The 57,095-nt window shown below is 41.0% G+C and carries 58 protein-coding genes and 1 tRNA gene (2 of these 59 running past the window's edge); 25 read left to right on the forward strand and 34 right to left on the reverse strand.

Going from position 1 to position 57,095, the window contains the following annotated elements:
- Positions 1-768 carry the 5' portion of an Asp-tRNA(Asn)/Glu-tRNA(Gln) amidotransferase subunit GatA gene (gene gatA, locus NCWK1_RS23110; protein ID WP_103126321.1) on the reverse strand. It extends 690 nt beyond the left edge of the window, so the window shows 768 of its 1,458 coding nt (coding positions 1-768); it begins with the start codon at positions 766-768; the stop codon falls past the left edge of the window.
- A gap of 407 nt (positions 769-1,175) precedes the next feature.
- Here gatA and NCWK1_RS23115 point away from each other — a divergent pair, with 407 nt between their 5' ends.
- The 3 genes from NCWK1_RS23115 to NCWK1_RS23125 all read left to right on the forward strand — a co-directional run bounded on the left by NCWK1_RS23115 (position 1,176) and on the right by NCWK1_RS23125 (position 4,277).
- The gene (locus tag NCWK1_RS23115; RefSeq protein WP_103126322.1) at positions 1,176-2,522 is read left to right on the forward strand and encodes a helix-hairpin-helix domain-containing protein; all 1,347 of its coding nucleotides are present in this window, start codon (positions 1,176-1,178) and stop codon (positions 2,520-2,522) included.
- 223 nt (positions 2,523-2,745) lie between these two features.
- Positions 2,746-3,285, forward strand: a complete 540-nt coding sequence (locus NCWK1_RS23120) for a hypothetical protein (RefSeq protein WP_096582632.1) — start codon at positions 2,746-2,748, stop codon at positions 3,283-3,285.
- Positions 3,286-3,518: 233 nt separating this feature from the next.
- Entirely contained in the window at positions 3,519-4,277 is a 759-nt protein-coding gene (locus NCWK1_RS23125) for an ABC transporter ATP-binding protein (RefSeq protein ID WP_096582634.1), read from the forward strand.
- A gap of 76 nt (positions 4,278-4,353) precedes the next feature.
- Here the strand turns inward: NCWK1_RS23125 and NCWK1_RS23130 are convergent, their stop codons facing one another.
- Positions 4,354-4,884, reverse strand: a complete 531-nt coding sequence (locus NCWK1_RS23130; protein ID WP_096582636.1) for an orange carotenoid protein N-terminal domain-containing protein — start codon at positions 4,882-4,884, stop codon at positions 4,354-4,356.
- Positions 4,885-5,100: 216 nt separating this feature from the next.
- On the opposite strand from NCWK1_RS23130, the gene NCWK1_RS23135 reads away from it, so the two are divergent.
- Positions 5,101-5,475 carry a hypothetical protein gene (locus tag NCWK1_RS23135; RefSeq protein WP_103126323.1) on the forward strand — a complete coding sequence of 125 codons (375 nt, stop codon included), beginning with the start codon at positions 5,101-5,103 and terminating at the stop codon, positions 5,473-5,475.
- 110 nt (positions 5,476-5,585) lie between these two features.
- Here the strand turns inward: NCWK1_RS23135 and NCWK1_RS23140 are convergent, their stop codons facing one another.
- Positions 5,586-6,221, reverse strand: a complete 636-nt coding sequence (locus NCWK1_RS23140) for an HAD-IA family hydrolase (protein WP_103126324.1) — start codon at positions 6,219-6,221, stop codon at positions 5,586-5,588.
- On the reverse strand, positions 6,196-7,170 hold the full coding sequence (queG, locus tag NCWK1_RS23145; protein WP_103126325.1) for a tRNA epoxyqueuosine(34) reductase QueG: 975 nt from the start codon (positions 7,168-7,170) through the stop codon (positions 6,196-6,198). Before queG ends, NCWK1_RS23140 begins: the two co-directional genes overlap by 26 nt.
- A gap of 355 nt (positions 7,171-7,525) precedes the next feature.
- On the opposite strand from queG, the gene NCWK1_RS23150 reads away from it, so the two are divergent.
- Positions 7,526-7,939, forward strand: coding sequence for a ketosteroid isomerase family protein (locus NCWK1_RS23150; protein WP_103126326.1), 414 nt, complete (start codon positions 7,526-7,528; stop codon positions 7,937-7,939).
- A 62-nt stretch (positions 7,940-8,001) separates the two neighbouring features.
- Here NCWK1_RS23150 and NCWK1_RS23155 read toward each other — a convergent pair whose 3' ends face one another.
- The 9 genes from NCWK1_RS23155 to NCWK1_RS23195 all read right to left on the reverse strand — a co-directional run bounded on the left by NCWK1_RS23155 (position 8,002) and on the right by NCWK1_RS23195 (position 13,313).
- Positions 8,002-8,352 carry a DUF5615 family PIN-like protein gene (locus tag NCWK1_RS23155; RefSeq protein WP_103126327.1) on the reverse strand — a complete coding sequence of 117 codons (351 nt, stop codon included), beginning with the start codon at positions 8,350-8,352 and terminating at the stop codon, positions 8,002-8,004.
- Positions 8,349-8,678: a DUF433 domain-containing protein gene (locus NCWK1_RS23160; RefSeq protein WP_103126328.1), complete on the reverse strand. Its 330-nt coding sequence runs from the start codon at positions 8,676-8,678 to the stop codon at positions 8,349-8,351. Before NCWK1_RS23160 ends, NCWK1_RS23155 begins: the two co-directional genes overlap by 4 nt.
- A gap of 228 nt (positions 8,679-8,906) precedes the next feature.
- On the reverse strand, positions 8,907-9,290 hold the full coding sequence (locus NCWK1_RS30635; RefSeq protein WP_103126329.1) for a DUF6979 family protein: 384 nt from the start codon (positions 9,288-9,290) through the stop codon (positions 8,907-8,909).
- Between the two features lie 176 nt (positions 9,291-9,466).
- Complete coding sequence (locus NCWK1_RS29230) at positions 9,467-9,667, reverse strand: outer membrane protein transport protein (protein ID WP_146034028.1); 201 nt, start codon at positions 9,665-9,667, stop codon at positions 9,467-9,469.
- A 32-nt stretch (positions 9,668-9,699) separates the two neighbouring features.
- Positions 9,700-9,945 (reverse strand): AbrB/MazE/SpoVT family DNA-binding domain-containing protein, encoded by a 246-nt coding sequence (locus NCWK1_RS23175; protein ID WP_103126330.1) that lies wholly within the window; start codon positions 9,943-9,945, stop codon positions 9,700-9,702.
- An 80-nt stretch (positions 9,946-10,025) separates the two neighbouring features.
- Complete coding sequence (locus NCWK1_RS23180; protein ID WP_103126331.1) at positions 10,026-12,086, reverse strand: ribonuclease catalytic domain-containing protein; 2,061 nt, start codon at positions 12,084-12,086, stop codon at positions 10,026-10,028.
- 212 nt (positions 12,087-12,298) lie between these two features.
- Positions 12,299-12,514, reverse strand: coding sequence for a 30S ribosomal protein S18 (gene rpsR / locus NCWK1_RS23185; RefSeq protein WP_096582652.1), 216 nt, complete (start codon positions 12,512-12,514; stop codon positions 12,299-12,301).
- A gap of 2 nt (positions 12,515-12,516) precedes the next feature.
- Positions 12,517-12,711 (reverse strand): 50S ribosomal protein L33, encoded by a 195-nt coding sequence (gene rpmG / locus NCWK1_RS23190; RefSeq protein ID WP_083468823.1) that lies wholly within the window; start codon positions 12,709-12,711, stop codon positions 12,517-12,519.
- A gap of 44 nt (positions 12,712-12,755) precedes the next feature.
- Positions 12,756-13,313, reverse strand: coding sequence for an RDD family protein (locus NCWK1_RS23195; protein WP_103126332.1), 558 nt, complete (start codon positions 13,311-13,313; stop codon positions 12,756-12,758).
- 146 nt (positions 13,314-13,459) lie between these two features.
- Here NCWK1_RS23195 and NCWK1_RS23200 point away from each other — a divergent pair, with 146 nt between their 5' ends.
- The 4 genes from NCWK1_RS23200 to NCWK1_RS23215 all read left to right on the forward strand — a co-directional run bounded on the left by NCWK1_RS23200 (position 13,460) and on the right by NCWK1_RS23215 (position 16,150).
- Positions 13,460-13,720, forward strand: a complete 261-nt coding sequence (locus NCWK1_RS23200; protein WP_103126333.1) for a DUF4160 domain-containing protein — start codon at positions 13,460-13,462, stop codon at positions 13,718-13,720.
- A gap of 3 nt (positions 13,721-13,723) precedes the next feature.
- Positions 13,724-14,011, forward strand: a complete 288-nt coding sequence (locus NCWK1_RS23205) for a DUF2442 domain-containing protein (protein WP_103126334.1) — start codon at positions 13,724-13,726, stop codon at positions 14,009-14,011.
- Positions 14,012-14,080: 69 nt separating this feature from the next.
- Positions 14,081-15,322 carry a molybdopterin molybdotransferase MoeA gene (locus tag NCWK1_RS23210; protein WP_103126335.1) on the forward strand — a complete coding sequence of 414 codons (1,242 nt, stop codon included), beginning with the start codon at positions 14,081-14,083 and terminating at the stop codon, positions 15,320-15,322.
- 3 nt (positions 15,323-15,325) lie between these two features.
- Positions 15,326-16,150, forward strand: coding sequence for a DUF4351 domain-containing protein (locus tag NCWK1_RS23215; protein WP_103126336.1), 825 nt, complete (start codon positions 15,326-15,328; stop codon positions 16,148-16,150).
- A gap of 80 nt (positions 16,151-16,230) precedes the next feature.
- On the opposite strand, the gene ptsP is transcribed toward NCWK1_RS23215, so the two are convergent.
- Positions 16,231-18,726 (reverse strand): phosphoenolpyruvate--protein phosphotransferase, encoded by a 2,496-nt coding sequence (gene ptsP, locus NCWK1_RS23220; RefSeq protein WP_103126337.1) that lies wholly within the window; start codon positions 18,724-18,726, stop codon positions 16,231-16,233.
- 206 nt (positions 18,727-18,932) lie between these two features.
- Here ptsP and NCWK1_RS23225 point away from each other — a divergent pair, with 206 nt between their 5' ends.
- Positions 18,933-19,520 carry a DUF1877 family protein gene (locus NCWK1_RS23225; protein ID WP_103126338.1) on the forward strand — a complete coding sequence of 196 codons (588 nt, stop codon included), beginning with the start codon at positions 18,933-18,935 and terminating at the stop codon, positions 19,518-19,520.
- A 5-nt stretch (positions 19,521-19,525) separates the two neighbouring features.
- On the opposite strand, the gene NCWK1_RS23230 is transcribed toward NCWK1_RS23225, so the two are convergent.
- The 7 genes from NCWK1_RS23230 to pdhA form a co-directional block, all read right to left on the reverse strand.
- Positions 19,526-19,738: a helix-turn-helix domain-containing protein gene (locus tag NCWK1_RS23230; RefSeq protein WP_103126339.1), complete on the reverse strand. Its 213-nt coding sequence runs from the start codon at positions 19,736-19,738 to the stop codon at positions 19,526-19,528.
- A gap of 243 nt (positions 19,739-19,981) precedes the next feature.
- Entirely contained in the window at positions 19,982-21,454 is a 1,473-nt protein-coding gene (tnpC, locus tag NCWK1_RS23235) for an IS66 family transposase (protein ID WP_103125739.1), read from the reverse strand.
- A gap of 511 nt (positions 21,455-21,965) precedes the next feature.
- Positions 21,966-23,045 (reverse strand): class II fructose-bisphosphate aldolase, encoded by a 1,080-nt coding sequence (gene fba / locus NCWK1_RS23240; protein WP_015111178.1) that lies wholly within the window; start codon positions 23,043-23,045, stop codon positions 21,966-21,968.
- A gap of 299 nt (positions 23,046-23,344) precedes the next feature.
- Entirely contained in the window at positions 23,345-24,034 is a 690-nt protein-coding gene (locus tag NCWK1_RS23245; RefSeq protein WP_103126340.1) for a Uma2 family endonuclease, read from the reverse strand.
- A gap of 229 nt (positions 24,035-24,263) precedes the next feature.
- A tRNA-Lys gene (locus tag NCWK1_RS23250) sits at positions 24,264-24,335 on the reverse strand.
- Positions 24,336-24,397: 62 nt separating this feature from the next.
- On the reverse strand, positions 24,398-25,267 hold the full coding sequence (locus tag NCWK1_RS23255) for an aldose epimerase family protein (protein WP_103126341.1): 870 nt from the start codon (positions 25,265-25,267) through the stop codon (positions 24,398-24,400).
- 105 nt (positions 25,268-25,372) lie between these two features.
- Complete coding sequence (pdhA, locus tag NCWK1_RS23260) at positions 25,373-26,407, reverse strand: pyruvate dehydrogenase (acetyl-transferring) E1 component subunit alpha (protein WP_096582670.1); 1,035 nt, start codon at positions 26,405-26,407, stop codon at positions 25,373-25,375.
- Positions 26,408-27,290: 883 nt separating this feature from the next.
- Between pdhA and NCWK1_RS23265 the strand changes: the two genes are divergently transcribed.
- Both NCWK1_RS23265 and NCWK1_RS23270 read left to right on the forward strand, forming a co-directional pair.
- Complete coding sequence (locus tag NCWK1_RS23265; protein WP_103126342.1) at positions 27,291-29,627, forward strand: IMS domain-containing protein; 2,337 nt, start codon at positions 27,291-27,293, stop codon at positions 29,625-29,627.
- Between the two features lie 424 nt (positions 29,628-30,051).
- Positions 30,052-30,372, forward strand: a complete 321-nt coding sequence (locus tag NCWK1_RS23270; RefSeq protein ID WP_187308222.1) for a hypothetical protein — start codon at positions 30,052-30,054, stop codon at positions 30,370-30,372.
- A gap of 58 nt (positions 30,373-30,430) precedes the next feature.
- On the opposite strand, the gene NCWK1_RS23275 is transcribed toward NCWK1_RS23270, so the two are convergent.
- Both NCWK1_RS23275 and clpS read right to left on the reverse strand, forming a co-directional pair.
- The gene (locus NCWK1_RS23275) at positions 30,431-30,763 is read right to left on the reverse strand and encodes a DUF2103 domain-containing protein (protein WP_103126343.1); all 333 of its coding nucleotides are present in this window, start codon (positions 30,761-30,763) and stop codon (positions 30,431-30,433) included.
- Positions 30,764-30,768: 5 nt separating this feature from the next.
- Complete coding sequence (gene clpS, locus NCWK1_RS23280; protein WP_096582678.1) at positions 30,769-31,095, reverse strand: ATP-dependent Clp protease adapter ClpS; 327 nt, start codon at positions 31,093-31,095, stop codon at positions 30,769-30,771.
- Positions 31,096-31,501: 406 nt separating this feature from the next.
- Between clpS and NCWK1_RS23285 the strand changes: the two genes are divergently transcribed.
- Entirely contained in the window at positions 31,502-33,010 is a 1,509-nt protein-coding gene (locus tag NCWK1_RS23285) for a UbiD family decarboxylase (protein ID WP_103126344.1), read from the forward strand.
- Positions 33,011-33,071: 61 nt separating this feature from the next.
- Here the strand turns inward: NCWK1_RS23285 and NCWK1_RS23290 are convergent, their stop codons facing one another.
- Entirely contained in the window at positions 33,072-33,950 is an 879-nt protein-coding gene (locus NCWK1_RS23290) for a TauD/TfdA family dioxygenase (protein WP_103126345.1), read from the reverse strand.
- 377 nt (positions 33,951-34,327) lie between these two features.
- Between NCWK1_RS23290 and NCWK1_RS23295 the strand changes: the two genes are divergently transcribed.
- From NCWK1_RS23295 to NCWK1_RS23305, 3 genes are all read left to right on the forward strand, one after another.
- The gene (locus NCWK1_RS23295) at positions 34,328-34,720 is read left to right on the forward strand and encodes an SH3 domain-containing protein (protein WP_340641213.1); all 393 of its coding nucleotides are present in this window, start codon (positions 34,328-34,330) and stop codon (positions 34,718-34,720) included.
- 124 nt (positions 34,721-34,844) lie between these two features.
- The gene (locus tag NCWK1_RS23300; RefSeq protein ID WP_103126346.1) at positions 34,845-35,660 is read left to right on the forward strand and encodes a DUF4058 family protein; all 816 of its coding nucleotides are present in this window, start codon (positions 34,845-34,847) and stop codon (positions 35,658-35,660) included.
- A 34-nt stretch (positions 35,661-35,694) separates the two neighbouring features.
- Entirely contained in the window at positions 35,695-36,585 is an 891-nt protein-coding gene (locus tag NCWK1_RS23305; protein WP_103126347.1) for a LysM peptidoglycan-binding domain-containing M23 family metallopeptidase, read from the forward strand.
- Between the two features lie 56 nt (positions 36,586-36,641).
- Here NCWK1_RS23305 and NCWK1_RS23310 read toward each other — a convergent pair whose 3' ends face one another.
- From NCWK1_RS23310 to shc, 3 genes are all read right to left on the reverse strand, one after another.
- Positions 36,642-37,664: a cysteine hydrolase family protein gene (locus NCWK1_RS23310; protein ID WP_103126348.1), complete on the reverse strand. Its 1,023-nt coding sequence runs from the start codon at positions 37,662-37,664 to the stop codon at positions 36,642-36,644.
- Positions 37,665-37,782: 118 nt separating this feature from the next.
- A complete protein-coding gene (locus NCWK1_RS23315; protein WP_103126349.1) occupies positions 37,783-39,798 on the reverse strand; it encodes a PAS domain-containing sensor histidine kinase in 2,016 nt (671 codons plus the stop codon).
- 341 nt (positions 39,799-40,139) lie between these two features.
- The gene (gene shc / locus NCWK1_RS23320; RefSeq protein ID WP_103126350.1) at positions 40,140-42,047 is read right to left on the reverse strand and encodes a squalene--hopene cyclase; all 1,908 of its coding nucleotides are present in this window, start codon (positions 42,045-42,047) and stop codon (positions 40,140-40,142) included.
- A gap of 117 nt (positions 42,048-42,164) precedes the next feature.
- Here shc and NCWK1_RS23325 point away from each other — a divergent pair, with 117 nt between their 5' ends.
- A complete protein-coding gene (locus NCWK1_RS23325) occupies positions 42,165-43,325 on the forward strand; it encodes a glycosyltransferase (protein ID WP_103126351.1) in 1,161 nt (386 codons plus the stop codon).
- Positions 43,326-43,419: 94 nt separating this feature from the next.
- Here the strand turns inward: NCWK1_RS23325 and NCWK1_RS23330 are convergent, their stop codons facing one another.
- Both NCWK1_RS23330 and NCWK1_RS23340 read right to left on the reverse strand, forming a co-directional pair.
- Positions 43,420-44,151, reverse strand: coding sequence for a cation diffusion facilitator family transporter (locus tag NCWK1_RS23330; protein ID WP_103126352.1), 732 nt, complete (start codon positions 44,149-44,151; stop codon positions 43,420-43,422).
- A 591-nt stretch (positions 44,152-44,742) separates the two neighbouring features.
- Positions 44,743-45,222, reverse strand: coding sequence for a DUF3011 domain-containing protein (locus NCWK1_RS23340; RefSeq protein ID WP_103126354.1), 480 nt, complete (start codon positions 45,220-45,222; stop codon positions 44,743-44,745).
- A gap of 431 nt (positions 45,223-45,653) precedes the next feature.
- Between NCWK1_RS23340 and NCWK1_RS23345 the strand changes: the two genes are divergently transcribed.
- The 6 genes from NCWK1_RS23345 (at position 45,654) to NCWK1_RS23370 (ending at position 53,321) form a co-directional block, all read left to right on the forward strand.
- Positions 45,654-47,021 carry a cysteine desulfurase-like protein gene (locus tag NCWK1_RS23345; RefSeq protein WP_103126355.1) on the forward strand — a complete coding sequence of 456 codons (1,368 nt, stop codon included), beginning with the start codon at positions 45,654-45,656 and terminating at the stop codon, positions 47,019-47,021.
- Between the two features lie 45 nt (positions 47,022-47,066).
- Entirely contained in the window at positions 47,067-48,296 is a 1,230-nt protein-coding gene (locus NCWK1_RS23350; RefSeq protein ID WP_103126356.1) for an amidohydrolase/deacetylase family metallohydrolase, read from the forward strand.
- A gap of 475 nt (positions 48,297-48,771) precedes the next feature.
- On the forward strand, positions 48,772-51,093 hold the full coding sequence (locus NCWK1_RS23355; RefSeq protein ID WP_103126357.1) for a CHAT domain-containing protein: 2,322 nt from the start codon (positions 48,772-48,774) through the stop codon (positions 51,091-51,093).
- A 66-nt stretch (positions 51,094-51,159) separates the two neighbouring features.
- The gene (locus NCWK1_RS23360; RefSeq protein WP_103126358.1) at positions 51,160-51,699 is read left to right on the forward strand and encodes a Uma2 family endonuclease; all 540 of its coding nucleotides are present in this window, start codon (positions 51,160-51,162) and stop codon (positions 51,697-51,699) included.
- A 75-nt stretch (positions 51,700-51,774) separates the two neighbouring features.
- Entirely contained in the window at positions 51,775-52,611 is an 837-nt protein-coding gene (gene dapB / locus NCWK1_RS23365; protein ID WP_103126359.1) for a 4-hydroxy-tetrahydrodipicolinate reductase, read from the forward strand.
- Positions 52,612-52,637: 26 nt separating this feature from the next.
- Positions 52,638-53,321, forward strand: a complete 684-nt coding sequence (locus NCWK1_RS23370; RefSeq protein ID WP_096582709.1) for a phosphate ABC transporter permease — start codon at positions 52,638-52,640, stop codon at positions 53,319-53,321.
- A gap of 65 nt (positions 53,322-53,386) precedes the next feature.
- On the opposite strand, the gene NCWK1_RS23375 is transcribed toward NCWK1_RS23370, so the two are convergent.
- On the reverse strand, positions 53,387-54,016 hold the full coding sequence (locus NCWK1_RS23375) for a precorrin-8X methylmutase (RefSeq protein WP_096582711.1): 630 nt from the start codon (positions 54,014-54,016) through the stop codon (positions 53,387-53,389).
- Between the two features lie 98 nt (positions 54,017-54,114).
- Complete coding sequence (locus tag NCWK1_RS23380) at positions 54,115-54,924, reverse strand: TPM domain-containing protein (protein ID WP_096582713.1); 810 nt, start codon at positions 54,922-54,924, stop codon at positions 54,115-54,117.
- Positions 54,925-55,439: 515 nt separating this feature from the next.
- On the opposite strand from NCWK1_RS23380, the gene NCWK1_RS23385 reads away from it, so the two are divergent.
- Both NCWK1_RS23385 and NCWK1_RS30280 read left to right on the forward strand, forming a co-directional pair.
- Entirely contained in the window at positions 55,440-55,676 is a 237-nt protein-coding gene (locus NCWK1_RS23385; protein ID WP_103126360.1) for a hypothetical protein, read from the forward strand.
- A gap of 150 nt (positions 55,677-55,826) precedes the next feature.
- On the forward strand, positions 55,827-56,081 hold the full coding sequence (locus tag NCWK1_RS30280) for a hypothetical protein (protein ID WP_245894976.1): 255 nt from the start codon (positions 55,827-55,829) through the stop codon (positions 56,079-56,081).
- Positions 56,082-56,200: 119 nt separating this feature from the next.
- On the opposite strand, the gene NCWK1_RS23395 is transcribed toward NCWK1_RS30280, so the two are convergent.
- The 3 genes in view from NCWK1_RS23395 to NCWK1_RS23405 are tightly spaced (at most 27 nt apart) and all read right to left on the reverse strand, a layout consistent with a single transcriptional unit that may run on beyond the window.
- Positions 56,201-56,557 (reverse strand): DUF5615 family PIN-like protein, encoded by a 357-nt coding sequence (locus NCWK1_RS23395; RefSeq protein WP_103126361.1) that lies wholly within the window; start codon positions 56,555-56,557, stop codon positions 56,201-56,203.
- Positions 56,554-56,799, reverse strand: coding sequence for a DUF433 domain-containing protein (locus NCWK1_RS23400; RefSeq protein WP_103126362.1), 246 nt, complete (start codon positions 56,797-56,799; stop codon positions 56,554-56,556). The genes NCWK1_RS23395 and NCWK1_RS23400 overlap by 4 nt, the downstream gene beginning before the upstream one ends.
- A gap of 27 nt (positions 56,800-56,826) precedes the next feature.
- A protein-coding gene (locus NCWK1_RS23405) for a GmrSD restriction endonuclease domain-containing protein (RefSeq protein WP_103126363.1) crosses the window boundary here: on the reverse strand, positions 56,827-57,095 show its 3' portion. It continues 1,534 nt past the right edge of the window; the window shows 269 of its 1,803 coding nt (coding positions 1,535-1,803); its start codon lies off the right edge, out of view; the stop codon is at positions 56,827-56,829.

The following is a 57,095-nucleotide window of genomic DNA, read 5'->3' on the forward strand; positions in this document are numbered from 1 at the left end:
TCGTCTAGCTTTGAGGTCTGGTTTCAGGGTAGCAGCATAGTCAGGAATTTCTACTTTTAGGCTGGTGGAATCTTTGGCATCATAACCTGCGATCGCTCTGAGCAAAATTGCTGCATCTTCAACAGAGCGTGCAAAAGGGCCAATTTGATCCAACGATGAAGCGTAAGCCACCAAACCGTAACGAGAAACTAGCCCATAGGTGGGTTTCATCCCCACTACGCCACAAAAAGATGCAGGTTGGCGAATGGAACCACCAGTATCAGAACCAAGGGAAACAACACATTCTCCCCCGGCGACGGCTGCGGCTGAACCTCCAGAAGAACCACCAGGAACCCGTGTTAAATCCCACGGATTTGCTGTGACTTGGTAGGCAGAATTTTCTGTGGAACTACCCATCGCAAATTCATCTAAATTGGTTTTACCAACCATCACCGCCCCAGCATCTAGCAGTTTCTGTGTCACTGTTGATTCATAGGGTGGCACAAAATTTTCTAAAATCCGAGAAGCACAGGTGGTGGGAATTCCCTTGGTACACATATTATCTTTGATGCCAATAGGAATCCCTGCTAGGGGGCTAATTGCTTCACCAGCAGCGATTTTGGCATCTACAGCACGAGCTTGATCTAACGCCTGTTGTGCCGTTATATGCAGGAAACTGTGCAATTTCGGCTCTAATGCTTGAATTTTGTCCAAAGCTTCTTGGGTAATTTCAACGGCAGAACGTTCTTTTCTAATTAGCTGTTCGTGCAACTCGCGTATGGATGCCATGACTGCTCTCTTGGTAACTCAAGTCATTGATTTTAGTACATATTGCGGGCTATTAGGAAAGTCTAAACTCTGAAGAGTAAAGTCTTAACTGGAGAAATAGGCGATTATCTCCCAACCCGCCAGCGTGAATTTTGTTGGTATAGCCTCAGACTTCAGTTTTAAGAGCTATTTGCTTCATACTTCAGGCTTGATACTTCATACTTTCCCAAAACAGCAAATATATACTTGATAACCGCATGTTTGCAAATTATAAAATTTGAACTATTAACTTAGCTATAAATTTCAGTTATTGTCGTGTAAGAGGATAGTAGTGCAACTTAGGCAAGTAAACTTTTAAGTCTAGCTATTGATGGCTAATTCAAGCAATATTATGCAATTTTATTAATTTTGTTGCGAGGGAAAGGAAGATGGTCAAAATAATTACTCGTAAATATATTGGTCAAGCAAATGTCTATGATATTGGCGTAGAGCAAGACCATAATTTTGTCATTGAAAATCGTTTAATAGCATCTAATTGCTTTAATAAATCGCACTCGACGGCTTACGGATATGTGACGTATCAAACTGCATATTTAAAAGCAAATTATCCATTAGAGTATATGGCCGCCCTGTTAACTGCTAACAGTGGAGATACAGACAAGGTACAGAAATATATTTCTACTTGTTTGAGTATGAATATTCAAATAGAGCCGCCGGATATTAATCGCTCTGGTGTAGATTTTACACCCGTGGGGGGCAAGATTTTATTTGGATTTTCCGCGGTACGGAATGTGGGACAAAACGCCATCGCCTGTATTTTAGAAGCCCGTGAGCAGCAAGGCGAGTTTAAATCACTGTCTGATTTTTGCGATCGCGTCGATTTACGTGCAGTTAACCGTCGGACTTTAGAATCGCTGATTTATTGTGGAGCTTTTGACAAAATAGACCTCAATCGCCACCAATTAATTAAAGACCTAGAGCTTGTTTATGATTGGGCGCAATCTCGTGCTAAAGATAGAGCCAGTGGTCAAGGTAATTTATTTGATTTATTAGGCGGTTTTGCTCCTACTACTAAACCAGTTAATAATGTCTTTGATTCTGTCCCCAAAGCTCAACCTGTACCCGATTTTCCGCCGCAGAAAAAGTTGCAGATGGAAAAAGAAATCCTAGGATTTTATGTCTCAGATCATCCGCTGAAATCTATTAAACACTCATCTTCTATTTTAGCGCCAATTAACTTATCACAACTAAGTGACCAGAAAGAAGACACGCTACTTTGTGCAGTTGTGATGTTAAATAACGTCAAAAAAGTCATGACCAAAAAAGGTGATCCAATGGCAATTTTGCAGATAGAAGATTTAACTGCACAATTAGAAGCAGTCGTCTTTCCTAAAACTTATGAACGAGTCAGTAATTCCCTAGAAGTTGATGCCAGATTAATTATTTGGGGTAAAGTCGATAGAAGAGATGAACAAGTGCAATTAATTGTGGAAGATGCTGAACCAGTCGAAACAGTACAACTGGTGATGGTAGAGTTGACTCCTCAGCAAGCAATCACAATTGAAGAACGCCATAAATTAAGAAATATTCTGAAAGAACTGTCAGGGGATAAAGAAAATGCCAAAGTCCCTGTAATTGGAATTGTCCAAACTGGAAACTCTCGTCAACTTGTCCGGTTTGGACGACAATTTTGGGTGCAAGATTCACGCTCAACAGTTTTAGCACTACAAAATGCTAGATTCCTGGCTCATGTAAAACAATTGACTAGTAGTTGATCAGAGAGTACGAAATAAATGGTGTAATAAAAATTACCTGAATTTAAATCATATAAACTACCTAATATCTAAAATACTGCTTCGTCAACAGTATATTGTCGTAGTAATACTGTCGTTAACTCGTTTTTTTAGTGACTTATGCGGATGATGTTTTCTGGGAGATAATGGTATTTTTTTATGCCATAAGGAGTTAGATATTGCTAAGTGAAGGAGCTAAAGCTGGATGATTGCAAATGACTTACATAGATTTGTTTCTTATTGTAAAAAAATTCAACCACAAACCCAAGAAGACATCAAACAGTTTTTTGAAGGGGTAATAGTTTTTCCTTACGATAAGGAACTACTGTTACAAGCTTATCTATTTTTAAATATTAAGAATTTATTTCCTGAATGTGGTGAATTACTGTTGTTTGAAAAGTCGCCAATTGCCGATTACACCGATTTAGGAAAATGTGATTTTGTCTATCTGACATTACAAGGAAATCTGTTGCTTATCGAAACTAAATTTATTGATACAGAAGCAACTGGTGCCACAGAAAGAAAAAGACGCAATAAACATCGCAACAAAGTATTTGAACAAGTCATTACTTTGAAAAACCGATTTAGTGAATATTGGGATATTAAGCTGAATCAATTAGAATGTGGGGTTTTCACTACGGATGCAGACGTTGAATGGCGAGGTAATGGTATGAATGTAATTACTAAGTCAATAGCGATTGATCAACTAGAAAAGTGGCGCAGAACCTACAAAAGAAGTATTTAACTATTGTTTTAATCCTATTAATATTCCACTTAATTTGTATTAAACTATATTTTGATTTTATGTTAATAACAAATTCCTAGAGACGCGAAGTTTCGCGTCTCTAATGTTTTGATTAATCTTTTCTATATATACGTAGTGGCTAAAAGAGATAAACAAGCGGGTTTAAGCACTGTTGACTAAACAAAAAGACTATCCTAGAAATAGCAGATAAAAAAAGTGATAACTAAATATTTATGACAACTATCTCAATTACCGATTCTCTAGTTCCTAGTTCTGTACCAAAATCGGCAATCATTCGTTTAGAAAATATCTTTAAAGTCTACGGTAGTGGCGAAACTGAAGTCAAAGCACTCAATAATGTCAACTTAACTGTTAACGAAGGTGAGTACTGTTCAATTATGGGGCCTTCTGGTTCAGGTAAATCTACAGCCATGAATATTATCGGCTGTTTAGATCGTCCCACAGATGGACATTATTATTTAGATAACGTTGATGTTGCCCAAGTGGATGATAAAGCATTAGCACATATCCGTAACAAAAAGCTGGGGTTTGTCTTCCAACAATTTCACCTTTTACCCCAACTTACCGCCTTAGAAAATGTGATGTTACCAATGGCTTATGCTAATGTTAACCCGACAGAGAGACGCGATCGCGCTGTTGTCGCCCTCACACGCGTTGGCTTAGAAAAACGCCTCAACAATAAACCAAATCAACTCTCAGGCGGACAACAACAAAGAGTAGCGATCGCCCGTGCAATTGTCAACCGTCCCGTGGTTCTCCTCGCAGATGAACCCACAGGCGCACTTGACTCTCGCACCACCCAAGAAGTGTTAGATATTTTCACTGAGTTAAACGCCAGTGGTATCACCGTTGTCATGGTTACTCACGAACCAGAAGTAGCCCGTCAAACCCAACGAATCGTTTGGTTCCGTGATGGTGAAGTCATACACTCTCATCTCACACCAACCGATTTGACTCAATTGGCTGTTTGAGCAAAACTTAAGAATTCTTTTTGTCTAGATCCCCGACTTCTCTAAGAAGTCGGGGATCTAGTTTCTTTCGTAATGATTAAAGACTTGAAGTTTTGCCAGTTTCTGCTTGTGTTTCAATTGGCTTCACGTCACTATAGCCCATTTCGCCCGCAATGGTTCTAAAAACTGACATTTGTGCTTCAAAATCTAATCCTTCAATTTGAGACAGCAAATCATTAATTGCGTTACCTGGTTCATAATCATCGGGAAAATCAACTACAGATTCACCCATAGCTACTGCCCAAACATACCAAACTAACAATTGGTTATTTTCTTTTAATGCACCATAGGCGCGAGAATATTCTGTGTCTTTGCGGTTAACTATGTCCCGCATAACATTTAGTTGTTCTTCCTCAGAAAGTAGCAAATAGTCATTTAATAAAAGAGGTGCTAATTCAGGTTCTGCCGCAGCCGGAGCCGCAGGAGTAATGGAATCACCCATGTTTTCATAAACAAAATAAAACCATGCTAATTTAGCATCAGTATCTAACTTATTAAAGGCTTGTACAACATTTTGGGTTTCATTACTTAATGCTTGAGGAGCGCTTTTATCGTAACTTGCAGTCATAATTTATCACCGGGGAATTAACATATCAAACTAAGAGTTAACAAATTTTGATAATTATGATCTCCCTCCTAGAGAAAGACTTATTTTAATTTGTAATTAAAACTTATATCTATCTTTTAATAGAGGTTAGAATCCCTCCCTAGATGGCAGTAGTTCAGCAATTTATCTTGCTAGAATCGCCCCAGCATTTAATAAAAATTACACAAGTGTTAAATTATGGCTGATACAATAAAACCCAATCCCAATGAAGCTACTACCCACGATGCACAATTAGCCGCAGAAAACATGGCTAGTGGTGAAGAAAAAGTACAAAAAGTTGACTTTGATGCAGATTACGCCGCCGCACAGCAATTTAGTGTCAGTGAAATAGATCGTACTCTTGAAGGAGCCGCCGCGGCTGAAACAGCAACCGCACCTAAATTTGAAGTTCCAGAAGCAGAAGATAGAACTACTGAAGCGCAGCCTACAGGTAATCCTGATGATTATTTAGACTTAGCGAAAGAAGTTGGGGGTTCTCATAACGAAGGTGTCTCAAATGTTAGCGATGATTTAGTTAAACAAGCTATCGAAAAAGGTCAACCTAAAAAATAGTTAATAGTCCAGAGTCAATAGTCAATAGTCCAAAGTCATGAATGATTGCTTCTCTTCCTCATTTTAATTTCTTAACAAAGAAAAAATGACAGAGGACTATTGGCTAATTATCAACAATTTTGTACAACATCTAGTAGTTCACTTGGATGGTGAATTAAAAAGTCAGGCTTTTGCTTTGATAATACTTCTGGAGAATTAAATCCCCAAGTGACTGCAACTACTTTAATATTAGCCTTCCTGGAAGCTTCTATATCTCTAGTTTCATCACCAACATAAATAACGGCTTGAGTTGAGAGTTGCTTTTGCTTTAATACGTTATTTATGATTGTAGTTTTGCCAAAAATAGTTACTCCTGAATAAATAAAATCAAAGAGGTTATCTAAATCGTGATTTGTCAAGAAAGCTGTAACATTTTCCTTAGAGTTAGATGTGATAATCCCTAACTTATAACCTTGATTTTTCAGTTCTGTGAGTGCTTCTTTAATTCCCGGAATTGGATGAAATTCGTGAATTTTATTTTTCAGTTCTGATTTAACTTTTTTGAGTAGAAAGGGAATTTTTAGTAGAGAAACACCTGAGTATTTAATAATTTCTCTAGAAGTTAAATTCCTTAAGTAAGCGAGTTGTTCAGGAGTGATTTGTTTATAGCCAAACTCTGTAGCTAAACGATTGGCAATACTTATGAGAGCATCTACTGTATCTGCAATTGTGCCATCAAAATCAAAAACAATTACTTTTTGAGTCATTATTTTGCTGGGATGCGTCAAGATTAGCACGGGCATTCCGTCTTAACATTTCTGGCTTAATCCGCCGCAACGCTGATGCCGGAAATTGTCTGTCCCACTCCTCATCTGAGATTTTTGCTAATTCTATCAGCTTGGGCGCAATATTCCCAGGATAAGGCTGAAAATCTGCTACGTCAGTTGTCTTGGCAAATCGTTGATTCCAAGGACAGACATCTTGGCAAATGTCGCAACCCGCCACCCAGCCTTGTAAGTGTGGTGCGATCGCTTCTGGTAATTTTTCCCCCCGATTTTCAATTGTATGATAAGCAATGCAGCGATTAGCATCGACTACAAAGGGTTGGGTAATTGCACCAGTGGGACAAGCTGTTAAACAACGAGTACAGCTACCGCAATGTTGTGTATGGGGGCGATCGCATTCTAGTTCTAAATTGGTCACAACTTCCCCCAAAAACACCCAAGAGCCATACTCTCTAGTAATCACATTCCCATTTTTGGCAATCCAACCAATTCCCGCTTTTTGCGCCCAGACTTTATCTTGTACGGGGCCAGTATCTGCATAATATCTCGCTGTCACGCCTTCACCTAGTGATTCTAGCCAAGTCGTCAACTGCTTGAGTTTTTTGTGCATCACCTTGTGATAATCTCGCCCCCAACCATAGCGAGAGATTTTGGCATATTCTTCACCTTGTGGGCGCTGATGTGGGGTGTAGTAATTCAGCGCCACACACACAAGCGATCGCGCCTCTGGCATAACTAAACGAATATCTTGCCGCTTGGGGTTATCCATCCATTCCATATCAGCGTGATAACCTAACGCTATCCATGCTTGCAGTCTCTGAACTTCTGTATTATCTACTTCGTCTACAGCAGCAATTCCAACTTTGTGAAAGCCTAAATCTAAAGCTTGTTCTTTTACTGTCCTACTGCTGGTTACAGAACTTTGATTCATGTTTTTGAGCTAAATTCTGCCCACATTTAAGACATTTAATTATACAGTATACAGTCAAATCTGCCATAGAAAATTTCCCTTCCAACTTATTTGTAAATTTTATTTGCAGTTTGTAAATAAATGATGCAACATTGGAGAGTAAGAGGAAAAGTAACAAACAGTAATGTGAACCTCCAACTATTGCCAGATCCTCCCAACCTCAATGATTTACCAAAAACTGTTCCCGGATTTTCATCTGGGAACAAGTTCTTTCTTAAGAAATAGCCTAAGTTAATAATCTACCTCGACAGTTGCTTTTTTATCTTGACTTTTAGATTCAAAATACTTTTCAGTACGTTTAATATCTGGTACTTTTATGAAAACTGCTGAATCTGTAGAAGCAATTGAAATTGCGGGAATTTCAGAACCTTCTATCTTGAATTATTTTGCTACTTTAAATGCTGGTCAATTTCAACAAACAGCTTCACTGTTTGCCGAAGATGGTGTGATGTATGCGCCCTTTGAATCTGGTATTGTGGGCGAAGCTGCGATCGCAGCTTATTTACAACAAGAAGCCCAAGGTATTAAAGCTTATCCCCAACAAGGAATTATTGATAATTTAGAAAATAACCAAATTCAAGTTCAGGTGACAGGTAAAGCTCAAACCTCTTGGTGTGGTGTGAATGTCATCTGGCTATTTATTTTGAATCAACAACGACAAATTACTTATACCAAAATTAAACTATTAGCTTCTCCCCAAGAATTATTAGCTTTGCGGCCAGAAAAATAGCTTCCGTCCGCTGCAAACATCGGGCAATTTTCTTCGCTAGGGCTTTGTCGTGTTGAAGATTTTCAAAGAGGGAGCTTTGCAATGCGATTTACCCACTCCTCTGCACTGGATACTGCCCAAATTAACACCAATTCCTCAATAACAACCTCAACCGATAGCTTTCGGGAAACGATGATCACCCCTGAGCTTTGATTGCTGGTAATAAATGTAGCAAACTCCGATGGCATTGTTTTGCGGTCGTGACTCACGAGAATTCGTTGCTGTTGCGCTGCGATCGCCAATACCTCTGGATCTTTAACTCCTGCTAATCGAGCAGCAAAGGCTGTTTGAAAGTTAATTGTCGGTTCTCTTCGTAAAACCCCTGTGACGATTGCTTGGTTCAAATCAGCATCGGCTTGGTAGCGAATAATCACGGCTCTACCTGCTGTCTTGCTACTTTAGCCGCTATGAGTTTGTTATACAAATTAGGATCGCTGGCTTGAAGAGGTTGAGGTATAGAATCAAATGCTGCTTCTTCTGCTGCTAAGTAAGCGTCGATTTCAGTACGATTCGCTAGATAAAATGCGATCGCTCCATAAACCTGTTCAAGTGTTAGCAACGGAAAAGACTGAACAATACTTTCAGGTGATAATCCTTGTCGGAAAGCGTAAACAATTGAGTCAAGAGAAATCCGAGTTCCTTCTACCAAATAAGCATCGTTGCGATACTCTATGTAAGATTTAGGTGTTAAGACTAGCATAAATTCACTATGAATCTAACTGTTTTTCATTGCCTAATAGTTGTATAACAAAGATATTATTTTGATTGCTACGAACTTAATTTTGCTTACCTAACACTTGAATCAAAACTACTAAACTCACCTGTAGACGGGGCTGTGTAAGCTACACATCAAAGAAAGCTTACAGACGAAGTTGAGTCGTGACGCACCTAGTTCGGCCTACCTTTTCTCCTGCTTTCGTCGTAAGCCTCAGCGAAGCATCCCCTGCCCCCAGAAAGCCAGCACAACCACAACCTCATCGTTCGGAGTACGCTCTTTGAACACCTGAGCCTCCAATTGCCTCTTGTCATTTGCCAGTTTTGGGTTAGCCCGGAGTAGCTCGACTGCATCGAGAGCGTACCTACTGCTACTGACCGATTTTGTGTACTGACCCGTAGTGATACCTGGAAGCAGACCTGCTTGGCACAACCCAAGAAAGGCTCCACGCGGGCAGCTATGCTGGATCGCGTTGCTGAGTTTGTTGGGGTCAGTGTAATGTTCCGTAAGAGATGCCCGCCAAGCGTCCTGGGGCAACATACCGTTCAATGTAGCCAAGCAGTACGCTCGCCAAGCGATCTCGCCATACGTACCCATCTGTGTTGCGCCTCCGTCTTCATGAAAGTAGTTTACCAAAAGTATTAAAACACGCAAATAATAGACAATCTCTGTTTATGACTGAGTTCATAGAGAATATCAAATAACCAGTTGCGAGATGGCGATCGCCTGATAATTTCATAATCTATTTCTAAGCGATCGCCCTCAGTATAAAACTAAAACTGCCAATTCAGTTGTAATCCCACGACATCAACTGAGCTTTCAAATTCACCTCTAACTGTGCCAGTGGTAGTACTGGACTGATTAATGGGGCTGTCTTCTGCGAAAACATGGCTATAGGCAAGATCAAGGCTGAATGATTGAGAAGGACGGTAAATAGCACCAATTCCTACTAAAGTGCCACTGCTGTTCATCATCTTTGGTGAGGTAGCGAACAAGGATGTTGGTATCAAGTCCGATCATTGCCTCCCTCAGAGATAGCCGCTTCCATATCTTCGAGAGTGGCTGGTCTAATGTCTGGCCGATACAGAATCCCTGACAGAGTTTCTACCGCAACATTGAGGGGAAAGATTTTCACTTGACCATCTGCATCGATAACAAATTCGACCCTGCTACCGCTAACTAGATTGAGATGCTCCCGGATTTCTGCGGGAAGAGTGATTTGTCCAGTGTCAGTGACTATCGTGCTGAACATAACTAGGATGCCGACAAAGAAACTTGCATTTATATTTTAACTAGTCAATCGCTACTAACTTTATCTATAGACAGCGCGAATTAATTAGCCGCAGACTGAGCTTCTTGATACATGATTTCTTGGAATTGAATCATGTCTTTTTGTGGATCTGCGATGCTCACTTTTACTAATAACTGTTCACCTAATGTCGCAGAACGTTTAAAAATCATTGGTAACTGCAAGCCCAAATCTTCTAATAAAATTAGTGCTAAGTTACTGTCTTCTCGCAACCACATTAAAACTGTGACTGACCAAACTTGTTCTGGATGACGACGGAGATATTCTAAAGCCCAATATCTATTAGTTTGGCGTTCCACCATTGTTACCTCTTGGGTAATGGTAGAGACAGTCATCATCACTTCTTTGAGTTGGTCGGCGGAAAATGGCAGGACTTCACCCCGCAAATGGGCTTTTAGTTGAAAATGGGTGAGCAAATCACTGTAGCGACGAATGGGAGAAGTTGCTTGAGTATAGGTATCTAAACCCAAACCTGCATGACGTAGAGGTGTGATACTCATTTCACTTTTGGGCATACATCGCCGCATCGCACAAGCACGAACGAATCCTGCTGGTAATTGAATTAATTCTTCTTCTGGCGGTAATTCTGGCTGTGGCTGACCGCGAAATGGCAAGGGTATGTTATGAGTTTTACCGTAACGGGCGGCTACTTCACCAGCAAGAATCATCATTTCTGCCACGAGTTGCCGCGATGAGGAATCATCTAAAATGTCAATGCTGATCTCATCGCCTTTAACTTTAATCATCGCCTCTGGCATATTAATGCTGATAGCTCCTTGGTTGTAGCGCCAAGATTTCCGTTTTTTTGCCCAATTAGCGATCGCTTCAATTTCTGGTTCTGCTTGCACGCCTATTTGCACCATCTCATCCACATCTTCATAGGTGAGGCGATAAGTTGGTTTAATCAAGCTGGCATGAATGCTGTAATCTTCTACTGCTCCATTGCTATCTAAAATAATTCCAAAGCTTAGAGCGCAACAAATTTTCCCCTGTACCAAACTCATCGGCCCAGTCGCCAATATTTCTGGGAACATAGGAACCATACCTGTGGGCAAATAAACCGTACTTCCCCGCTTTCTGGCTTCTAAATCTAGGTCATCTTCTGGTTCTAACCAACGCGTCGGGTCAGCAATATGTACCCATAATCTTTCTCTACCATCAGAAAGTGATTCCCAACTCAGACCATCATCTATCTCAGTTGTGCTTTCATCATCAATTGTGTAAACTTTCAGATGGGTCAAATCTAGGCGATTTACATCTAAGTCTGTTGTTGGGGAATCCAAACGCTGTTGCGCCACTTCTAATACCTTGCTAGGAAACTGAACTGGAATTGACGAACGACGCAGGAACAAGTTTTCATAGGGACTCCACCAGCCCAGGTCTATTAATAATTGAAAAGCTCCTTGAGGGGTGGCCGGCCGCCCCAGCATATTCATCGTTTCTAAGACTGGTGCTGGAGGAGGGTAAGCCCTCGCCAGGGCATCATATTTTACTCCCTCCCGCACAATATCTGCCATTAAGGCTGCGTATTTTTCTAATGCTTCTAGGCGATGGCGATCGTGCCGTTGCCATTCTACCGCTTCACCTTTGAGTGCTTCTTCTACCCGCACTAAAAATTCTTGCTGTCCCTTAGCTTTGAGGGTTTCTACTTCTATTTGGTGTTTCCGTTCTGCTACTTGAGCCGTTGTGCGCGGTTCGTAAGCATCACCTTTTTGCTTGAAGTAGAGTTTATCATCTGATAACAAGCAATGGGCTGCATAACAAGGGGCTGGTTCTGATTCGGAAAACAGCAGATTCGCCATTTGCGCTGGTGTGACTGCCTCTGAGTCCTCCACCAATAATTCCCAAGCCACTTCTAAACTAGATGGGTCTAAATAAGGCTTGATTTCTTCTAGAAATTTAGGAATTTCAGCGGACTTATAGGTTTGTCCGTTAACTGTATATGTAATTTGTCTCGGCGCGAGGCTGTGGGATTGACCGCGTTCATCTACCACAAACCAACGGGTCTTTCCATCTGGACGATCTACCACACCCAGACGGCGATCGCCTTGAACCCTAAATTCAACTAGCGTCCCCTTCTCCACAACTCTCGCACTCTTATAATTTTAGATTTTAGATTTCGGATTTTAGATTTAATAACTAGTATTAAATCTGGAATCCTAAGAATTTTATGTAGGAACCAATTTTACACTTTAATTATTCAGATTTGAGATTTTGGACTGGAATTATAAAGCCAATTTTTGTAATTAGCTGTTCCTGTTAATCCAAAATCTAAAATCTAAAATTTAAAATTGACTTAGCCTTCAGCGTTGATGAATGGCAACAGTGCTACAATCCGCGCCCGTTTAATTGCTAATGTTAGCTCTCGCTGTTGCTGACAAGTCAGCCCAGTAATCCGGCGAGGTAATATTTTGCCTCGTTCGGTAATGAACTTACGCAATAAATCAACATCTTTGTAATCGATTGGCTCTCCTGGCTTAATTGGAGACAGACGACGACGATAGTAACTCATCTTTACTTGATTTCCTTGTGAACGGTATGTTTGTTGCAGTGGGTACAGAACTTGTTGAGTTCTAAACGGTTGGTCGTATTACGACGGTTCTTCATGGTGGTATACCGGGACACACCAGGAGAACGCTTGTCAGGATTGCTACGACACTCGGTACATTCTAGTGTCACAATTATGCGGACACCTTTACTCTTAGCCATAATCTTACAAACAGTTAAGCCTGAAGAGAAATTTACACAAATGACTATCTTCGCACATTTCGTTGCAAAGTATCAACTAAACGCTTGATTTTTATATCGAGCGAGTAGCCCCGACGCGACGAAACTATAAAAGTTCTAGCGTAACGGTCATGCAAAGCCTGCCGTAACTGGGTATCAGAGAAAGCTGCACCACAGTCTATTGCCAGAGGAAGCAATAGCAGTATAGCAGTGGGATTAGCTCGAATGTTGCCGAGGGCGATCGAGACCAACAAAGCACCAAAGCCAATTATAGCTTCTCGCTTCACCAGTGCCAGCAACTCTGGAATTCTCCCCATGACTTGGGCATTTTCCACTTCTAAGATTTTCAAGTCAAAAGCCCAGCGCCCTAAACTTTGCCCTCGATTGTTAAATACCACAACCACCCGCAAAATCAGCCAACAAAAGATAAAAACTAAAATTTGAACGAATTGAATACCGAAACTATTACTACCAAATAACGAACTGATTAACCAAGCACCCAAAAAATCCAGCCCCAAAGCCATACCGCGCCGCCAAATCTCAGCTTTGGGATAGTGTTTTTGCGGAATCCTTTCGATAGTCATATAAAACAAGTATTTTTATTTAGAGGTTGGGAAATAATCTATGCTTCTATTTTTAATATTTAAGGTGATGTTCTGAGGTGTGGCTTTGCTGACCAAGCCCGAAATCATGACCACTAAATCTAAAACTTTATCTTGCGATCGCTCTAATGCCAGAAATTAGCCGTTTTTTAGGAATTATTATTACCATGTATTATAACGACCATCCGCCGCCACATTTTCATGTTCGTTATAATCAACAAAAAGCAATTATTGATATTGAAACTTTATCTATATTAGAAGGTAAACTGTCTTCCAGAGTATTAGCACTTGTACTGGAATGGGCGAATTTACATAAAGCAGAATTGATGGATAACTGGGAAAAAGCTAGACTCAATAGTCCGCTAGAAAAAATTGAACCCTTGGAATAAGCCATGCTAAAAGATATTATTGCAGTCCAACCAAAAGAAGGTTATCAACTCTACATCCAATTTGAAGATAACAAACAAGGAATTGTTGATGTTAGTAAATTAGTTTCTTTTACAGGGATTTTTGCACCCCTAAAAGATATTAACTATTTTCAACAAGTAAAAATAAATCCTGAGTGGGGAACTATTTACTGGGAAAACGGTGCTGATTTTGACCCCGATGTACTTTATGCAGAAATTACGGGAGACGAAATTAGTAATTATCAAATTGCTAAAACAGCAAATGAACTTTAGAAATCAGATTATCGACTTCTTAAAAAAGTCGATAATCTGAGATTTTCCTTTAATACTGGGTCATACGCTATGTTATCTGTCACGGATGCAGCAGAAATTATATTTAATTTAGTCAAACCGTTAGATGATCAGCAGGATATAGAAATTGTAGATTTATTGACAGCAAGCGATCGCATTCTGGCAAATCCCATCTCTAGTCAGCTAGATTTTCCCCATTGGGATAATTCCGCAATGGATGGCTATGCAGTTCGTTACGAAGATGTACAGCAAGCTAATGTTGAACAACCAGCAATTTTAGAAATTGTTGAGGAAATTCCAGCAGGATATCAACCTAAAACCACAATTCAACCTGGACAAGCAGCGCGAATTTTTACTGGTGCGGTAATTCCAGAGGGTGCAGATACCGTAGTGATGCAGGAGAGGACAAGCCGTGAGGAAAATCGCGTGTTTATTCAAGTCGCACCCCAACCGCACGAATTTGTCCGCCGCAAAGCATCTTATTATCAAGCCGGAAGCCAACTTTTACCAGCAGGAATTAAATTAAAGGCGGCGGAAATTGCTGTATTAGCGGCAGCACAGTGTCCCCAAGTCAAAGTTTACCGCCGTCCGCGAGTAGCAATTTTTTCCACTGGCGATGAATTGGTGACACCAGATATACCACTACAACCAGGCCAAATTGTCGATTCTAATAATTATGCCTTGGCAACTTTAGTCAAAGAAAGTGGAGCAGAACCTTTATTATTAGGCATTGTTAAAGATAATCCAGATGTTTTACGAGAAACAATTGCTTACGCCATAGCGAATGCTGATATTGTGCTTTCTTCTGGCGGGGTTTCTGTAGGCGAATATGATTATGTTGACAAAATTTTAGAAGCTTTAGCAGCGAAAATTCATATTCGTGCTGTAGAAATGACACCAGGGAAACCTTTAACTGTGGCGAATTTTCCTAATCAAAACTCAGCAATTTACTTTGGTTTACCAGGAAATCCTGTTTCGGCTTTAGTAACTTTTTGGAGATTTGTACAACCAGCAATTAAAAAATTGGCTGGACTTGCTGAAGGTTGGGAACCAAAATTTATAAAGGTGCGATCGCATGATGAATTACGCGCCAATGGTAAACGCGAAACTTACATTTGGGGACGTTTAAATTTAGTTAATGGCGTTTACGAATTTCATAAAGCTGGCGGTAGTCATAATTCCGGCAATTTAATTAACTTGGCTCAAAGCAATGCTTTAGCTGTTTTACCAATAGGTCAAACTTTAATTGCACCAGGAGAAGAAGTGCAAGTGTTGTTAATTGCTGGGGCGTAAATTATGAGCTTTGACAATGTTTGTAAAATATTAGCTGAAAAATATCCAGCAGAATTTGTTAATTGGTTACTTCCTGAAGAACCGACACAAGTTAAGGTACTGAAAACAGAATTGAGTTTAGAACCAATTCGTGCCGATTCTGTCACATTTTTGCAAACAGCTAATCGAATTTTACATATCGAATTTCAAACCCGCACCATCTCAAGTCCTCCACTTCCATTCAGAATGCTAGATTATTCGGTGCGGTTAATACGTCAATATAATGTTCCTGTTACACAAGTCGTAATTTTTTTGCAAGAGACAAATAACGAAATTGCTTTTACCGAAGAATATGTAAATGAGACAACTACTCACCGTTATCGAGTTCTACGAATGTGGGAGCAAGACTCAGTAATATTCCTTGATAACCCTGCATTATTACCTTTAGCACCATTAACACGCACAACCTCACCTCAACGGTTGTTGTCACAGGTTGCCCAGAGTCTTGCTAGAATTTCTGATAGAAATACTAGGCAAGATATTGTAGCTTACACCGAGATTTTAGCTGGGTTGAAATTTGAAAAGGGATTGATTCGTCAATTTTTAAGCGAGGATGTTATGCAAGAGTCGGTAATATATCAAGATATTTTGCAGAAGGGAGAGCAACGAGAAGCCTTCCGGTTTTTAATGCGTCAGTTAACTCGACGTTTTGGTGAGATAGACTCATCAATTATTGACCGTATCAGAGTATTATCTACTGAGCAATTAGAAGTATTGGGAGAGGAATTTGTTGATTTTTCTACAATCTCTGATTTGATTGCTTTATTAGAACAGCAGGAAAATAGTTAAGCAAGTAGCAACAATTGAAACGCAGAGTATCGCTGAGGTAAACGCAAAGGTACGCGAAGTTTTTGTTCAAATTTTAGATTTCATTGCACCAAAGCTCTAACTTCATTGGCAGAATCTAGTTGTAATGCTGTTGCTACGATCGCCTCGGCTTGAGCTACAGTTAATTTTGCGATCGCTTGTTTAACTATCCCGATAGCTTGGGGATTGACGCTTAATTCATCTAACCCTAAACCTAATAAAATCGCTGCGGCTGTTGGCTCTGCTGCTAATTCTCCACATAATCCTACCCAAATTCCGGCAGCGTGGGCGGCTTGTACAGTTTGCTGTATCATTCGCAATACGGCGGGATGTAAAGCATCGGCTAAATACGCTACTCTGGGGTTATTGCGATCGCCTGCCATGACATACTGACTTAAATCATTAGTCCCTATACTGAAAAAGCTGACTTCCGCCGCTAAATGATCAGCTATAGCGACAGCTGCGGGGACTTCAATCATTACACCCACTTCCATATTTTCATCGAAGGCTATACCCGCTTGCCGCAGTTCTGCCTGCACTTCACCTAAAATTGCTTTAGCTGCACGTACTTCTATGACAGTAGCAATCATCGGGAACATCACCTTAATATTGTGTTCTGCACTGGCGCGTAAAATTGCCCGCAACTGAGTTTTAAACAATTCTGGATGATCTAAACAGAAACGGATACCCCGCCAACCAAGGAAGGGGTTAGCTTCGTGAAACCCAACTCGCAAATAAGGTAATGGCTTGTCACCGCCCACATCTAGAGTGCGGATAATTAACGGACGGTTATCTAAAACTTGGGCGATCGCCTGATACACTGCTAGTTGTTCTTCTTCTGTAGGTGCGGTGTTTCTATTTAAATACAAAAACTCAGTCCGCAGTAGTCCCACACCTTCAGCGCCACCAGCCACAGCCGCTTGTACATCTGCAATACTACCAATATTTGCAAGGACATTTATCTGTTTTCCATCACGAGTAATTGCTGGTTGATGCGCCTTAGCAAGTACTTCTTGTTTAGCAGTTTGCCAAGCTTCCCGTTTAGCTTCTAACGCACCGAGAATATCTCGTTCTGGTTCTACCCAAGCTTTGCCGCTTTCACCATCCAGTGCCATCAATGTACCATCTTCCAGTCGCAACACTTCTGGATTTACACCCAAGACAGCGGGAATTCCCAATGTCCGCGCAATAATAGCACTGTGGGATGTGGCACTTCCTGACACTGTACAAATACCGAGTACTTTTCTGGGATCTAACCCGGCAGTGTCAGATGGTGTCAAGTCTGTGGCTACTACAATCGCTGGTTCGGCAAGATACAAGCTAGTAGCAGTATTTCCGGCTAACAGTCGCAGTACTCTTTGACCTATATCTACAATATCTTCTACTCGTTCTCGCAAATAAGCATCTTCTAGGGTGCGGTAAGAAGTTGTAACTTCATCAACTGCGGCTTGCCAAGCTGCTTCTGCATTCAGGTGATGTTCCATGATGCGTTGCTGCACACTTTCTAGCAACACAGGATCTTCCAAAAATAGTAAATGAGCATCAAAAATTGCGGCTTCAGTGTCACCTATTTGCAAAGTTGCTTGCGAAAATATGGTCTGAATTTCTTGTTGCGCTGTGTGGATAGCCAATTGTAAACGTTGCCATTCTGCCTCCGGGTCATTGACGTGGTATTCTGTTACCGTCACCGGGGCTGGTTGATAATGAATTACAGGTGCGATCGCAACTCCAGGAGAAGCCGCAATTCCTAATAGTTCGCCGCTAGTTGCTGGGGTTGCTTCCTGCTGTGTTGTCGGTGGAGACACAACAGCAGTATCATCCTCACCAAAGTTGTTAGCAAATAAAGTTTGTAATGCTGCTAGTGCTGCATCAGCATCAACACCAGATGCAGTAATTAACAATTCATGTCCTTGACGCACTCCTAAAGTTGTGACTTGGTTAATACTGTCACCTCGGACAAGTGCGGAATTGCTCGTTAAATTCTGTACCTGAATTTGAGATTGAAATTTCGCGGCTGTCGCAACAAACTGTGCCGCCGGACGCGCGTGTAAACCTAAACGATTATGAACACTCAGATGAATTTCTCTGGTAGGATAAGCCGCGCTCGTTGGTGCTTGTGTATGGCTAATTACATCTGCTGTTAGGTTAGTAACTCCCAATTGTGTCGCTTTGGCGGTTAATGCTCCTCTAGCTTCTGCCATGACCTGCTGAATGTTCTTACCTATGGCGGCTGCTACGGCTGCTGCGATCGCACCTTCTACAAGTGGTGCTTCACAGAGGTATACTTTTTCTTGATGTGCTTCTGGTAAAAATTCCACAGCCATTTCTGCATTCATGACTGCACTACCAAGATCCATTAATACTAATACACCATCATCGCTGAATACAGATGCGATCGCCTCATAAATCTTCAACGCATCTGTACCTAATGGATTTTCTGCATCTTCAATACCAGCCGCTACCGCAATCGCAACTTTGCCCTGAACCATTTGTGCAGCGAGTTCCTGCACACCCAGAGCCAATTGTTTACTATGAGAAACAATAACTATTCCGACCACTGCAACACCATCAACTTTGTTGAGAGTCTTATATTGAGCAAGCTATCTGTTGCAGACCAAAATAACATTAATATTTCATTATCATTACAATTATCCAAAAATCTTTAGAATGAGTCGTTGCAGCTAAGGTAAAAATGCGCTCACACTATAATTTTTGGGAATACTTAATTTTGAAGGTATTCTTCTAACTTAAAAGTAAAATCATTATGAGTATAACAGTACAACTACAACAAATTTCTTTATCAGTTATAGAAGCGATCAAGGAAAACCCACAACTGGTAAAAACTGTTATTTCATATTATGAAGAAAACAATTTTGAAGCTTTACTTCCTTTATTAGATACTTTTCCTGTTTTGTCTGAGCAAAATGACACACTTGTATTAGAACTAGATAAGTCATGGCATTTAATTAGTTATATTCTCACTAATAGTACAGAAATGGAAAATTTACCATTTTTAGTCAATGAAGTTTCAGATGAAGATAATATGCCATCGATAAATGCTATTTTGTGTGGCGCACCTATTGGTAAAGAATCAGAATATTCCAGTTACGGATATTTACGTTATTTACTTCCTGAAGAAGTCAGAACTATATCAGCAGCGTTATCTAAATTTTCAAATGCTGATATTAGAGCTAGGTTTGATAGAGGAATCTTAACCAAACCAGACATTTACGCAGTTGATTGGGAAGATGCAGAAACCGAGTTTGAATGGATGTTGGACTATTTTGAACAACTGGTTAATTACTATCAAGATGCAGCAAACAAAGTGAATGATTTGTTGATTTACTTTTGATGAGCCTATTCTTCCACTAATTCCATCAAATCTTCAATTGTTACTTCAAAAGTACGAGCTATTTTATAGACTGCACTTAAATCAACAGTATTTAACACATCACGCTGAACGTAACTTTTGACTGTGTTGTAGTTGACTCCAGAACGTTCAGCAACTTCTTTTAGCGTCCAACCCTTCTGTTGAGCAAGTTCTCGAATTCGCAACCTAACGTAACCCATTTTATGGTTGACAAGGGTGCATACGCGCCCGATAATATCTGTGTACATCAAAAGCGATCGCTCGTCTTGCCTGGAAAACTTGAGAGCGATCGCCATTCCTAACACATCCCACAAAGTGGGACAGTATTGACCTATGATACCAACCTCAAAGCCAAAATCAAATAGCCATCCTTGGTGTATTATTCGACAACTACCAAATATGCAACGAATGGTAGTAGCTAGATTTCATGTAAGGATTCAGGTCTAATATTGCGGAAGTAAAGAAGGGCGAGACTGAGTATTATTGGAGTCAGCAATTAGAGCTTGTGCAAAAAAATCAATAACAGACCTACCTTGACGGCGACAAGTCTGCACCACCGTCAACAAATTAGCAGTGTTTTTAAATCGCTCCATTGAACGGGAACCACCACTAACTTTGCGTTTCGTGACAGCCAAACGTAGCGAACGTTCAGCCTGATTGTTATCAGGGGGAACTTCAGGGTAGTCAAGAAAATACCACCATTGATGTGCTTTATCACGCAAAGAACGTAAAAGCTTGCCTGCTGTAGCCCCTGCTAAGTCAATCCAACAATCGAGTGTTTGTTGCAATTTGGATTTGAATTGATTGACCCAATCATTGTAACTAGCACAGTCAAGAGTCTCAAACCATAGGGCGTAATGTCTAAAAGCTTCATCAATTAAATTAACAAACGTTTCGCCAATGGCTTGGTTGTGAAGACCTGGAAGCTGAATTAATTTTTTGAAGTGACGGCGTAGATGTGCTAAACATTTCTGCTGGGCTACAGCTTGATAGCCATTGTAAACGCTAAAATCATCACTGCTGAGTACCCCTGTATATTTAGCCCCTAAAATTGTTTCTAGTTCGGCTCTAGAACGAGTATCAGCCGCAGTAAACAGGCAGAAATCAGAATTGGCAACTACCCACAACCATTCTTTCACTCCCTTGACAGACCAAGGTGTTTCATCTACATGAATGTTAGGTTGTGTCTGTTTTACCCAACTACTTAACTCAATGACGCTCGGTTTAATTGCCCCAGTTATTCGTTCATTGGTTGCAACTAACGTCCCCAGCCCTATATCAATTTGCCCCAATTCCCAAAGCATTTCTTGTTGTTTTTCATAGGGCATATGTGCATAATTATTTGCCCACCCTAAAAATGCCTGTAATTTCACCCCTAAATCTTGTCCGGGAATAATGTGTTGTGGCCACTGCGCTGCTTGTAAATTGCCACAACACTCACAGATGCAGGTGTGACGTTGATATTCCACTATTTCTATGGGACGTTCTACTAATTGCGCTACTGAGTGCTTTTCCACCTTTACGGCTACGGTCGCAAATGCTTTTTGACCACAGTAATCACAATTTAGAGGGCGTAAGATTTCATAACGGTCTACGCTGCCAAAGCCTTTACGGGTTTTTCCCTGATGTCCTAGCTGACCGCCTGGCTTCTTTTTTGGCTGATTTGATTCCTCTTGTGGGGGAGCTTTTTTGTTTTCGCTCTTTTTATGGATGTCTTGTGATGGTGGTTTCGACGAATTCGAGCTATCTAAATCTCGGCTGACCTTTAAACGTTCTACTTCTTGCTGTAGTTGTAAGATGGTTTTCTGTAATTCACGTATTACCTTATTCTGTTCAAGAATTATCTCTACCAGTTGTTCTTTTGATAACTGGTTCAAGCTTTCTCGGTCTAATTCTTGAGGCAGATTTTGGTTCATATTTGTGATACTCCTACTCAAGTATCCCCTTTGTCAATACTCTGCCACCTGAATCCTTACGATTTCATCTTCGCCATGATGCAGACGCTTATAGACAAATTCTTCAGCGATTATTACCCAAAGCCAACCATGTAATTGTCTTTGACTCAACAGTTCCAGAAATAGCATAAGACATTGAAAGGACTTTAGTAGAGTAAATGTCTTAGAACTCAAGCAAAAATTCTCTCAACCTCTCATTCCTCCGTAACCTCTGGTTACTGAGCGACTTGTACCGAGCGTTCGCGCAGCGTCTCCGTCAGGAGAAGTCGAGGTAAGTCGAAGTATGCGTCTCTGTGGTTCTTTATTTAGACAGCACAAGACTTTTAAATCTGTCGCCTTTCACCTGTAACCTATCACCTATTCTAATTTCAACAAAAAACCGAGAAACTATTATGTTTCCCGGTTTATTTTTAATATTAAAACCCTCAGTTTAAGGAAACACAAAAGTATCCCCTATAAATTTTTAGCTAAATTAAACCTTAGCAGCAGCCTTGCTGATAGCGTTCAATTCACCTTTAGCATATTTAGCAGCAAAAGTTTCTAGAGAAACTTGTTTAATCTTGCTTGCGTTACCAGCAGTACCGAATTGTACATAGCGTTCTGCACAAACCTTCTGCATATATGTAATAGAAGGCTTGAGGAAGTGACGGGGGTCAAATTCCTTGGGATTTTTTGCTAAAGCTTCGCGCACAGCAGCGGTGATAGCCAAACGGTTGTCGGTGTCGATGTTCACCTTACGAACACCACTCTTGATACCTTTTTGAATTTCTTCTACAGGTACACCGTAGGTTTCAGGAATCGCACCACCGTACTCGTTAATCAAAGCAATTAAATCTTCAGGTACGGAAGAAGAACCGTGCATTACCAAGTGGGTGTTAGGTAGACGGCGGTGAATTTCTTCAATGCGGCTGATTGCCAAAATTTCGCCAGTTGGTTTGCGGGTAAACTTGTAAGCACCGTGGCTTGTACCGATAGCTACAGCCAAAGCATCTACTTGGGTGGCTTCTACAAAGCTAACAGCTTCATCGGGGTCGGTTAACAGTTGAGAATGGTCAAGAGTACCTTCAAAACCGTGTCCATCTTCAGCTTCACCTGCGCCAGTTTCTAGAGAACCCAAGCAACCAAGTTCGCCTTCTACACTTACGCCCAAAGCATGAGCTACATTAACAACTTCGCTAGTAACTTTAACGTTGTACTCGAAGCTGGCAGGGGTTTTAGCGTCAGCTTCCAAGGAACCATCCATCATGACGCTGGTGAAGTTGTTCTTGATTGCTGAGTAGCAGGTAGAAGGAGCATTACCATGATCCTGGTGCATGACGATGGGAATCTCAGGATAGGTTTCTACCGCAGCCAAGATCAGGTGGCGGAGGAAGTTTTCACCTGCATAATTACGAGCGCCACGAGAAGCTTGCAAAATTACGGGGCTATCTGTCTCGGCAGCAGCCTTCAGGATTGCCTGAATCTGCTCCAAATTGTTAACGTTGAAAGCTGGGATGCCGTAACCGTTCTCAGCCGCGTGATCCAAGAGCAGCCGCAATGGTACAAGCGCCATAGATAGTCCTCCTAATAATGATTTTCAACTAGTCGTTATGAGACAAGCGTAATCTTTACGCTAATCTTAAGAGTTTTTTCAACTTATAGGAAATTATAACTAGTGTGGGGTGCTTATGTTGAAAAAGTTTACGCCACCTCTCATCAAGATGACCTATTTTTGACCTAAACTGCTGTCAAGTATGCTACGTTACAGTTATTTGCTTTGGTAGTGTGGTAGTCCAGATAGGTAATTAATCTACTGCTGATTATTTAGACAAATATACAGGCGATGCCTGCGGCTGGCTTTGCCTACACACCTCATTTCAATTCCAGCTTCTTAACAAACGCTTGGTGTTCAGGAGATTGCAAGCCTGCTTGTAAAGCATTCAACACAGCCAGCATATTTCCAACTAATAACTCTGTTACTGCTAACCACAAACCTGGAAAAACCTGACTTCGTAGAATCCCATGATTATCAGGTACTAATTCCAAATATTCGCCTTTTTCCAAATAAAACCAACTCAATTTCTGCTCAAGCACTTGCCAAACGATATATTCTTTGACACCATTACGGCGATAAGCCTGTTTTTTAGCATGAAGTTCAATAGCCACACTACTAGCAGCAATTTCAATAATTAACTCCGGCGCACCTTCAATATAATCATCTTCACTCAGCCTTGTTTGACCGCCTGCTTCTGGTGCGATGAGCAGAACTGCATCTGGTTGAGGTTCGTTATCTAAGTCTAGACGCACAGTTGGTTCAACTCCCAAACATACACCTGGTGTAGCGGCTTCATAAGTACCGAGCCATGTGAGAATCCAACCATGTGGTTGACCGTGACTTCTAAAACGTAACGCAGCAGGCATTATATATACAATTCCTTCAATCAATTCGGCTTTTTTGACGTTAGGCGTAGCGTTGTAGCGACGCTCAAATTCATAGCGGGTTAGTTTGTCGCCGTTTTCTAATTGGTGAATTGTCCGATGTTGCGGAGGTGTTTTTACCATGACAACGGTAGTTGTTGAGCTTATGCCTATCCTACCGAATTGAGAATATTTCTTGTAGGTTTTGTGCGTAGACACAAAGCGGTGAGGTATTTGCAGTCTTGGCGGTTTGTATCGGTTGCGAACAGCCGTTAGGTAGGGACTTGTCGCTAGACATCGCCTGTTAAAAATTCCCACATACAAAAAAACTTGCTGCAACTTAAAAGTCTTAACAAGCTTTTTTCTTTCTATATGGGTCGCCCGGGATTCGAACCCGGAACTAATCGGTTAAAAGCCGAGTACTCTACCGTTGAGTTAGCGACCCTTTCGTTTCTTTTCGCAACTTTGCCATCATAGCACGAACATCGGTAGAATTGCAAAGGTTTTTTAGAAAAAGTTTGCAGTGAGTCTAACAGATGCGGTGTAGCTGGCTCCTGGTTCTACCACAGTCAGGTTTTCGCCTGTGTTGAGGGAGTTGCGGGGAGCGCTCCAAGGTTCTAGACAATAGAATTCTTTCCCCTTGACCGTCCAAAAGACTACGACCGGATAATCATTACCGTAATCTAAGGTCAATTTTAACCTACGGCTATTGTCGGTGACTGTAGCTGATTTAGCAGTTAAACGTTTAAAGGCAGCATCAATTTCATCTAAATTAAAATCAAAATTGCCGTTAAAGGTTCTGATTTCCTTGGTTATGTTGTCTTGATACTCGTGACTTGCAATTTGAACCTCTAGCTGTGTTTTATCTGGTGCTTGGAAGTAAGGATGAAACCCAGTGGAAAAAGGTATGGATGTTGCAGAAGAGTTATGTAGATGTTGCTGAATTTCTAAGGTATTCCCGTTGATTTTATAACTGAAACTCAAATGAAAATCAAAGGGGTATACAGCTTTGGTTTGCTCGTTACTCACTAAGTGGACTTTGAGATAAGTTGTATTGTCCTCGGATACTTCCTCAACTTCCCAAGGTAAGTCACGGGCAAAGCCATGCTGTTTAAGAGTGTATTGCTGACCGTTGTGAGTATAGGTGTTATCTGGTAAGTTGCCACAGATGGGAAACAATATGGGATTACCACCCCTAACACTCAAATCAGGGTGAGTAAAGCGCTCTTTATCCAAATAGAAAATTTCTTGACCTTGAACACGCCAAGCAGTAATAATCCCACCACGTTCTGGTACAACTTCTATTTGAGTACCGGAGGTTTCGTCCGAAAGGATGTAGGTTTTGTACTGTTGCTGTTGAATGGTAATTGTCGGCACAAGATTATTCCTTAGAGATGAGAAGTGAGAAGTGAGAAGTGAGAAGTGAGGAGTCTAAAAATAAATCATCTCTAGCCCCTACTGCTCACCCTTACTCTCTAACATTTACTCGTCTTCTGCAAATATAAAGCGATACAATTCGCTAGGATCAGGCTCAGGACTACTTTCGGCAAACTTCACAGCTTCATCAATGACATCCTGAATCTTCTGGTCAATGGCTTTGAGTTCTGTCTCACTAGCCAAATTTTGTTCCACCATATAAGCAGCCAGTTTCTTAATTGGGTCACGGGAGAACCAAAATTCTTTTTCGGCTTTGCTGCGTAATTCATCTGGGTCTGCTAAGGAGTGACCACGGAAGCGGTAGGTGAGGGCTTCAATTAATGTTGGCCCTTCTCCAGCACGGGCGCGGGCGACGGCTTCTTGAGCAACAGAATGTACTGCGAGTACATCCATCCCGTCTACTTCCACACCCACCATGTTAAATACGCTGGCTTTCTTATAAATTTCTGGCTGGGAAGTTGCCCGTTCGTGAGCCATCCCAATTGCCCACTTATTATTTTCTACCACGAAAAGAATTGGCAGTTTCCATAAGGCTGCCATATTCAAGGTTTCAAAAAACTGACCGTTGTTAGCAGCACCATCACCAAAGAAGCAAGCGGTTACTTGGTCAGCTTTTGGGTCTCCCAAAACTTCGCGGCGGTATTTGCTTTGAAAAGCTGCGCCAGCTGCAACCGGAATACCTTCTGCGACAAAGGCATAGCCACCTAATAAGCCATGTTCGGCAGAGAACATGTGCATGGAACCGCCGCGTCCTTTGCTACAACCTGTAGCTTTGCCAAATAATTCCGCCATGACTTCTCTGGCGGGAACTCCTGCACTTAGGGCGTGAACGTGGTCACGGTAGGTACTGCTAACAAAATCTTCCCCCGGACGCATTGCCTTGATAACGCCAGACGAAACAGCTTCTTGACCGTTATATAGGTGGACAAAACCAAACATTTTGCCCCTGTAGTACATTTCTGCACATTTATCTTCAAAAAAGCGTCCTAACACCATATCTTCGTAAAGCATTAAGCCTTCTGCTTTGGTGATTTGAGCGCTGGCAGTATCAAATTTAGGTAACGTCCGTTCTTGAACCATTATTTTTTTAGTATCCCTGTTGTAAAACTGAAATTTACCATGTTAAATAGGCCGCTTTGTGACAAATCTGCTGGTTTGTCTAAGCTAGGTTGTGCTAGAGACCAAAACTAAAAATTTATGCACTAAGGAGAATTATGGGGAAAGAGGGAACAAAGGGTCTAATTTTGGCACTTTATCAGTCACTATCGGCGATTTTTACACCCTAACTGCAATAAATAAAAATGATTCTATTCTTTGATGGTAAAAGCCCCAGGATTTATCCGTGGGGTCAATCCAAAATCTAGAATCTAAAATCCAAAATTGTCTGACCTCTCATGATGCTGCCCTTTGAGGATTTTCAGTCCCAACTCCTGGAGAAATGCTATCAATCAGGATAGCTCGGTTTCTGCATATCTATTAACAATTTCCCACAAATAAACATCGAAACTGAATTTATCTTGCGAAATAGTTGTCATTAAGATTTAAGCATGGTAACATTTTATTCCTTGATATTATTAACATCTACCATTAGCAGTATTACTATTATCACCGCATAGCCAGGGCAAACACTTACGTAAAAGTCAAGCAGATAAGCTTATAAGTTAGGTATGACTAGTATGATTAACCATCGCAATACAGTTTTGCTGTGTCTCATGGCTGATAGCAGTTATACACAAGTAAATACTAAGAATTAAGACAAAGTTTCCCTCTGACCTAGGCGAAGTCAAATTAATAGTAATAAAATGTGTCTCAAAATTTCAGGGGGAACAAAATTAATTGTTGCACTATACACTTATAGTGTAAGTCCGGCACGGTATTATTCACCGTAATATTATGGCACGGTTTTACAGGCCTGGAATGCTCTAGGTGGGTTATGTTGATCACGGTGCAGGGGAAGTAGGCTGTGCGAATTCCGCTAGATTACTACCGAATTTTAGGACTACCGTTAGCGGCAAGTGAGGAACAGTTGCGACAAGCGTATAGCGATCGCATTGTACAATTGCCGCGACGGGAGTATTCTCAAGCAGCAATTGCTTCTCGTAAACAATTTATAGAAACAGCTTACGTGGTTTTATCCAATCCGAAAGAACGTAGCAGTTACGATCAGCTTTATCTGTCCCACGCTTATGATCCTGATGGCACTGCTACAGCTACAGTTACAGCAGGCAAACGCACAGAGACTAATCGTGATCTTGATAGCCAAGGTCTTAGTATTGAAATTCCCCAACAGGAATTAGTTGGTGCGTTATTAATCTTGCAAGAGCTAGGGGAATACGAGCTTGTACTCAAACTAGGTAAAACATATCTAGCTAATCATAGTGTCACCTCTGCCAAAATCGGCACCAATCTCCTTGAAGAAGATTTTCTCGCAACTAGTGACCATCCTGACATTGTCTTGACTGTAGCTTTGGCTTGCCTAGAATTAGGCCGGGAACAGTGGCAACAAGGTTATTACGAAAATGCCGCAGTGTCTCTAGAATCTGGGCTAGAAATGCTGGCCAGTGAAGGGATATTTGCGAGTGTGCAGGCAGAAATCCAAGCTGATCTCTATAAATTGCGTCCTTATCGGGTTTTAGAATTACTCGCACTACCTTTAGAAAAGACTGTACAACGCCACCAAGGCTTGGAATTGTTGCAAAGCATCCTGGAAGATCGTAGCGGTATTGATGGAACTAACAACGATCAATCGGGCTTAAGTATAGATGACTTTTTGCGATTTATTCAACAAATCCGCCACTACTTAACAGTCGCCGAACAACACAAGCTATTTGAAGCTGAAAGTAAGCGTCCATCTGCTGTAGCCACTTATTTAGCAGTTTATGCTTTGATTGCTAGAGGATTTGCTCAACGTCAACCAGCCCTAATTCGTCAAGCAAGACAAATGTTGATGTATTTGGGCAAGCGCCAAGATGTACATCTAGAACAGTCACTCTGTGCGCTATTGTTGGGTCAAACCGAAGAAGCAACCCGTGTTTTGGAAATGAGCCAAGAGTATGAAGCCTTAGCTTTTATTCGGGAAAAATCCCAGGACTCTCCTGATTTGTTACCGGGGCTGTGTCTGTATGGTGAACAATGGTTACAAAATGAAGTTTTTCCCCATTTTCGTGATCTGTCAAGACAGCCAGCGGCGCTCAAAGATTACTTTGCCAACCCCCAAGTGCAGGCTTATTTAGAAGCACTACCAACTGATGCGGAAACTAGCAACGAGTGGGGTGTAATTAATCGCCAACCTTTTGCTTCTCCACAGTCTCATAATCAGCATCCACAAAATCATTCTGTGGGAAATTCTCGCCAGAATCACGGAAAAATTCCTGACCTGGATTTACCAGAACCAAGTAATTATAAAGTACCTGATTATTCTAATTCGTCGTCGCTGCCTAGAACGAATCCACCACCTGCACCACCAACAGCTAATCATCATCAACCGCCAGAAATACCTTTAGCATCGTTTACGCCACCAGAAAGAACCAGCAGCACAACCAGCCATAATCTCAATGGTAAAACTGCTACACCTCGTCCTACCCAAAAACGCAGACGGCGTAAGCCTCCTAGTCAACCTGTTAACCGAGAACATAGGTTAGATAATAATCGCGATCGCCCGACGCGGCAACGGCGTACAGTCAGCAGCAGTCTAGATAGGAAAACCAGATTAGTCTGGACGGTATTTGCTTCCTTGGCGGGAATATTAGTCTTCTGGTTAATAGTGTCCACAACCTTTGGTTGGTTAAAAGATATCTTTTTCCCCCGTCCCGGTGTGGAAGGTCAACCTTTAGCCATCCAACTCAATCAACCACCTGTAGAAATTCCTAACGGCTATAGCGATGTACTCCCACCGGATGGCCCTTTAACAGATCAAACAGCCGAAGAAGTGATTCAGACTTGGCTTTCTACCAAAGCTATAGCTTTAGGCCCAAACCATGATGTTGACAGTTTAAACGGCATTTTGACTGGTTCATCTCTATCTCAATGGCGATTAATTGCCCAGCAAGATAGAGCCGATAACCGCTATCGCAGGTACGACCACAGCGTTAAAGTAGAATTTGTGACTAAAAATGACTTAGACCCAAATCGCGCCGTCGTTTTAGCTACTGTCAAAGAAGCAACACAGTTTTATGAAAACGCTCAGAAGAAAAAGTCTTCTAACGAAAGTTTGCGGGTTCGCTATGATTTAATTCGCCGAGAAGGTACGTGGCGAATTCAAAGTATGTATGTTGTGAATCAAATTAGTATGAGCTTTTAATGCCATTTAAACTTAATTAAGTGTGAATGAATTCTGCACTAGGTTAGGTCGCCAGATTGATCACAACTGTTGTAGAGATGTATACAAACATCTAGCAATCTGTTGCTTAATAGCAAAAAAATTTGTTTGCTGTTTACGTCCTTTACGGAAATTTTATCAATTCCATAAAATTGCTATAGCAGGAGGCAGGAGGCAGAAGGCAGAAGGAAAGGTGTGATTATTCCTGGTATTCAAGCTTTCAAATTTTCCTAACATATCTGACTACCGCTATATCTGTATATTTAGTTTAGTTAACTGAGATGAAAATATTTGCAGTTTGTAACATTAATCCCAGAGCTTATTGCAGTTTGTAAATATTTTGTGTAACTGAAAGGAATATTCCTTTAGACTGAATCTCAATCGGAAAATATTGGGATCGAGGCAAATGCAGTCGATGAATTTTTTGTGTCATGAATTTGTAGTTGCTGTCTCATTTGGTGCTTGTATTCTTGGTTTAGTAATGCTTTGGGATGGTAAGCAACCAAAAGATGACATAGAAGAAACAGAGAAGATTTTATTTAGAATGAGTTTTTCTTACTGGCTCGTATACTGTGTTGCTTTTGCGTTAGAAAAAGTAATTTTACCTGATTGGGAATCTGTAATGGTTTCTTTGAAAATCACAACAGCACTGTCATATTTTTTAACTTTTTCTTGTATTTTGAGTTTACCGCTACATAAATTTGCAGTACATAGAGTTGAAGAATAGCCAGATCAAGTATGAAGTGTGAAATGGAATCAACTAGACACAAACGGACTAGTAACTTTTAAGTTGATTTATGTTTCATGGCGATCGCAATCGCGGTTTGTAGTTCATCCTGGACTAAACTAGTCAGGATGAACACCTCTTGTACAGTTTTACCTTGTCTAGCGATGACTTTATAACCGCCGCGAATTGGTACAGATATACGCAATTGCATTTTCGGACTATGACCTCTCACCCTGCCAATTACGCCTGGGGTAACAGTATAAATGCCATCTTGCTGACAGAGAAGTTCTAAAATACGGATAAGACCGGGAAGATGGGTAGAGTGATTCCAGACTAGTCTGCCATCTTTGCGGTTATTGGGTTTTTGGGAATCTGGCTGAGATTTATCCATGATAACTAAGCTGCTTCTAGGGGAGCCATTGTTAAACCGGCTCGTCGCAGCTGTTGGTGGTACAATTCTGCTGGTTCTTGCGGCCCTACCCAGACGATCGCTTGTCCTTCGTAATGTATCTGATTAGTTAAATCCCAAGCGCGATCGCTGGTCATATTCGGGATATACTTCATCAAACACTCAGCGACATGTTGAAAAGTATTGAAGTCATCGTTTAAAACGATAACTTTGTAATTAGGATACGGTTTACTAATAGTTTGACTAGACCGTTCAGGCGTAACAGTTGGTGCGGTACCCATCCCGTACACAGCTGCTGAAAGTCTTGTAAGCATAAGACAGTTAGCTACCAGGATTTTACAAAACTACATTATAAATAAATAGTTTAGTCCATAGAACGTATGAAACGTTGTCTTTTAAGCTGTTGACTCTGGACTGTTAACCAAAAATAGATAAACCTAGCAGGTAGCACATCACAAACCGCCTGCTAGGAGATAAAAATCTATATCTCGCCATGTTTGAAGGGTAGAGCTTATTTGTAATTAATAATGCCTATCCTTAGTTAGAATAACCAAATTGCTGAGACAACAGGGTTAAGAAAAGTCAATCAATTAGTTAACTCTTGGAAAAAGGGAATAGGTTCCCGACTGCCCCAATGATGGCAAGATCATAAAGCGAACAATACCTCATAATATTAAACAGGCGCTTCATACTTCTTAACTATTTAGTTTTATTAGAACAATGGCGAGAGATTTGCGGGGATTCATCAAAATTTTAGAAGAAAGAGGGCAATTACGGCGGATTTCTGCCTTAGTTGACCCAGAATTAGAAATTGCGGAGATTTCTAACCGGATGCTGCAAAAAGGCGGGCCGGGGTTGTTGTTTGAAAATGTCAAAGGTGCTTCTTTCCCGGTGGCGGTGAATTTGCTGGGGACTGTGGAAAGAATATGCTGGTCGATGAATATGCAGCATCCGCAGGAGTTAGAAACTCTGGGGAAAAAGCTGAGTATGCTACAGCAACCAAAACCGCCGAAAAAGATTTCGCAGGCGATAGATTTTGGTAAAGTGCTGTTTGATGTTATCAAAGCCAAACCCGGAAGAGACTTTTTTCCCGCTTGTCAGCAAGTGGTAATTCAAGGCGATGATTTGGATTTAAATACTTTACCCTTGATTCGTCCTTATCCTGGTGATGCTGGCAAGATTATCACCTTGGGGTTGGTAATTACCAAAGATTGCGAGACAGGTACGCCTAATGTGGGTGTTTATCGTTTGCAACTGCAATCTAAAAATACCATGACAGTTCATTGGTTATCAGTGCGGGGTGGGGCGAGACACTTGCGAAAAGCGGCAGAACGTGGGAAGAAATTAGAGATAGCGATCGCCCTTGGTGTTGATCCACTAATTATCATGGCAGCTGCTACACCCATTCCAGTCGATTTATCAGAATGGTTATTTGCTGGGTTATATGGTGGTTCTGGTGTGCAGTTGGCAAAGTGTAAAACTGTTGATTTAGAAGTTCCGGCTGATTCTGAATTTGTTTTAGAAGGGACAATTACCCCAGGGGAAGTTTTACCAGACGGGCCTTTTGGCGACCACATGGGTTATTACGGCGGTGTGGAAGACTCCCCTTTAATTCGTTTCCAGTGTATGACGCACCGCAAAGACCCGATTTATTTAACCACATTTAGCGGTCGTCCACCCAAAGAAGAAGCGATGATGGCGATCGCACTTAATCGTATATATACCCCAATTCTACGCCAACAAGTCTCAGAGATTGTCGATTTTTTCTTGCCAATGGAAGCTTTGAGTTACAAAGCCGCAATTATTTCCATTGATAAAGCCTATCCCGGACAAGCACGCCGCGCCGCTTTAGCCTTTTGGAGTGCTTTACCACAATTTACCTACACCAAATTTGTGATTGTCGTTGATAAAGATATCAATATCCGCGACCCCCGACAAGTTGTTTGGGCAATCAGTTCTAAAGTTGACCCCACCCGTGATGTGTTTATTCTGCCAAATACACCCTTTGATACTTTAGATTTTGCCAGTGAAAAAATTGGTTTAGGTGGACGGATGGGAATTGATGCAACTACCAAAATTCCCCCAGAAACCGAACATGAATGGGGCGCACCACTAGAATCAGCTCCAGATATTGCTGCAATGGTAGAAAGAAAATGGGCAGAATATGGTTTAGGAGATTTACAGTTAGGAGAAGTTGATCCTAACTTATTTGGTTATGACATGAAATGAGTTTTAGGAAATAAAAGATAATACTGTATTTTCCTACCTTATTCAGGTAGGATTTTTTCTATCAATCAAAAGCTGGCGAACATAACCGAATATAAATCTCTCTTTTATCATCTGTAAATGCGCGTCTCCCGTGCATAATTCTTGTATTATCTATCATTAAAATATCTCCTCTTTGCCAGGTAATATTTGTAGTTAATTTTTCAGCAATTAGATTTAGTTCAGCAATAACCTCAGCCGGAATTTCTGAATCATCCTCAAATTTCAGGACTTGAGGATTTAACTGCATTGTTGGCAAAAGGCTATTAATAAAAGCTTGGTATTTACCACATTTACTAGTACTTACTGCGAAAAAAATATATTCAATACAAATCGATTTATCTGGGTATATATGAAGATAAGTATAATTCTGATTACAAATTTCTTTAAGTGTATTAATATCGTCTGTTTTGTATTTTTTCTGCCATTCTGCTTTATCCATTAGCACAGTTAACTTCAATTTCTTCTGAAGAAATAAACTTTTTAGCTCATCACTAAGAGCTGCAAAAAATTGCCTACCATCACAGATAGTTGTTTCACCATTTTCAGAGGCGGGGTGAGCGCAGAAAAACCACAACATCAATGGTATCTGCTTTTGATAGTACATTTCTCCATGTAACTTAATATCAAATTGATAATCGTTCACACTTAAAATAGTTTTGTCACCATTAATAACCCGTCTATTGAAAGCACCGCCAGCATAATCAAGAAAATCTGTACTAAATAAATTAGTAAACTCTCTAAAAATACTCGTATCAGTTGTGAATCCTCGAAATAGTAACACACCATAATATTTAAATAGACTGATGATTTCTGCTTTATTAAGGTCTAGAATATTTTTATAATTACTATTAATAATTTGCTGACCTATGGTTGCTGAGATTGGCTGTTTAGAAAAATTCATATAATTCAACCAAAACAATATTTACTATTTTTTATTGCTGTAGACTCTTGATAAGGATTTCGCGTCTATCAGAGAATATCGGCATTGATTTATGATTAACTACAGACATTAGTTTAATTGTACCTAATCGATGCCATCTTGCAAGAAAGTTAAATCTAAATGATATAACTCCAAACATAAGTTATAAATAAAGCAGATTTTCTCGCCAGTCTAGTAAAAAGAAAGTAAATATGCAGAAAAACATCTATTATTCCCTATCAAAACTAGTAATTACATTAGGGCTTACGAGTATAAGTGTATTTGTAAATACTGGAGTCTTTGAGCAAATTGTTTTCGCAAAATCAATTAATGTTAAAAAATGCGACATTTCCGCTTATGTGACTGATCCAGATCCGCAAGGTTTAAATGTGCGGAATGGTGCAAGTTTGCGGCACAAAATTTTGGGACAAGTACCCATCAACGAAACAGTTCAGATTATTGCAACTGCCAAAAATTGGGTAAAAATTACGAATGCAAGTGCTGGTTTTTCTGGAACAGGATGGGTATCTGTAGCAAAATTAGGCTTATCAAGTCGTGGTTACGCTACTAATGGTGTGAATCTTTACGCTAGTGCTAATCAGCAAAGCTTAAAAATAGGCAAGGTTCCAGCTAATGCGACAATGAAATTATTAGGCTGTCAAGGCGATTGGGCGCAGGTAGAATATCAAGGTAGCAAGGGTTGGTTAGTTAAAGAAGATCAGTGCGGTGCAGCCTTAACAACTTGTTCGTAATATTGTCGGCAGTGAAGAAGGCAATTTAAACTAAGTTTTAGTGGGGAGAAGTTTATCTAGAACTATTTAGCTACTATAAGAATTAGTACTTATAGTCCAATATAATTACGTTTGAGGTAAATAAATGCCTTCTCCCTTTCCCGGAATGAACCCATATTTAGAACATCCTAACTTGTGGCCAGGATTACATCACTGGCTAATTATTGAAATTGCTAGACTACTATCTCCTCAGTTACGTCCCAAATATCGGGTAGCCGTAGAAGTTAGGATGTATGAAACAAGTGGGGGAAATTCCCTGTTTGTTGGTATTCCTGATGTCACAATAAAACGCCTATCAAATGTGACAGATTCAACAAAAACAAATGTCGCAGTTGCAGAACCAATCACCAAACCTATAAAAGTTACAATTCCCAGACCGGAAATAATCAAAGAAGGTTATTTAGAAGTGCGAGAAGTTGGAACTGAAGATGTAGTTACTACCATAGAAATTTTATCACCAACTAATAAACGCCGAGGTAAAGGACGGGAAACTTATGAAGAGAAACGTCAAGATGTACTAGGCAGTAAAACTCATTTGGTTGAGATTGATTTACTGCGAACAGGGGAGGCAATGACATTTTTTGATACTGATATTGAAAGTCATTATCGCATTTTAGTTTGTCGTGGCGATCGCCGTCCTTATGCTGATTTATATGCTTTTAATTTACAAGAAGTAATTCCAGCTTTTCCCTTACCTTTACGTCAAGAAGATACGGAACCAATTATTGATTTACAAAAATTGTTAAATGAAGTATATGATATTTCTGCCTACGATTTAGTTATAGATTACAATCTAGCGCCATTTCCACCATTGTCAGAGGCAGACGCAGCCTGGGCAAATGAAATGTTACAGGATAAAGGATTACGCTCAACAGCCGACAGTCCAGAAATCCCCAACTAAAATTTAAAGTTAGGGATTCTCTTAACTTAGACTCATGACATTTTCTGCTCGTCTGCTTTTGCTTTGTAGCCTAGTCAATACATTAGGACTAGCATTCACACTGCCAAACTTAGAAATAGCTCAGGCGCAGGCTGCTAACTGTCCGACTCCGGCGTTAAATCGCTTTCAGCGCCATAAAGTTGCTCGTGGCGAAACATTAGAGAGCATAGCACAAAGCTACAACCTTGCTCCCGAAACACTCATTGTCATGAACCCGAATGTGAATAATGGGCGTGTGAGCGTGGGTAGTGAATTGCAAATACCCCCTTACAACGGCATTGTGGTGGAAGTGCCTAGCGGACAAAATTGGCGGCAAATAGCGGCAAAATATAAAGTTCGTCCTGATGCACTATTTGAAATTAATGGTTGTCAACAAAACCCTAAAATTGTCTTTGTACCGGGGTTGAATTGGTTGCCAAATCCGCCGCAAACAACATCTCTCATACCAGCAAATTCCAATAACCAAAGCCGTGCGTCTATCAGTGGCTATCCTTTAACGCAAGCGGCAACTGTGGGTTTAGGGTATGGTTGGCAAATTAATCCTAAAAATGGAGAGGTGTTTTTTCACAGTGGTGTAGATTTGTTAGCCGCAGTGGGTAGTCCGGTAGAGGCGATCGCACCTGGTAATGTAGTATTTGCTCAAGAGCAAGGTAGTTATGGTCAATTGGTGATTGTTAACCACAGTGGTGGAATGCAAAGCCGCTATGCTCATCTTGGTACTATTAAGGTGAAGGTCGGTCAGCAAGTCAAGACCGGAGATTTATTAGGAACTGTAGGAACAACTGGCGAACCTTCTGCTAAAGAACCACATCTCCATTTTGAAATGCGTTCTAGTTCATCTCAGGGATGGGTGGCGCAAGATCCTAAGAGTTATTTGAGGAAGTGATTAAGGCAGAGTGGCACGGAGATTGACGCAAAGGAGCGCAAAGAGGAGATGGAGAATTAGATCAAATCGGTTGTTTTAATAATGTGCATCCCGGCTTCAGCAAACCTCGAAAAAGCTGCGTCTGCTTGTTCGGTATAATCTACAACTCCTGGAACTACAACCGGGGAGGTGGAATCTTCTAAGAGATAAACTTTTTTGGCAAGGGTAGCATCTACCTGTTTAATTTCTGTTAATAAATCGTCAATTGTCCAGGCCACACAATGGCTTTTTGCTTGACCGCCAATAATCACTACATCAAATTCTAAAAGTTGTTTGATGAGTTTTGTATTCTTGTGGGCGAGGGGATTTTGATCGTAGCCAATTAACACTTCTGGACGTAATATGGAATAATTTTCTGTTAAGGCATTCTCACCTTTGAGTTCAAATTGTGTTTGGCTTTGACGGGCAATACCATGAAAGAATATTGCTTCTTCCACAGAGGAAACTAACGCATGACCAATTCCACCTAACATAGAATGGTAAGGCCAAACAATCAGCGGATATTTACCATTTTGACTTAGCTGATTAACGTAGTGATAAGCTTGTTTTTCTAATAGTTCGTAGTCGCCATTGGCGATGCTGACAACTGCGGGGTTAACTTTCCAAATACCTTGGTTAATATCGGCTGGAGTAATATTAGTGGCGGCTGGTATTGGGTGTTTTCCTTCAGCATTCACCCAAAAAATCGGGTGAAAAATTTGCATTGCTGTATGTGTATCTAGGGTAGGAATAATTGTGGTAATTTTGCCTAAGTTGCGATAGATGAATTCACATAATCGCTGATTATCTTCAACTGCTGCTTGCCCAGATTTGCCGCCAACAAATAATTCAAATCCTGGAATACAAAAGGTATTTTGGACATCAATTAATAGTAGACAAATTTGAGTTTTATCGGCAGATGATGGTGGTATATTATATTGCTTCGCCCAATTTTCGGCTGTGTCTGCACATTCTTGGTAGGGTACGCGCCAAACTTCGCCGACTTTATTGGGGTTGAAGTGGGGGGGGATAGGTAGTGTCTGTGGAATTGCTGTGTTCATAGTTTAGCTAGTGGTAAATGCGATTGAATTTCTGCTGCTGTGATAGCCGAATATTTTCATAAAGTCAACGCTTTTAACGCCGCAAGCAATAAACATGAATAAAATATATTACGGAGAATTAAAATATTGCTATTGGCAAGGTGAAATAAAATGTGCTGCCTTCACCGAGGGTACTATTTGCCCAAATACTACCACCGTGTTGTTGAACAATACTTTGGCAAATAGCCAAACCAAGACCTGTTCCGCCTTTAGCACGCGCATCGGAGACATCAACCTGTTCAAAACGCTCAAATATTGTGTCTAGTTTATCGGCGGGAATACCTCGACCTTGGTCTTTGACTTGAAATAGTACCCAGTCGGCTTGCGGTTGAGCAGATAAAGTAATGGCTGAGTTGCGGGGAGAAAATTTGATGGCGTTGCTCAATAAATTGGTGAGGGTTTGGATAATTAAATCAGGATCAGCCCAGACACAAACAGTTGTAGGAATCATAGAAATTGTCAAGGCGGCTGTGAGGATGATAGGTTGTACTTCTTCTACGGCGCGTTGCATTAAATCTGTAGCATTGCAGACTTCTTTGACCAGCTGTACTTGCCCGGAAGATAAGCGTTCTAAGTCGAGAATATCATTGACCAAACGCACCAGGCGATCGCTATTTGTTAAAGCCTGCTGAATCATCCGTTTGGCTTTTTCTGGTTTATTATCGTAAATTCCCGTATTCAACAACCCTAAAAATCCTTGGATGGCGGTGAGTGGAGTCCGCAGTTCATGACTGACAATGGAAATAAATTCGTTTTTTATCTGCTCAATAGCTTGCTGTTCGGTGATATCTTGAATTTGCAGCACATAGTATAGTGGTTGATTTTGAAAATCTTGTACCAAGGATAAACTCGTTAGTCCCCAAGCAACTCGCCCGCCATTGCACAAGTAACGCAACTGAACTTGCAGACTGCGATTTTTGTTGTTCAAAACTTGCTCTATACCTTGTCTCAGCTGATCAATATCTTCTGAGTGAACTAATTCAAATAAACTCAAACTGAAAAAATCTAATTCAGAATAACCCAGCATTTCACCTAATACCGGATTGATTTGCAGCCAGCGTTGATCTAATCCCAACAACGCCATTCCAATGGGCGCATCATAAAACGCATGGCGAAACCGTTCTTCGCTCTCACGCAACGCTAACTCGGCTTGTTTGAGGTCAGTAATATCTAACAATACTCCATACCAAGCAACATCACCATTTTCCCGGCGTTCTGGGCGGGAGTTAGCGCGTACCCACTTCATCTTGCCAGAAGGGGTAACAATCCGCCATTCATGAGCAAATGCTTGTAGGGTTTTGAGACTTTGAGTAGTTAACTGATTGTAGAGCAGCAAATCATCAGGATGCACTTGCTGATAGGTGAGTAAAGGATCTGTTAAAACTTGTTGGGGTTCTAATTCTTGAATTTCGCGTACACCTGAACTGATGTATTCATAACGCATGTCATGGGTATCTGGGTAATAGGCCAGAATGTAAATCTGCGCGGGTGAAGCAGCTGCAATTTTTTGAAAGCGAGCTTCACTTTTTAACAGTGCTGTTTGTGCGAGTTTGCGCTCATCAATTTCTTGTTGTAATTGCTGGTTAACTGTTACTAATTGGGCGGTTCTATCTTGTACTCGCTGTTCCAGTTCTTCTTGCAGTCGCCTCAGTTGGTTCTCAATTTGTACGCGTTCTGCAATTTGGCCTTGTAATGCTTTGTTTGCTTGTTTTAATTGCAGTGGGCTAGGTAGTGCTAGTGCTTGTGGCATTAATTGTACAAGTTCCATTGCTGTAAACAATGAAACAATTGCTGTCACCGCTTTCAGGATGCCTGATAGCCAATATGTAGGATGCCATAATGTCCAGATTTCGGCAATATGTGTTGTGCCACAAAAAATTATAAAAGCCGCAAATAATAAAAATATCCACGAAAAAGGTAAATCTTGCCGTTTGCGAACGAAGTAGAACAAAGTTAAGGGAATCGAATAGTAAGCCAGCGCAATGACTGCATCAGAAATTATGTGCAGCCAAACTAACCCAGGTTGCCATAGGTAACAGTGACCATGAGGAATAAATAAGCGATCGCTAAATAAATTTACTATAAAATCTTGCATACCACACAAAACTAAGCTGGCAGAAATAATCAACCTCTTATATGAATTAGATTATCAACTTTTAAACAGATAAATTTATTATTAATCTCTTCGCGTCTGCGTAAAATTGAAATTTTTGTGCAATATATCTATTTTGTATTTTTATCTGAAATAAAAACCACAGATGGATACTCATCTGTGATCTAATTCTGGAAAAATCTGGTTTTATTTAACGTGAATTCAATGAGTGCTTTTTGACCTCACCCCCAGCCCCTCTCCTTGTAGGAGAGGGGAGTAAAACTACTCCTCCTTCTCCTTTTAGGAGAGGGAGGCTGGGAGGGAGAGGTCTGTCGAACTCACGTTTATTTGATGTTTTGATATCGCCCTAACGCAATTAACGGGAAATATTGCTGATACATATGATATTTGAGATAAAAATGACAGGGGAAGCCAGTCCCAGTAAAGTCGGCTTCAAACCAAGTACCGTCTGATTTTTGTGTTGATACTAGATAATTAATCCCGCGTTCAATTGCTGACATTGCAAAATTACCAGTTGCTTCACCTGCGGCGATTAATCCAATTACAGCCCAAGCAGTTTGCGATGCGGTGCTGCGTCCTTGTCCTTTGAGGCTAGGATCGTTGTAAGTGCGACAAGTTTCGCCCCAACCGCCATCAGAATTTTGACATCCGACTAACCAAGCCGCACCTTGTTCTATATTGGGCTGATACTTTTGCGGGTTAATTAAGGCTAAGGCGGAGAGAACACCGCTGGTACCGTAGATGTAATTTACGCCCCAACGCCCAAACCAACAACCTTCCGGTTCTTGTTCTGCTAGGAGGTAAGAAAGGGCGCGTTCTAGGTTGCGAGAATTAATAGATAAGTCACAAGCACCCAACATTTCTAATACTCTGGCTGTGACATCAGCGGTGTTGGGGTCAATCATGGCTTTTAAGTCACCGTAGGGGATGGAATTCAGCCATTCTTGATCATTATCTAAATCAAACGCAGCCCAACCACCTGGGCGACATTGCATAGATGCAACCCAATTTAAAGCACGGGCGATCGCAGCTTGTTTTAAACTTTCGTTAGGCAGTTTGGCAAGGTGTAAAGCCATAACTACCACCGCTGTATCATCCACATCGGGATAAAAGCGATTGTCAAATTCAAACGCCCAAGCACCAGGTTTACCTTGACGATTTTTTACCGTCCAATCACCATAATCAAGAATTTGCTTTTGTAGTAACCATTCTCCGGCTTTGACAATGGCGGGATGATCAGGTGCATAACCAGAATCTATCAACGCCCGCATTACCCAAGCTGTATCCCACACCGGAGACACACAAGGTTGAATACAGTAGTTTTCTTCTGTTTCTATGGCAAAGTTATCAATGGCTTGAAATCCGCGTTCGACAATTGGGTCGTTTTGGCTATAACCCAAGCATTTTAACGCCAGCATAGAATTCAGCATCGCTGGAATAATCCCGCCCCAGTCACCTGTGACTTCTTGGCGTTCTAAAATCCATTTTTCGGCGGCTTTAATTCCTTCTTGGCGGAAAGGAACTAAATTCAGACTTTCAGCTAATTTAAAACCTTGATCTAATGTCAGGAATAAATCAGTCCAATCACCTTGGCGAGGTAATTCATACTGGACTTGATCAACACCTTCAACGTATAACTCATCTAAATTAATCGCTTGATCAAGTTGAAAAATAGGTTTGCTGTCACACACAATTAACAGCGGGACAGTGCTAGAACGCGCCCAGCTAGACATTTCATAAATGTTGACAGGGAAAGCTGGCGGTAACAGCATAATCCACGGCGGAAGAGAAGGAATACCACACCAGCTATAACAGCCAATCAAGGCTAAGTGTAATTTGGTAAAAATGCGAGTTTTGCTGATACCACCCCGTTGGAGAATAAAATCCCGCGCCCGTATCAAGGCTGGGTCGGTTGCGGGTACACCCAACAGCCGTAGCGCCATATATGCTTCTACGGAAGTGCTGATTTCGCCACCGTCATCATAAAAGAGTTCCCAACCGCCATGCTGCCGTTGCTGAGAACGCAAGTAGGTTTCAATTTTATGTAATGGGCGAGTTTTGTCGGTTCCCCAAATTTTATGCAGTAGAACAACTTCCGCCGTAATGGTGACATTAGATTCTAACTCCGCCCACCAGTAACCTGCGGGATATTGCATCGACAGCAGGTATTTTTGGCTGGCTGCGATCGCATCTGCAACTTGATTGACTTGTACCCTGTCTTGTGTTTGCATCAACTGAAGTATGAAGTGTGAAGTCTAAAAGTATGAAAGAAAGATACCACGGATAGTTTTTCTGATTTATGAAAGGTATAAAATACCTAGGTTTAATTCTTCATCTTTTCTTTAGTCATGGTGGTAATTGTACTAGGGTTGATGGTCTTATCCTTAATCATTTGGTTAGGATTACTGAGTTTAAGGGGACAGTTTTGGCGCTTAGACCAGCAATTAGAACTCACAACTCCTCAGCTAAAATCTTTACCAAAAGTGTGTGCGGTGATTCCCGCCCGGAATGAAGCGGATGTTCTGCCTATTAGTCTGCGATCGCTGTTACTGCAAAATTATGATGGTACTTTTAATGTATTTTTAGTAGACGATCGCAGTACAGATGGCACATTTGGCTGTGCAGAAGGAGTCGCCCACGCTGTAGACAAACCTCAGCAATTGCAAATTATCTCCGGTGAACCGTTACCTGCTGGTTGGTCTGGTAAACTTTGGGCAGTTGAACAAGGTATTCAACAAGCAAAAACACTCGCCCCTGACTATTTTTTACTGACAGATGCAGATATTGAACATGATGTCAATAACCTGCGCCGACTTGTTGCCAAAGCTGAACAAGAAAATTTAGACTTGGTTTCGGTGATGGTGCGCTTGCGCTGTGATAGTCATTGGGAAAAATTTTTAATTCCCGCTTTCGTCTTCTTCTTTCAAAAACTTTATCCTTTTCGCTGGGTGAATCATCCCCAAAATCCCACAGCGGCGGCGGCTGGTGGGAGTATTTTAATTCGGCGCACAGCTTTAGAACGAATTGGTGGTATTTCCAGTATTCGGCAAGCTTTAATTGATGATTGTGCTTTAGCTAAGGCAGTGAAATCAACTCAAGGACGTATATGGTTAGGCTTAAGTAGCTTAACTCGCAGTTTGCGGCCTTACAATTCCCTGGAAACGATTTGGGGTATGATAGCGCGGACTGCCTATACTCAATTAAATTATTCGCCTGTATTATTACTGGGAACTGTTATAGCCATGACCTTAATTTACCTGATGCCCCCTTTAGGTGTAATTATCGGTGTAATTTTAGGTAATTGGCTCATCATAATTACAGCTTTAGCTACATGGTTATTGATGGCATTAGCTTACTTTCCCATTATCCGTTTTTATCAATGCTCACCTTTATTAGCTTTTAGTTTACCTGCGATCGCCTTTCTCTACACTTTAATGACAATAGACTCAGCTATCCGTCATTGGCAAGGACGAGGGGGCGCGTGGAAAGGACGAGTTTATCCTAGTTAAATTTGCCAACTCGTCACTTTCTCACAACTCCTCAACAGCCTCACCGCTGCGCTCGTAATGACGGAGTTACGTTATTTTTGCATAAGTCCTGAAATTATCTAATTAGCTCCTCTAAGGAGGGAAACAAAATTTTCTCCGCTTGATTGCGATCGCCGCATTCTTCTGCTGGTAAATTACACATACAAGCAGCATTTGTAATGTCGGTAATTTGACCGCGCAAACATTTAACACTCTGAATCAATAAATAAGCCGCAAAAAAAGCGATTAGTGCAGCTACTAATAAACTAATAACTCCATCCGCCCATGTCCAATTTAGCCAAATAACAGCGATCGCCGCTAACACTGCACCAACAGAACTAGCGACATCCGCCACCAGATGTAGAAATGCACCTCTAATATTCAGGTCTTGATGACTGCATCCATGTAGATAAAAAGCGTTAAAGCTGTTAATTCCCAAGCCAATCAAGGCGGTTGTCAACATGGGTAAACCCAGAATTTCAATATCGGGAGATTGCAGCCTTACCAGAGCTTCTTTGATAATCCAGGCAGCAATACAAGCTAGGCTGATCCCATTCACCAAAGCTGCCAAAATATCTAATCGATAACGTCCAAATATATTGTGTTTGGATATGGATTGAGATAGCCAGGATGCAATTAGGGCTAGACCCAACGCTGCTACATCCGTCAGAATGTGTTCAGCATCTGCTAATAGAGACAGACTGTGGCTCCAAATTCCTACACTTAATTCCACACAAAAAAAGACACTGAGTAAAACTAAAGCTGTCCACAAAGCCTGAAATTTTTGCTTTACCTGGCTTGATTGCATTAAATCTGACCTGTGATACACCTACTGGATTTTATCTCCAATGATAAGCTATCGCAGGAGGCAGGAGGCAGAAGGTAGGACAATACGGTTCGGTTAAAGGGAAAAGGGACGTTGTTAAGTAAATGAGCGAAAATATTTACAGTCATTGCGAGCGAAGCGAAGCAATCGCAAAGTTTATGGGATTGCTTCGCTTCGCTCGCAATGACATTAACCAAATCGTATTGGGAGGCAGAAAGCAGAAGGCAGGAGACAGAAGGAAAAGTCTTACTATTCCTGGCATTCAAGCTTTCAAGTTGTCCTAGACATATCTGACTACCGCTATATCAGTTACACACTCTCCGTCGGAAAGCATCATTCTAAGATACCTTAATACCTGGATATGCCCCCATTTAATGTACCAGTATCAAGGTTAACGGTTAAGTAAATCAGGTTTAATGAAGGGTAAACGCCAGTAAAAACTTGTAGAGTTTATGTAATAATTATTATATTGATCATAAAATATGGCGATCGCATCAATTAAGCTTGAGAAAATCGCCACATCACAAAAAATTAGCTAAAGATTTTGATTACGTTGAAGAAATACCTAGTTACTTATCTGTCATAGCGATCACTTCGGTTATATCTATCGTCTCTGTCATAGCGGTCATTTCGGTTATATCTGTCGTCTCTGTCATAGCGATCGTTTCGGTTATATCTATCGTCTCTGTCATAGCGATCGTTTCGGTTATATCTGTCGTTTCTGTCATAGCGATCGTTTCGGTTATATCTATCGTTTCTGTCATAGCGATCGTTTCTATTATTGCCAACTGCAAACTCAGCACGGCAACCATTTCGCACCCAAACCCGATTTCCTCTAAAACCCCAATTGTCCCGACAACTGGAGTTAGACAATTGCCTAACAAATCTGACTCTACCTCTACCGGGTACTGTACAAGTATTTCTCTGATTATTCTGGCTAGAACAAGTTATAATCTCTTGGGCTGAAGCCGGGGTGGCAAAGCCTAAAAGTGTACCGATGCTAACGCTGGCAGCCATAAAGGTAGCTGCAATCATAGGAAAACGTATAACCATATCAACTATTAAACTTCTTCAAGAGTTTTCAACAAGAACTATAGTAATTGTAGCGAATTCCATTAATAGGCAATTGTGCTATAAAATTTAGCTGCAAAGAATATTTGCATTCTGAAAACTATAGAATTTCATAGCTAGGTATTTATCTATATCCAAGCATTAAATATTATTAACTACATTTAAGCAACAACACTTTTTCCTAAATTAATAGTTATCTTGAACCTGACAGCAAAGTAGATTTGTGCTGCTGAGATATTTGAGCTTGTGCAAATTTAGCGGAGATATTATAAAAGGTATTTTAAAAAATAGCAGGTAAATTTGATTGAGATTTATGTAGAATTATTTGCCAATATCCTGGAATAAAATACCAAATTTAATATTTTGCTGCGGTGTGAAATATAAATAAAAAACTATCAATTGAGGAGTCTGCTATGGAACCGCTTGACCTGAAATGGATACGTAGCCAGTTTCCAGCATTAACGCAAAAAATCAACGGTCAGCCTGCTATTTTCTTCGATGGGCCAGGTGGTACTCAAGTACCTGGGGCGGTATTAGATGCGATGAATGACTATCTGGTGAGGTCAAATGCCAATGCTCATGGGTATTTTGTCACCAGTGCGCGTACAGATGCTACCATTGCCTCTGCTCGTGCAGCGATCGCCGATTTTCTGGGATGTCATAGCGATGAGGTGGTATTTGGTGCAAATATGACCACCCTCACCTTTGCTTTCAGTCGGGCAATTGGTCGAGAATTACACCCAGGTGATGAAATTATCGTAACGCGGCTAGATCATTACGCGAATGTTTCTTCTTGGTATGCCTTAGAAGAACAAGGTGCAACTATTCGCGTTGTAGATATTAATGTTGATGATTGCACCCTAGATATGAATGAACTAGAACGGTTAATTAACCCAAAAACAAGGTTAGTTGCCGTTACTTATGCTTCTAACGCTGTGGGTACAATTAATGATATTGCGGCGATCGCACGTTTGGCTCATAGCGTTGGTGCTTGGGTATTTGTTGATGCAGTCCACTATGCACCCCATGCACCGATTAATGTACATAACTTAGATTGTGACTTTCTGGCTTGTTCGGCGTATAAATTCTTTGGCCCCCACGTTGGCATTTTGTACGGAAAAAGAGAACATTTAGAACGGTTGCAACCTTATAAAGTGAAACCTGCACCAGATGAAGTTCCCTCACGTTGGGAAACCGGAACTCTCAATCATGAAGGTTTAGCTGGAGTAGTCGCGTCGATTAACTATTTAACTAAACTTGGTTGTCATGTTTCGCCTGCAATTGATAACGAACTAGTTGCGGCTTTGATTGAAGCCGACAAAGAAGGATTACAAACATTTAGTTGTCCCCGCTTCCTCAAATCATCAGAACAAACAAGTCTTACCTCGGCTTATCACAGTCGACGTGCGGCTTTAGTTACAGCCATGTCCGCCATTCAGCAATACGAACGCGAACTAAGTCACAAATTAATTTCTGGACTGTTAGAAATTCCTGGGTTAAGCTGCTATGGCATCACCGATCTGACTCGTTTTGCTTGGCGGACACCAACAGTAGGCGTACGACTAGCTAAAAAAACCCCTGAAAGTATCGCTAAAGCATTAGGCGATCGCGGTATTTTTACATGGCATGGTCATTTCTATGCGCTAGGTTTAATAGAGAAGTTAGGTATAGAAGCTAGTGGCGGCTTACTGCGAATTGGATTAGCGCACTACAACACCGTCGAAGAAATTCATCAGTTGTTGTATATGTTGCATGAAATAGCAGCGCTTCCTGATGATTAATTCTTCTTTTAAATATGCGGGGTTATTGCAACCCCGTGAGGCTTTATGGAAAATCACATAAAATATTACGATTTAGTATTATTAGATGCCTGGGTAATTGATCCCAGTCAATCACTCAATGGGCGGTTTGATATTGCTATACGCGATGGTAAAATTGCCGCTATTTCCCAACAGTTAAAAACTTATAAATCTAAATTAAAATTTGCAGCAGGCAATTATTTAATTTGTCCTGGCTTTATCGATTTACACGTTCATGTTTATGAATGGAAGACAACATTTGGTGTACCTGCGGATGATGTAGGAATTAATGCCGGGGTAACAACAATTGTTGACCAAGGTAGTAGTAGTCCGTTTACATTTTCTGGTTTTAAATCAGATATTGTTGAGAAATCACAAACAGATGTCCGGAGTTTTCTGTTAGTTAATCATGCAGCTAACCAAACTATCGGTAACACTGTTTCCGGTTTAGAAAATCCCGAAAAAATAGATAGAGAAACCTTAATCAAAGTAGCGCAAGCCAATCCAGAAATTGTCCGTGGCTTTAAAGTACACGCTGATTCCGGCTCAATATCACGCTGGGGAATGGGCGTACTCAAATTAGCCAGAGAAGTAGGCGATCGCACTAATTTACCTTTATATGTTCACACAGGCGAATTATTTCCGGTAGACGAAACTAATCGCCCCAACCCAGAAAAGGTAGTAGAAAATGCCTTGTCATACATGAAAGCCGGAGATATTCTCGGTCACTGCTATAGTTGTCAACCAGATGGGTTAATGGGAAACCGTACTCAAGTCCCAGAGTGGTTGTATGCAGCGATTGAGCGAGGCATATTATTAGATTTAGGACATGGACTAAAATTTAGCTTTGAAACTGCACGGCGAATGATAGCGCAAGGAGTTTTACCCCACACTATTAGCAGTGATGCTCACGGTAATTTTAAACAAATGCACGATGATTCAACGCTGAATTATAGTTTATGTGGTGGAATTTCTAAACTTTTAGCTTTGGGCTTAAATTTAGCAGATGCGATCGCTGCTGTCACCATCAACCCCTCCCGCGTATTAAAAGCCGAAGCAGAACTTGGCACTTTAAAAGTTGGTTCCATTGCAGATATCACAATTCTCAAGTTAGTAGAGGGTGATTGGTTATTTGTTGACGCTTTAGAACAGCCATTAAAAGCTAAACACAAACTTATTCCCATTGGGGTGATACGTTCAGGAGAGTTAATTCAACCTAATTGTCGCTTCTTGCGAGATTTAGTGGCGATCGCTTGACTTTCAATATAGTCGCTAAATCTCTACGATATCACCACACTCAACCAATCATTTTCTTAACTGCAATTGAATTGCATCGACTCAAAATTGAATTGTTTTGACTCACAATTTGATTGTATCAACTCACAATTTGATTGCATCGACTCACAATTGAATTGCATCAACTCGCAATTTGATTGTATTGCCCCGCAATTGAATTGCATCGCCCCGTTGTTAGAGATGAAAGCAATGCAAAGGCTTTTATCGTTTAATGTCTTTACCCCTACACATTTCTACAGTTAATTGTTGCAAAAAATGCAACAACAACAGAAATATTTCCGCAAATTAGTAATATAACAACAGATTTTCCGCAATATCTCTGATGATAAGTAAATAGCGGTAGTCAGATCCCCGACTTCTTTAAGAAGTCGGGGATCTCTTAAGCCATGATCAAATTATGAATTACTAAACTTATACTGAACGTAGCCGAAGTATTATGAATTACAAAATATTATTTTTGCCTTTACTGCTGAGTTCGCTGCTGCTATCCGATGCAGTACGCGCAACATCAAAAACCCAAGACTTGCAGATAGCACAACAACCAACCCAACCAGACGCAACCCGCGCCGCAGCAGAACAAGCATACAATGAAGCATTTGAGTTATACAAGCAAGGCACAGCTGAAAGCTTACGACAAGCACTTGCAAAATGGCAAATTGCCTTACCCCTATGGCAGAAACTAGGCGATAAATCTAACGAAGCTTTAACTCTACTGGGAATTGGTGGAGTCTACTACGCTTTAGGAGACAATCAACAGGCACTGACATACTACAACCAAGCCTTACCCATATATCGGCAAGTGGGAGATAAAGACGGCGAAGCTATCACTCTCAATAATCTTGGTCTTGTCTACAATGATTTAGGAGACAAGCAACAGGCACTGACATACTACAACCAAGCCTTACCCTTACGGCGGCAAGTGGGAGATAAAGGCGGCGAAGCTACCACTCTCACTAATCTTGGTCGTGTCTACTCAGATTTAGGAGACAAGCAACAGGCACTGACATACTTCAACCAAGCCTTACCCATATATCGGCAAGTGGGAGATAAAGGCGGCGAAGCTACCACTCTCTCCAACATCGCTTCCGTAGAACGAAGCAAAGGTAACTTGGAAACGGCACTTGCCCAAATCGAAGCATCTATCAAAATTGTTGAAGAATTACGCATCAACATCAAAAGTCAAGATTTGCGTACTTCTTACTTCGCCACCGTACAAAACCGTTACCAGTTTTACATCGACTTGCTCATGCAACTGCACAAACAATCACCAACCAAAGGTTACGCTGCACAAGCAATACACATCAGCGAACGCTCCCGCGCCAGGGTTTTATTAGAACTATTAACCGAAGCCAATGCCAAAATTCGCAAAGGCGTTGATCCTAAACTATTAGAACAAGAACAAAGTCTGCAAGAGCAAATTGATGCCAAAGATAAACTGCGTCGAGATTTAGACAAAGCAGCACCCGCTACCGCAGTTCAAAAACTCGAACAAGAAATTGCTAATCTTTTGAGTCAATACAAACAACTACAAACCCAAATTCGCACAACTAGCCCCAAATACGCCGCGCTCAAATATCCTGAGCCGTTAAAATTAGCGCAAATTCAGCAACAACTCGATGCAAATACTGTGCTGTTGCAATATTCATTAGGTAAAGAACACAGTTATCTTTGGGTTGTAACTCCTAATTCCCTCGACAGCCATGAACTCCCACCACAAGCACAGATAGAAAAAGCCACAAACGATTTTCGTCAAAGTATAGTCAGAGTAGCAGCTTCCGGTAAAGAACAAGCAGCAACAGCAAAACAACTAAGTCAAATTATCCTAACTCCAGTCGCAAACAAATTAGCAAACAAACGTTTGGTAATTGTCGCGGATGGTGCTTTACAAAATATTCCCTTTGCAGCGTTAACTGAACCAACTGCTCAAGAATCATATCAACCACTGCTAGTCAATCACGAAATTGTTAATCTTCCTTCAGCTTCAACCATCGCCATCCTCAGACAAGAAACGCAAAAGCGTCCAAAAGCACCCAAAGCTATAGCTATTCTCGCAGACCCCGTATACAGTACAGATGACTCACGGGTGACAGGGAAACCAGAAAACAATTCTCTAACTCCTGATTTAGACTTACAACGTTCTGCACTCTCCAGATCAGCAAGAAATCTTAACCGCAACGGTTGGGATAGATTAAACGGAACTCGCCAAGAAGCTCAAGCAATTCTCAAACTCAGTTCACCAAAAGATAGCTTATCAGCATTTGATTTTGATGCTAATTATGATTGGGTAACAAACTCAAAACTAAGTCAATATCGTGTGATTCACCTTGCAACTCATGGTTTCGCTGATGATGTTAACCCAGAGTTATCAGGCATTGTACTTTCATTAATAGACAAGCAAGGTAAACCCCAAAGAGGATATCTGCGGTTAAACGATATCTTTAACCTTGATTTTCCCGCTGATTTAATCGTGTTGAGTGCTTGTCAAACCGGACAAGGTAAAGAAGTTCAAGGAGAAGGTCTAGTAGGGTTGACAAGAGGATTGATGTATGCAGGTTCACCCAGACTTGTATTGTCTTTATGGAATGTGGATGATCAGGGAACAAAAGAATTGATGAGTGAATTTTATCGCCAAATGTGGCAAGAAGGGAAATCGCCTGTTGCTGCCCTCCGCGCCGCACAACTAAGTTTATGGCAAAATCCAAATTGGCGTAAACCTTTGTATTGGGCTGCTTTCACTCTGCAAGGTGAATGGCGATGAAGTAAATTCGGTTTTGCGACTTTGAAGAGAAATGCCAAGATAGATTTAGAGGTTTCAGGAAGTCTTATGTCTCTAAATATCCAAGACTTGGAGAAAATGCAGGTAGATTACCCTGACTATCGCATGGAATTGGTTGACGGGAATATAGTTGTCATGAGTCCATCAGGTTATGAGTCAGAAGAAGTCGGAACTGAGTTTGCAGCGTTGCTGAGAAACTGGGTAAGGCCGCGCAAGTTAGGACGTGTGGTTGGTTCTAGTGCTGGTTTTAAATTACCTAACACAAATTTACGCGCTCCTGATGTCTCTTTTATTAAAGCCGAAAGACTCAAACGTTCCACTGAAGATTATGCCGAATTAGTTCCTGATTTAGTAGTTGAAGTAAAATCAAAAACTGATTCTGTAGATAAACTCCGCGAGAAGATTCAGGAATTTATCGGAATGGGGACACAAATCGGGATTTTAATTAACCCCAAAACTAGAACTATAGAAGTTTACAATTCTGGAGAACAAGTCATATTACGAGACGGTGATGTGCTGACGCTTCCCAATTTATTCCCTGGCTGGGAAGTCACAATTTCGGAGATTTGGTCGCCAGTGTTTGAGTAGAGAATCAGGATTTGAGAAACAAGCTGCTTTCATGTCACTATGGACAATTGACCATTGACCATTGACCATTTAGTTATGACAAATCAAGCTTTGATTCCCGTAATTATCAACGGTGCTGCTGGCAAAATGGGTCGTGAGGTAGTCAAAGCAGTAGCACAAGCACCTGATTTAACTTTAATGGGTGCAATTGACCGTAACCCGGAACATCAAGGTAAAGACGCTGGGGAATTAGCAGGTTTAACAGAACCGTTGGAAGTGCCAATTACTGACCAATTGGAACCAATGTTAGGTTACGTGGCTGGTGAAAGACAACTGCCACCTGGGGTAATCATCGACTTTACCCATCCTGATTCAGTGTATGACAATGTGCGGAGTGCGATCGCCTATGGTATTCGTCCGGTTGTTGGTACTACAGGCTTAAGTCCAGAACAAATTCAAAATTTGGCAGACTTTGCCGAAAAAGCCAGTACAGGTTGCTTGATTATCCCTAATTTCTCCATTGGGATGGTGTTATTACAGCAAGCCGCCATTACCGCATCGCAATATTTTGACCATGTAGAAATTATTGAACTGCACCACAACCAAAAAGCTGATGCACCCAGCGGGACAGCAATTCAAACCGCGCAGTTACTAGCAGAGCTAGGTAAAACTTTTAACCCTGCAATTGTTGAAGAAACCGAGAAAATACCCGGAGCTAGAGGTAGTCTAGCCGATGAAGGCATTAGAATTCATAGTGTGCGCTTGCCGGGACTAATCGCCCATCAAGAAGTAATTTTTGGGGCTGCTGGTCAAATTTATACCTTACGCCATGATACAAGCGATCGCGCCTGTTATATGCCCGGCGTATTACTGGCAATTCGCAAAGTCTCACAGTTAAAGTCGTTAGTGTATGGTTTAGAAAAGATACTCTAAACATTAACATTCAACACCCAGCACCCATGCTTGTCCCACTGACTCGCCAGAAATTTGAACAAGTTATCCCCCTCATTGCTACTGGTCAGCAGTACAAGTACTATTGGGGGAATTTTTCTAATTTTTTACAGCGGCTATTAGTTTCTGTCGTTGCTGTAGTTGTGATTTTACTAGTAAAAGCTTTGTTTGGTCTGGATTTTGGCCCCATCCTGTTTTTTTTGGGTGTACTTGGGGCAATGTTTTGGCTGTGGTACCCCGTGTTTCAAGCCAGTATTCGGAATGCAAAATGCCGCCGTTATAAGTACTGCGGCTTTTTCCGTGGGCGAATTCTAGATTGGTGGATTACAGACAAATTGATGGGTAAACAAGAAACTGTCAATAGCAAAGGGGAGTTAGTAATTGTTGAAAATCGAGAAAAACGGATAAATTTAGAAGTTGGTGATGATACCGGATTTAGCGTCGAGTTAGATGCACCACTAAAGCCTTTTCATAAAGCGATCGCCCGTGGTCAAATTGCGGAAATGATCGTTATGTCAAATCGTCCAGATTTAAGCACCATTGAAGATTTCAGCGATGTTTACATTCCCAGCCGTGACATCTGGGTGAACGATTATCCCTATCTCCGCAGAGACTTTTTTTCTGAAGTCAGTCGCCGCTTACGGGAAGGACAAAATGACAGACCACGCCGTCGGCGGAAATATGAGGATTAAAAAAGTTAAAAGTCAAAAGTTAAAAGTGTTTCTTTTTCCTTTTGCATTTTTACTTTTAACTTTTCCTAGCTTTGCCGATTCGCATTCTGTCCATAAGCTTGCCAAGCCAGATCTACTAATCCATCAACAACCGCAGCCGCTACAACTGCATTGCCTTTGCGACTTTCAATTGTAATACAAGGAACTAAAGAGTCTTGCAGTCGGCTTTTAGCCGTATCCACATCCACAAAACCCACTGGAGTAGCAATTATTAAAGCTGGCAGAATTTCTTCAGCTTCAATCAAATCAACCAGTGCTGTTAGTGCGGTTTGTGCCTGACCAACCACAAAAATCCCCTCTGGATAACGCTTGGCTAGGGTTTCAATTCCCCATGCTGCTAAAGTTTTTTCCTTTTGAGGACGTGTGACAGTTTCCATGCTGCAATAGACTGGGTTAGCGAAGGTGTTCTGGATGTCGTAAGCGATACCTACTTGTACCATTGGCACATCTACTACAATTGTGGTGCGTGCTGCTAACGCCGCTGCACCAGCTTGCAAAGCATGTTCCGAAAAGCGGATTAAAGACTTATATTCAAAGTCGGCTGTGGCGTATATTACCCGCCGCACAATTTCATACTCTGCGGGTGAAAAGGCATGATCGCCAATTTCACTATCAATGATTGCTAAACTTTGAGCATCAGTTACGTGCCATTCCATCACTATTCAGCGCTGATATACCAGCTTTCAGCTTATCAGCTTCAGTGAGTGCTGAGTCATTTGAAGTCTGAATTCAATACTCAGCACTCAGTCAGCAATCACAACTCAGGACTAGAAGAAGGGCGACTGAACACAGGAGACAGATAAGCAACTAAAGCACCGATAAAAAAGCCAGAAATATTCCGAACTAGCGGTAGCCAATCACTAGTGCGAGTCACTACTGGCCCAATACCAAAGGCTATGAATAAAATTCCCCATAACGGAGAGAAAATTAATGCCCATTGCCAAGCCACAATTTGTTTATCGTTGCGGGGTTGGGCGGCAAATCCGCAAATTATCCCGCCAATGACGGAGGTAACTAAGGTGAGAATCCATTGTTCTCTGGGGAGTCCTGGTACAACATTACAACCGCCTTTGATTAAGCAGCCTTTAACTGAGTCTAAGGCTTGTAAGATTGATTGGTCTTCACCTTGTTCTCGCACAAAGTACAAGTTACCAAAGCGAGTTTGTAGTTCTATCCAAAATGTGCGGGGTAAAAGTTCGTAAACTGCATCACCAACGCTAAAGCTGAGAATGTTTCCCCCGCGAGAATCAGCAACTAGCAGGATACTTTTATCATCTAAACCCCAATAATTGATCACTGCTCGACCAGGGGTGCGATCGTACTGTGTTAATACGCGCAGTTTCCAGCCAGTTTCGGTTTCAAATTGCTTTAAATCGGAAACTAGCTTGTCTTCTTGAATGTCAGTGAGAGTTTTCGCCAAATCAATAACTGGAGTTTGGAAATTGGGTAACAAGTCAGGGTTGTCATAGGCTAGTGCTGCGGAAGGATTTGCTACCCAAATTGACCCAGCCACGAAAAATATTGCAATAGATACGAGAATTCGTCGCCAAAAACAAGACTGCATGGATGCTCTTATACAAATATAAACAGTAAAAGTGAACAAGTTGTTTTAAAAAGTAGGAGAGAAAAGTGATACTTCTTTACACTTGTTTACTTTACTCTAATATTAGGGTCTAAGAAAAGTATTGAGTGTGAGAGATTTGTGGCCTATCGCCCAATAACCATTAAGACCATGATAGCGATCGCTCTTTCTCGGTTCAGTGCGTTGTAATGCTGAAATTCAGAGTGCTGTTGATTAATAGCATTAACAACAATCCCAGCTTTGCTGATGCTAGATCACCCTGCTCATCAAGTTAAGACAAAGTGCGATCGCTGATTTTATGATGGTACGATAGGCGATCGCAATCTGCACAATCCCAAAGCGATATCTTCGATAAGCCACGCTAACGCATACCGTTAACTCCTCAAAAGCGATCCGCTTTATCTTGCTTCACGCATCGTTAGCAACAGAATAATGATATTTTTATAGTTAATTTAGGGCAACAAATATATAAGCAAAATTTGATCACACTAAAAATTATGTTGCAATCAATCGAGGGAGTGTACAAAAACGGTAAGGTAGAACTTACAGAATTACCACCCGATGATATTTCAGAAGGTCGTGTAATTATCACTTTTCTAGAGTCGAAAAACAATCAACAGCCAAAACAAATAATGCAGTTTGGTATGTTCTTTGGAAATCAACAATCAACAGCAGCAGATTTTCAAATTGCTGAATTTCATGGTGATAGTGAGGACACCTTAGACTGGTCATAAGTAGGTATGAAATATGTCATAGATACTCATGCTTTAGTCTGGTTTCTTGAAGGTAATCCACGCTTAGGTACAAATGCTAAAGCTATCCTTTCCCATCCTGATTCATAGTTAGTTATTCCTGCAACTACTTTAGCTGAGGCTGTTTGGATTGTGGAAAAAGGTAGGACATCTATTCCTCAACCTCAAGATGTAATTTCAGTAGTAGAATCTGACCCTCGTGTGGTAATTTATCCACTTGATCAAGATGTAATTAAAATGACTATAAGCCTATCTATTATTAATGAAATGCACGATAAGCAAATTGTAGCAACTGCGTTAGTTTTAGCAACTCAAGGTAATGTTGTGCAGTTATTAACGTGTGACCAAAATATAACTGCGTCGGCTTTGCTTGCTACTGTTTGGTAGTTTTTTAATTAAGGATATTGTAGCGATCGCCTACGGTGGACGGAATGCGATCGCACTCTACACAATCCTAATGCGATCGCTCGTCTTCAACAGAGTAAAATACACTTTATTTTCAGTATTCAATTATCCAGCCTACGAATGCGAATTGCTGTTGGTGAAATAACAGTAAAAGCTCCCAGTAATTCAGAATGGTGTTGATTAATGGTATTAGCAATAATCTCTGATTTGCTGATTGTAGATAACCCTGCTAATCGAGTTAAGATAACACCTGATGCAATACGACGTAAGCGGAAAACTAACTCACCAAAATCTTTGTCTGATGTTAATAATATTGCTTCTTCTTGGTTAGCCAAATCCAGTACTACATCATCTGAAATTCCTGGCTCCATTTCAGCAACGTACCACACTAAATGACCATCTTGGCGTAAACGCTCAACAATCTGCCAATCTAAATTTTCGTCTGCTAGAAATTTCAAGAAACGTTCTCAACAATCGGATAAACTACATCATATCGTAGAGCTTCAGCCGCAAATGCCAAAGCTGCTTGAATTGCTTCGCGTGTGAGTCGCGGATGTGATTCTAATATTTGTTCTGGGGTTTCACCAGCAGCTAATTTTTCTAGAATTAACTCAACAGTAATTCGCGTACCGACAATCACAGGTTTTCCCATCAACACTTTTGGATCGGATACAACCATCTGTCTAATCAATTTTTGCATGATTTTCGCTGCTCTATTTGTTATTTTTTACTGAAATAAGCTATAAACGGCACTAATTTTTTCACCAGATAACTCTTGAGTTTGTTTTTCATGTCCATCTCTTATATAGAGCTTATTTTCATACCATACAGGCTCTCTTCCTGCTTGTATTTCAATCATTAATACTGTGTGGTCATGATATGTTATAGGTGTTAATGCTGTATTAACGCTGGTTTTTAGCCATTCCGGTAATTTAGAATCCCTAATTTTTCGACTAATATTTAGTATATATTGATCAGGCGTTATGCTTTGAATTT

The sequence above is a fragment of the Nostoc cycadae WK-1 genome (genome assembly GCF_002897135.1).
Taxonomy (GTDB): domain Bacteria; phylum Cyanobacteriota; class Cyanobacteriia; order Cyanobacteriales; family Nostocaceae; genus Nostoc_B.

What these genes read in the sequence shown, in the direction of transcription:
- NCWK1_RS23115 (WP_103126322.1), top strand. Translation starts at nt 1,176, where the DNA reads ATGGTCAAAATAATTACTCGTAAATATATTGGTCAAGCAAATGTCTAT.
- NCWK1_RS23120 (WP_096582632.1), top strand. Translation starts at nt 2,746, where the DNA reads ATGATTGCAAATGACTTACATAGATTTGTTTCTTATTGTAAAAAAATT.
- NCWK1_RS23125 (WP_096582634.1), top strand. Translation starts at nt 3,519, where the DNA reads ATGACAACTATCTCAATTACCGATTCTCTAGTTCCTAGTTCTGTACCA.
- NCWK1_RS23130 (WP_096582636.1), bottom strand. Translation starts at nt 4,884, where the DNA reads ATGACTGCAAGTTACGATAAAAGCGCTCCTCAAGCATTAAGTAATGAA.
- NCWK1_RS23135 (WP_103126323.1), top strand. Translation starts at nt 5,101, where the DNA reads ATGGCTGATACAATAAAACCCAATCCCAATGAAGCTACTACCCACGAT.
- NCWK1_RS23140 (WP_103126324.1), bottom strand. Translation starts at nt 6,221, where the DNA reads ATGACTCAAAAAGTAATTGTTTTTGATTTTGATGGCACAATTGCAGAT.
- queG (WP_103126325.1), bottom strand. Translation starts at nt 7,170, where the DNA reads ATGAATCAAAGTTCTGTAACCAGCAGTAGGACAGTAAAAGAACAAGCT.
- NCWK1_RS23150 (WP_103126326.1), top strand. Translation starts at nt 7,526, where the DNA reads ATGAAAACTGCTGAATCTGTAGAAGCAATTGAAATTGCGGGAATTTCA.
- NCWK1_RS23160 (WP_103126328.1), bottom strand. Translation starts at nt 8,678, where the DNA reads ATGCTAGTCTTAACACCTAAATCTTACATAGAGTATCGCAACGATGCT.
- NCWK1_RS30635 (WP_103126329.1), bottom strand. Translation starts at nt 9,290, where the DNA reads ATGGGTACGTATGGCGAGATCGCTTGGCGAGCGTACTGCTTGGCTACA.
- NCWK1_RS29230 (WP_146034028.1), bottom strand. Translation starts at nt 9,667, where the DNA reads ATGATGAACAGCAGTGGCACTTTAGTAGGAATTGGTGCTATTTACCGT.
- NCWK1_RS23175 (WP_103126330.1), bottom strand. Translation starts at nt 9,945, where the DNA reads ATGTTCAGCACGATAGTCACTGACACTGGACAAATCACTCTTCCCGCA.
- rpsR (WP_096582652.1), bottom strand. Translation starts at nt 12,514, where the DNA reads ATGAGTTACTATCGTCGTCGTCTGTCTCCAATTAAGCCAGGAGAGCCA.
- rpmG (WP_083468823.1), bottom strand. Translation starts at nt 12,711, where the DNA reads ATGGCTAAGAGTAAAGGTGTCCGCATAATTGTGACACTAGAATGTACC.
- NCWK1_RS23195 (WP_103126332.1), bottom strand. Translation starts at nt 13,313, where the DNA reads ATGACTATCGAAAGGATTCCGCAAAAACACTATCCCAAAGCTGAGATT.
- NCWK1_RS23200 (WP_103126333.1), top strand. Translation starts at nt 13,460, where the DNA reads ATGCCAGAAATTAGCCGTTTTTTAGGAATTATTATTACCATGTATTAT.
- NCWK1_RS23205 (WP_103126334.1), top strand. Translation starts at nt 13,724, where the DNA reads ATGCTAAAAGATATTATTGCAGTCCAACCAAAAGAAGGTTATCAACTC.
- NCWK1_RS23210 (WP_103126335.1), top strand. Translation starts at nt 14,081, where the DNA reads ATGTTATCTGTCACGGATGCAGCAGAAATTATATTTAATTTAGTCAAA.
- NCWK1_RS23215 (WP_103126336.1), top strand. Translation starts at nt 15,326, where the DNA reads ATGAGCTTTGACAATGTTTGTAAAATATTAGCTGAAAAATATCCAGCA.
- NCWK1_RS23225 (WP_103126338.1), top strand. Translation starts at nt 18,933, where the DNA reads ATGAGTATAACAGTACAACTACAACAAATTTCTTTATCAGTTATAGAA.
- NCWK1_RS23230 (WP_103126339.1), bottom strand. Translation starts at nt 19,738, where the DNA reads ATGGGTTACGTTAGGTTGCGAATTCGAGAACTTGCTCAACAGAAGGGT.
- tnpC (WP_103125739.1), bottom strand. Translation starts at nt 21,454, where the DNA reads ATGAACCAAAATCTGCCTCAAGAATTAGACCGAGAAAGCTTGAACCAG.
- fba (WP_015111178.1), bottom strand. Translation starts at nt 23,045, where the DNA reads ATGGCGCTTGTACCATTGCGGCTGCTCTTGGATCACGCGGCTGAGAAC.
- NCWK1_RS23245 (WP_103126340.1), bottom strand. Translation starts at nt 24,034, where the DNA reads ATGGTAAAAACACCTCCGCAACATCGGACAATTCACCAATTAGAAAAC.
- pdhA (WP_096582670.1), bottom strand. Translation starts at nt 26,407, where the DNA reads ATGGTTCAAGAACGGACGTTACCTAAATTTGATACTGCCAGCGCTCAA.
- NCWK1_RS23270 (WP_187308222.1), top strand. Translation starts at nt 30,052, where the DNA reads ATGCAGTCGATGAATTTTTTGTGTCATGAATTTGTAGTTGCTGTCTCA.
- NCWK1_RS23275 (WP_103126343.1), bottom strand. Translation starts at nt 30,763, where the DNA reads ATGGATAAATCTCAGCCAGATTCCCAAAAACCCAATAACCGCAAAGAT.
- clpS (WP_096582678.1), bottom strand. Translation starts at nt 31,095, where the DNA reads ATGCTTACAAGACTTTCAGCAGCTGTGTACGGGATGGGTACCGCACCA.
- NCWK1_RS23285 (WP_103126344.1), top strand. Translation starts at nt 31,502, where the DNA reads ATGGCGAGAGATTTGCGGGGATTCATCAAAATTTTAGAAGAAAGAGGG.
- NCWK1_RS23290 (WP_103126345.1), bottom strand. Translation starts at nt 33,950, where the DNA reads ATGAATTTTTCTAAACAGCCAATCTCAGCAACCATAGGTCAGCAAATT.
- NCWK1_RS23300 (WP_103126346.1), top strand. Translation starts at nt 34,845, where the DNA reads ATGCCTTCTCCCTTTCCCGGAATGAACCCATATTTAGAACATCCTAAC.
- NCWK1_RS23305 (WP_103126347.1), top strand. Translation starts at nt 35,695, where the DNA reads ATGACATTTTCTGCTCGTCTGCTTTTGCTTTGTAGCCTAGTCAATACA.
- NCWK1_RS23310 (WP_103126348.1), bottom strand. Translation starts at nt 37,664, where the DNA reads ATGAACACAGCAATTCCACAGACACTACCTATCCCCCCCCACTTCAAC.
- NCWK1_RS23315 (WP_103126349.1), bottom strand. Translation starts at nt 39,798, where the DNA reads ATGCAAGATTTTATAGTAAATTTATTTAGCGATCGCTTATTTATTCCT.
- shc (WP_103126350.1), bottom strand. Translation starts at nt 42,047, where the DNA reads ATGCAAACACAAGACAGGGTACAAGTCAATCAAGTTGCAGATGCGATC.
- NCWK1_RS23325 (WP_103126351.1), top strand. Translation starts at nt 42,165, where the DNA reads ATGGTGGTAATTGTACTAGGGTTGATGGTCTTATCCTTAATCATTTGG.
- NCWK1_RS23330 (WP_103126352.1), bottom strand. Translation starts at nt 44,151, where the DNA reads ATGCAATCAAGCCAGGTAAAGCAAAAATTTCAGGCTTTGTGGACAGCT.
- NCWK1_RS23340 (WP_103126354.1), bottom strand. Translation starts at nt 45,222, where the DNA reads ATGGTTATACGTTTTCCTATGATTGCAGCTACCTTTATGGCTGCCAGC.
- NCWK1_RS23345 (WP_103126355.1), top strand. Translation starts at nt 45,654, where the DNA reads ATGGAACCGCTTGACCTGAAATGGATACGTAGCCAGTTTCCAGCATTA.
- NCWK1_RS23350 (WP_103126356.1), top strand. Translation starts at nt 47,067, where the DNA reads ATGGAAAATCACATAAAATATTACGATTTAGTATTATTAGATGCCTGG.
- NCWK1_RS23355 (WP_103126357.1), top strand. Translation starts at nt 48,772, where the DNA reads ATGAATTACAAAATATTATTTTTGCCTTTACTGCTGAGTTCGCTGCTG.
- NCWK1_RS23360 (WP_103126358.1), top strand. Translation starts at nt 51,160, where the DNA reads ATGTCTCTAAATATCCAAGACTTGGAGAAAATGCAGGTAGATTACCCT.
- dapB (WP_103126359.1), top strand. Translation starts at nt 51,775, where the DNA reads ATGACAAATCAAGCTTTGATTCCCGTAATTATCAACGGTGCTGCTGGC.
- NCWK1_RS23370 (WP_096582709.1), top strand. Translation starts at nt 52,638, where the DNA reads ATGCTTGTCCCACTGACTCGCCAGAAATTTGAACAAGTTATCCCCCTC.
- NCWK1_RS23375 (WP_096582711.1), bottom strand. Translation starts at nt 54,016, where the DNA reads ATGGAATGGCACGTAACTGATGCTCAAAGTTTAGCAATCATTGATAGT.
- NCWK1_RS23380 (WP_096582713.1), bottom strand. Translation starts at nt 54,924, where the DNA reads ATGCAGTCTTGTTTTTGGCGACGAATTCTCGTATCTATTGCAATATTT.
- NCWK1_RS23385 (WP_103126360.1), top strand. Translation starts at nt 55,440, where the DNA reads ATGTTGCAATCAATCGAGGGAGTGTACAAAAACGGTAAGGTAGAACTT.
- NCWK1_RS23400 (WP_103126362.1), bottom strand. Translation starts at nt 56,799, where the DNA reads ATGCAAAAATTGATTAGACAGATGGTTGTATCCGATCCAAAAGTGTTG.